The organism is Mesorhizobium sp. M1428 (assembly GCF_040317515.1).
Classification (GTDB): Bacteria; Pseudomonadota; Alphaproteobacteria; order Rhizobiales; family Rhizobiaceae; genus Mesorhizobium.
Genome location: NZ_JAMYKT010000001.1, coordinates 169275 through 225643, shown reverse-complemented (window position 1 = coordinate 225643; position 56369 = coordinate 169275). Strand labels below are relative to the sequence as shown.

Here is a 56369-nt window from a genome sequence, read left to right as displayed (position 1 = left end):
CAATGGAATCCCACTCCGGTGTGCCGTGCAGCCGGTACATCGTGTCCTTGCCGTCGCGGAAGAGATACAGCGCGCGGGCGCCCAGCGGGCTGTGCGGACCGGGCGGCATGCCGTCCTTGTATTTCGCCAGTTCCGGCCGGCGCTGGATCATTTCCGGCGGCGGCGTCCACACCGGCCACTTCTTTCTCGCCTGAACCACGGCACTGCCGGTCCATCCGAAACCGGCCTTGCCGAGGCTGACGCCGTAGCGAATTGCCTTGCCGCCGTCGCGCACCAGGTAGAGGAAGTGCTCGGAAGTATCGACGACGATCGTGCCCGGTTTTTCACCGGTCGGATCGGACACGATTTGGCGGACGAATTTCGGATCGATCTTGGCTACCGGTATTGCCGGCAGTTGATAGCCCTCGTCGACGCGCGCCGCATACATGCTTGCGGCATCGCCGAAAGCCGGCTCGCTTGGCGCCGCTGTCACCGGCGGCGCCGCCACGTCCGTCGTGGTGCACGCCGAAAGAGCCACGGAGGCCGCGCCCAGAGCCGATGCACCGAGAAAGGCGCGCCGGTTCAGGCGCTCAAAAAACAACGGAATATCGGACATGAGCCCCCCGGCTTGCCCATGAGATCCAGGAAATGCGGCCCCACGCGTGCAGGATCAATATACGATTCCGGAAGGTTTGAGAAATGCTTAGATCAAGGCACGCCAGGCGGAATTTGCGACGCCGCATCGACCTCTCCCGTTAAATCGGCAATCATTGCGGACTCAAGACAAGCCTTCGCCGAGTTGCCTGCCATGGACGACAACATGCCCCCGCGCCGGCGGACCGGCGACCTCACCAGTGGGCCTATCCCGCGCACCCTTTTGCTGTTTGCCCTGCCGGTGCTCGGCTCCAATGTGCTGCAGTCGCTCAACGGCTCGATCAATGCCGTGTGGGTCGGTCGTTTCCTCGGTGAAGCGGCGCTGACCGCCACGTCCAATGCAAACCTCGTGCTGTTTCTCATCCTCGGCACCGTCTTCGGCATCGGCATGGCGGCGACCATCCTGGTCGCGCAATCCGTCGGCGCTCGTGACCTGCCCGAAGCCCGGCGCATCGTCGGCACCAGCGCCACCTTCTTCTTCCTCGTCTCGGTGGTGTTCGCGGTCTGCGGCTGGATCTGGGTCGATGCGATCCTCGATGCACTCGGCACGCCGGCCGATGCTTTGCCGCTGGCGCGCTCCTATCTGCGCATCATCTTCCTGGCCGTGCCGATGATGAACCTGCTCTCCTTCGTCATGACAGTGCTGCGCGGCGCCGGCGACTCGCGCACGCCTTTCCTCTTCATGGCGCTGGCCGTCGTGCTCGACGTCATTTTGAACCCGTTGCTCATCCTCGGCATCGGCCCGTTCCCCGAACTCGGCATCGCCGGCTCGGCCGCCTCGACGCTGATCGGCCAGACGGTAAGCGTGGTTGCCATCCTGATCGTGCTTTATGCGCGCAAGCACCCGCTGCGGCTGGCCGGCGCCAATCTTGCTCTGCTGCGGCCGGACCCGGCGCTGCTGCGACTTGTCGTCTTCAAGGGCGTGCCGATGGGCCTGCAGATGATCGTCGTCTCGTCCGCGGCTCTGACGGTGATGGGCATGGTCAATTCGTACGGCTCGCAGGTCGCAGCCGCCTACGGCATAGCCGCACAGCTCTGGACCTATATCCAGATGCCGGCACTCGCCATCGGCGCCGCGGTGTCGTCCATGGCGGCGCAAAATGTCGGCGCCGGGCGCTGGGACCGGATCGGCCGCATCGCCGCCTCCGGCGTCGGCTTCAACCTTGTGCTCACCGGCGTGCTTGTCGCGCTGCTGTTCGTATTCGATCGCGCGGTGCTCAGCCTCTTCCTCGGCAGCGACAGTGCAGCAATCGACATCGCCACTCACATCAACAAGATCGCGTCGTGGTCCTTCATCCTGTTCGGCATCACCATCGTGCTCTTCGCCACCGTGCGTGCCACTGGCGCGGTGATGCCGCCGCTGATCATCCTGGTGATCTCGGTGCTGCTGGTGCGCACCAGCTTCGCCTATTTCTTCCGAAGCGTGATCGGCGAGGAAGCGCTGTGGTGGAGCTTTCCGGCCGGCTCGATAACCTCGCTCGTGCTGGCCGCGGCCTATTATCGCTTCGGCCGCTGGCGCAGCCTGCACATGATCGAGAGCCGGCCGGCTGCCGGCGAACCGCCGGATACCGGCCTCGGCGTACCGCGCCAGCGCGCCCATCTTTCACCCGAGACGCCGAACGGCTGAAAGGCCGGCTCAGCGCGCGTGTTTCGCGCCAAAGCCGAGCGCCACCAGCGAAAAGACGACAATCATGCCGGCAAAGGCCACGCTTGCCACGGTCGCGCTTGTCATGGTCGACAGGACGCCGATGCCGATCACCGGCAGCGCGTTGCCGCAAAAACAGCAGATGAAGAAGGCCGAGACGACTTCCGCGCGCCGGTCCGCCGGCGCGATCTCGTTCACCACTTGCAAGCCGCCGCGATAGCCGAGCGCTGCCGCCACGCCGCACAAGGCGGTCCCGGCAATCATTATGGCCATCGAGGCGAAGACCTGCGCCGCAACAATCAGCGCGACGGTTGGGATCATCAGCGCAAGCGCTGCGAACATCGCGGCTCGGCTCGAAAGTCGTGCTGTCGCTACAATGGTGGCGGCCGTCACGATCGCCAATTCAAAGAACAGAGCGCCGGCTTCGGCATGATTGGTTACCTGCAGTTGTTGCGCCAAAATGCTCGGTGCGAGTGCTGCATAAAAGCCGACCAGCGCCATTGCGCCAAAGCCGGTCACCGCCGGCGCAACGAAACTTGCGCGGATGTCATCGGGCACGGAAAGCCGCGGCCGCATCGAAACGTCAGCCAGTCTCCCCGGCCGCGAAACGGTTTCCCGCGTGCGCCAGACCAGCAGGGTTACAGTCGCGAGCATCGCAAGGTAGGCGACGAATGTCAGCCTGAGCGGCCAAGGCGCGTATTCGGCGAGCAACCCGGCCCCCAGCGCACCGAGGCCGAGGCCGAGGAAATTGGTGCTGGTGGCAATCGTCGCCGCCTGTGACTTGTCGTCGGTCGGGAGCAATTCGGCGAGCCAGGCGGTGCCGGTACCCGCGCCGACCCCGATTCCCAGTCCGCTCAGAATTCGGGCGACATCGAGCCAGGCGACATTTTCGGCGAACAGGAAAACCACCGCGCTGACAACGGCCACCGCCATCCCGGCCAATGCCATTGGACGGCGCCCGATGACATCGGACACACGCCCCAACATCAGCAGCGCCGCCAGATTGCCGATGACATAGACGGCGTAGACCAGCGTCAAAGTGATCTGCGAGAAGCCGAAGACCTGCTTGTAGATGATGTAAAGCGGCGTCAGCGCCGTGCTGCCGGCGAAAAGAGCCGCGATCATGGCGGCCACGGCGGCCGCTGCAGCGCGGCCGCCGAGTTCGTGATCGCGCGTCATGACTCGAACGTGAGCTGTCATTTTTTTCGACCTTTTGCTGTTCGGGATCTGACGTCCTAACGCCTTTTTCGCGTCAGCCGTTCCCCCTCCCCGGCTTGCTCCTGACAAGTTTGGCAGCTTTGCCGATGGCGCTGAGCGAGATCATCTTTTAACTTCAGCGGATTGTCAGGGGAGATTCATGGGCAAGGGACGGGTCGAGGCATTTACCGATGGCGTAGTCGCCATCATCATCACCATCATGGTGCTGGAATTGAAGGTGCCGCATGGCGAGGATTTTTCCGCGCTGGCACCACTCTGGCCGATATTCCTCAGCTATGTGCTGTCCTTCATCAATGTCGGCATCTACTGGAACAATTTGCACAACATGTTCCATACCGTGCAGCGGGTCGACGGCCGCGTGCTGTGGGCGAACCTCAACCTGCTGTTCTGGCTATCGCTGATGCCGGCGACGACAGCCTTCATGGGTGAGAACCATTTCGCGCCGGTGCCGGTCGCCGTCTATGGCGTCGACCTGGCGCTCTGCGCCATCGGCTTCAACATCCTCACCATGGCCCTGCATCGGCTGCACGGCAGCGAAACCCTTTTCGCCAGGGCGTTGGGCAACGACCGCAAGGGAAAGATCTCGCTGGTCCTCTATCTTTCCGCCATCGCGCTGACCTTCGTCAATCACTGGATCGGTGTCGCGATCTATGTCCTGGTGGCGATGGTCTGGTTCGTGCCGGACAGGCGCTTCGAGCGGCTAATCGAGAAATAGACGGATCATGATCCCGAACCGAAGGACCGCGTCAGCGAAAAGTGGATGCCGGTTTCGGGAAAGATCATGGTCAAACGAGACGATGGAGCCCCGTCCCGAATTCTATCGGCATGGAACAGGCTCTAGCCTCGCATTTCCTTCAGCTTTTCCGCTACCGAAGCGGCCAGGTCGGCGTAGCGCTCCTCCAGCCGCTCGGCCGCCTTGATCACTGAAAAATCATGGCCGAATTTTTCCAGCGCCATACGCAGCTTTTCGACGAACTCCGCCTGTTTTTCGAGCGCCGAAAACAGCGTTTTCACTTGCGCTTCGCTGATGTCGGGATTGGCAAGCATTTGCGGCACTTCGCGGCTCATCTGGTCGCCGGTTGCGGTCTGTTCTTTCAGGATCTCGATCCAGTCGGTCAATCGTCACTCTCCTTTTTCGATATCAGCATGCGCAGCGCCCGCCGACGCGGTCAACCCGAAGATGCCGGCATCGGCTTGCGCGAGCCTCGTTCCGCGCTAAGTTCGCCGCGGCCAGAACAGGAGAAAATCATGACCACCGACGCCGAGATCCAGACCGCCCTGCCCGCACTTGCCTCCGGTAATGTCGCCGTCATCACCGGCGCAGCCAGCGGCATCGGCCTCGCCGCGGCCAAACGGCTGGCGGCGATGGGCATGAAGATCGTGCTGGCCGATATCGGCGGCGCACGCCTCGATGAGGCCCGACACGCCGTCGCCGCCATCGCCGGCGAGAGCGCCGCGCTTGCCGTTGCCACTGACGTCTCGAAAGCCGACGAGCTCGACCGTTTGGCCGAAAAGACATCCGGCGCCTTTGGCGACGTCTCGCTGCTGATGAACAACGCCGGCGTCGGCAACAACCCCGGCAAGCCCTGGGAGAACCGTGACGCCTGGAAGCGGCTGCTGGACATCAATTTCTGGGGTGTCGTGCATGGCGTCGAGGCCTTCGCGCCGCGCATGCTGGCGGCGGGAAAGCCCGGCTTGATCGTCAACACCGGCTCCAAGCAAGGCATTACCACGCCGCCCGGCAACCTCGCCTACAACGTTTCCAAAGCTGGCGTGAAGACCTATACCGAGGGCCTTGCACACGCGCTGCGCAACGAGCCCGGCGCCAGTGTCGCGGCGCATCTGCTCATTCCCGGGTTCACTTTTACCGGCCTGACCGAAGGTGCGACCGAAAAGCCGGCCGGCGCGTGGACCGGCGAGCAGGTCATCGACTTCATGCTGGCCTCGCTGCGGCGCGGCGATTTCTACCTCCTGTGTCCCGATAACGAGGCGACCCGGTCCATGGACGAAAAGCGCATGGCCTGGGCGATTGGCGACATCATCGAGAACCGCCCCGCTCTGTCGCGCTGGCACCCGGACTACAAGGAAGCCTTTGCAGCATTCATGAAATGATCCCGCGACCGTTCGCGTAAGCTCTGTTGGGAAGCCGAACAACAAGCTCGCTCACGCCGCGGTATGCTTCTTAGTGTTGCGCTTCTTAGCCACGGCTTTTGCTGCGGCCATGTCGGCGATCTGTTCGTCGTGCCGCTTCGCCGCTCGTTCACATTTGGCGCGGATTTCCTCGACTTCGGATTCGGTCAGGTGTTCGATGCCGATAAAGGTATTCTTGGCTTTGCTGACGCGGATCAACTCGTCGAGCTTGGCCTGAATCGCTGCACTGTCGCGGTTCTGGGTGTTCTGGATGAGAAACACCATCAGGAAGGTGACGATCGTGGTGCCGGTATTGATGACGAGCTGCCACGTGTCGGAAAAGCCGAAGACCGGACCGCTTACCGCCCAGACCACAATGATCAGGAAACAGACGGCAAACGTCGGTGGCAGACCGGCAAGATGGGCGACATAGTTGGCGATCCTGGTGAACAGCTTCTCGATCATGGCAGGGAGAAACAATCGGCAGCTGCCTCAAGTTCCCTGTGAGGTGGAATTCACGGTCAAACCGCGCGCGCCGCGCTTGCAAAGATCAGGTGGCGTCGTTTTCCCAGCGGTCGAGGAAAGCCTCGATGGGCAAGACCTGCATGTCGGGGACTGCCCTGGCCAGTTTCTCGACCGGCCAGTCCCACCAGGCAAGACGTTCGATCCGGGCCGCAGTTTCCGCGCTGAAGCGCTGCCGCAATGGCCGGGCCGGAACGCTGGCGACGATTGCATAGGCCGGCACGTCTCGCGTCACCACCGCATTGGCACCGACGATCGCGCCATTGCCGATCACTACGCCAGGCATGATCACGGCGCCATGGCCGATCCAGACATCATGGCCGATGCTGACGGCTTTCGCCCGCCGCCGGTCGCGGAACGCCTGATCGACACCCAGCCAGCGGAAATATTCGTTGGGCCGATAGCTGATCTTGTGCTGCGTCAGCCGCTCGACCGGATGCTCCAGCGCATTGATGCGGCTGTTGGCGGCGATCGAGCAGAATTTGCCGATCGTCGTATAGATCGCCTCGGCATGGCGCTCGAAGTAGGAGAAGTCGCCGACCGTCACCTCGCGCAGGATGACCCGCTCGCCGATCGACGCATAGCGTCCAAGCTTGCACGCCTTCAACTCCGCCGTCGGATGGATGCGCGGCTCGGGATCTTTCAGGACAAGGTGTTCGGGACGGTCCATGCGGGCGCTTTACGCCCGCGCGCATAGTCTCGCAAGCCGAGTGCAGCGCCGCACATCCGTTTGGGCGCCAAGGACCCTGTAGCACCTTAAGTCTCTATTTCGGCTTGCCGCTGGTCCACACCACGTTCTGGCCGTAGAGCGGCACAGTGGTGACCGACATTTTTGCCGAGCCATCCTGCACCTGGCGCGAATGCGACAGGTAAATCAGCGTCTCGTTGGCCTTGTCGTAGATGCGGTTCACCACCTGCTTTTTCCAGATCAGGCTGATGCCTTGCTTGAACACCTCCTCGCCGGCCTCGCTCATGTCGATGTCGCCAATGGTGATCGGCCCGGTCTGGCGGCAGGAGATCGAGGAATCGGACGGGTCCTCGAACCAGTTGCCTTTCTGCAGGCGGTCGATCACGCCGCGGTCGAAATAGGAGACGTGGCAGGTCACGCCCTCGACCTTCGGATCCTTGATCGCCTCGACGATGATGTCGTTGCCGAGCCAATCGACGCCGACCTTGCCGACTTCCTCGGCGGCGGCGGCGCCAGCGCCAATGACAAGGCATGCGGCCAGCGCGCCGCCAATCAGTTTTCGCAAAGAGGCCTCCTGCGGTTCGAATTTTGCCGACCTCAGGTGGGACGAACGGCAGCGCTTTGCAAGCAGATCGCCTCCCACAGCATTGCCGGTTGCGGCAACGCGACATCTTTGCGTCGGCGCGACCGAACCGCTAAGAGTGTTCGCCAAGCCAGGGCTTCACGGCGCCAACCCGGCGCCGATGGAAATAACGACGGACTTCACTGATGATGCGTTCAATTCTGGTCGGTATTCTCGTCCTGATGGCCGCAGGAATCGGTTGGCTCACCTTCGACTGGTACCGCGGACATTATGGCGGCGAGCCGTTCGGAGCACCTTTCACGCTGGTCGACCAGAAGGGCGCGCCGGTCACCGAAGCCGCCTTTCGCGGCCACCCCAGCGTCGTCTTCTTCGGCTTCACCCATTGTCCGGAAGTCTGTCCGACCACGCTTTTCGAGTTGGCCGGCTGGCTGAAGACGATGGGCGATGACGGCAAGAGCCTGCGCGCCTATTTCGTTACGGTCGACCCGGAGCGCGACACGCCCGAAATCATGAACACTTATGTCAGCAATTTCTCCGATCGCATCCTCGGCATCACCGGCGATCCCGACAAGGTCCACGCCATGGCCAAGTCCTTCGGCATCTACTGGAAGAAAGTCGACACGAACGACGGCGACTACACGATGGACCACACCGCTTCGGTGCTGCTGCTCAATGCCAAGGGCGACTTCGCCGGCACTATAGCCTATGGCGAAAGCCCGGACGCCGCCATCGCCAAGCTCAAACGGCTGGCGGCGGAAGGTTGACATATCCGGTAATGACGCAGACGCGTTTGTATTTCACCGCGGGCAAGATCGAGGCTGATCGCATCTTCGCGGCGCTCGGTGCGGCGTTCGACGATGAGGGCCTGCCGATTGCGGTGCTCGAGGTCGACGAGGACCGCGACATCCACGAAGTATCGCTCTATGCCGACGACGACGTCGATGCGATCGAGGCGCGGCTTAGGAACATCCTTGCCGGACTGTCACTGTCGAAACCGATAGCGCGCGAAGCGCTGCCCGACATCGACTGGGTGGCGCGCTCGCTAGAGGGATTGAAGCCGGTGCGGGCCGGGCGCTTCTTCGTCCATGGCGCGCATGACCGCAGGAAGCGCCACAGCGGCGAGCTCGCCATCGAGATCGAGGCCGGCCTCGCCTTCGGCACCGGCCATCACGGCACTACCGCCGGCTGCCTCGAAATGCTGGAGCAGGTCATACGGCGCGAGCATCCGCGCAACGCGCTCGACCTTGGCACCGGCAGCGCGGTGCTCGCCATCGCGGTGGCCAAGCTCGCGCATATTCCGGTGCTGGCGACCGACATCGACCCCGTCGCCGTCAAGGTGGCCGCCGCCAATGCGCGGCTGAACCAGGTCAAGGGGTTTATTGAAACGGTAGCGGCGCCCGGTTTTCATCATCCGATCTTTGCCGCGCGTGCACCCTTCGACCTGATCGTCGCCAACATATTGGCGCGGCCGCTGATGCGTCTGGCGCCGCAAATGGCCGGACATATCGCGCTCGGTGGCTCGATCGTCTTATCGGGCATCCTCGGGCGCCAGCGCGACGCGGTAGTCGCAGCCTATGTCGGCCAGAAATTCCGGCACGTCCGCACCTTGCACCGCGAGGGCTGGGTGACGATTCACCTCAAGCGCTGAGGCGCAGCGCCTTCAACGCAAGCCGGAATCCGCTCGGACTTAGCGCGAGTTCGCCGCTTTCTTCAGCTGTTCGCGATCGTAGCCATGAGCTTTCAGCGTTTCGTCGTCAAAGCCAAGCAGAACGCCGCTCACATACCGGCTCGCTTCGCGCTGGCGAGCTTCGATCAGCGCGTTCACAGCGTTTCTGAAAAATCCGCGTCCGGGTGAAATCGTGGACATGACGGTCTCCTTTGCAGGGCAATAGGACTCTTTCCTCCACATGAAGAAGGTAAGCCTTGCTGACGCTTTTTGAAATCGCCGATTCTGCATGGCCTCCATGCGCAAAAGACGCTGTAGCGGCCGGCCATCATCGGTCCGAAATCGATTCCGATTTTCGAAGTCATGCGCTACGGTCGCGCCAGCATTCGAGGAGAGCCGACATGTTCCAGACCTTCGATTCCGCCGGCGATCCGGCCGTTGGCAAGCCGCGCGTGGCAATGCTGCGCCAATGGTTGGCGGCGAACGGGCTGGATGGCTTCATCGTGCCCCGTGCCGACGAGCACCAGGGCGAATATGTCGCCGACCGCTCGGCACGGCTGAAATGGCTGACCGGCTTCAGCGGCTCGGCCGGAGTCGCCATTGTGCTTGGCGAGCGCGCCGTCATGTTTGTCGACGGGCGCTACACGCTGCAGGTGCGCCAGGAGGTCGATCTCGACATCTTTTCGATCGAGAGCCTTGTCGACAACCCGCCGGCCAACTGGATCAAGGACAATCTCGGCCAGGGCGTGCGGTTGGGCTTCGATCCGTGGCTGCATACGATCAGCGACGTCAAGGCGCTGAAGGCTTCGGCCGAGAAATCAGGCGCGGTACTGGTGCCGCTCGACGAGAATCCGATCGACGCCATCTGGCAGGACCAGCCCGGGCCGCCACTGGCGCCGGTCGAGATCCACCCGATCGGCTTTGCCGGCGAACTGGCCAAGGACAAGCTGGTGCGGCTGGCGGCGGCCATCGAGAAGGACGGCGCCACCCATGCCGTGCTGACCGACCCCTCCTCCATCGCCTGGGCCTTCGACATTCGTGGCGGCGACGTACCGCACACACCGCTGGCGCTCGGCTTTGCCGTGCTGGCCGCCGACGGGTCGCATCTGCTTTTCATGGACCAGCGCAAGTTTTCGCGCACCGTCGCGGCCTATCTGACGCAACTCGCTGAATTGCACGACCCAGGTGAATTCGAAACGGCAATCGTCACCCGGGCCAAGGGCGGCGCAAAAATCGCGCTGGACCCGGTTCTAGCGGCGGACAAGCTCAGGATGCTGGTCGAGGATAATGGCGGCACCGTCATTGCCGTGCCCGATCCGGCCCGCATTCCACGCGCAACAAAGAACAAAGCTGAGATCGCCGGCGCCCGCGCCGCGCATCGCCGCGACGGCGCCGCGGTCGCCAAGCTGCTGTGCTGGCTCGACCGCCAGAAGCCCGGCACGCTCGACGAAATCGCCGTTGTCACAAGGCTTGAGGAGACGCGCCGGCAAACCGGCGAAGAAACACAGATGCCGCTGCGCGACGTATCGTTCGATACCATCTCCGGCGCTGGTCCTAACGGCGCCATCATGCACTACCGCGTCTCCCGCGCCACCAATCGCAAACCGCGAGATGGCGAGCTGTTCCTGCTCGATTCCGGCGGGCAGTACCAGGACGGCACCACCGACATCACCCGCACCGTGCCGATCGGCACGCCAACCGAGGAGATGCGCGAGCGCTTCACGCTGGTGCTGAAGGGCATGATCGGCATCTCCATGCTGCGCTTCCCCCAGGGCACGCGCGGCTCCGAGATCGATGCCGTAGCCCGCCTGGCGCTGTGGAGACACGGCTGCGATTTCGCCCATGGCACCGGGCACGGTGTCGGTTCCTATCTTGCCGTGCACGAGGGCCCGCAGCGTATCGCCAAGACCGGCACCGAAAAGCTGCTGGCCGGCATGATCGTCTCCAATGAGCCCGGCTATTACAAGGAAGGTTCTTACGGCATCCGCATAGAGAACCTGGTCCTGGTGACGCCGGCTGAGGCAATCGAGGGCGGCGACATCGCCATGCATGGCTTCGAGACACTGACGCTGGTCCCGATCGACAAGCGGCTGGTCCGATCGGACCTCTTAACCCGTGACGAGCTCCATTGGCTCGACGAATACCATGCGCGGGTGCTGGCCGAGATCGGACCTATGCTCGACGGCGAAACGCTGGCCTGGCTGGAAAAAGCAACCGCCCCGCTGCCGCACGACTTCAAGCAATAGCTGCGGTCGCAACGCCGGTTGACAGGCTTTGCTCCGCAAGCAGTTCCTGCAAAGCCGTGACGTTAGGAGAACCGGCTCCCTTGCGCCAGAACAACACCGTGACGGCGTTGTCTTCGTCAGCGGGCAGTTCGTGCAGCTTTAGCCAGCGGCTCTCCGGGAAACCCGAAAGCACACTTTTCGGCATCAGCGCTATGCCCATGCCAGCCACCACGCAACCAAGGATGGCATGGTATGAACCAAGCTCGATGGTTTTCTCGGCCATAAACCCTCTGCGCGCATACCATTGTTCCAGCCGCTTGCGGTGCGGGCAGCCGTGCTCGAAGGCTATCATGGTTTTGGGCATGTCGAGGCGGTCATCGATCGAAACGCGCGATGCCGCCGAGACGATGACCAATTGCTCCTGGAATGCTGACTGCTTTTCGAACGGAGCGTCGGCGATCGGCTCGGCGGCGAAGGCTGCATCGAGGTCGCCGGCAAGCATGGCGGTCGCGAGAACCTGCGGATTGCCGGTGCGCAACTGGATTTCCACTTCGGGATAACGTGCGTGATAATCGGCGAGCAGACTTGGAAGCCGTGCCGCGGCGGTGCTCTCCATGGCACCTAGGCGAAGCGTGCCGCGCGGGCGTGGATCGAGCATCGCCGTTCGCGCCTCCTCCGCAAGCGCCAGCAGCCGATCCGCATAGCCGACCAATTTGTGACCGGCCGGCGATACGTGCAGGCGCTTGCCCTCCCGGATAAACAGCTGCACCCCGAGATCTTCCTCGAGCTGCCGGATGCGTGTGGTCACGTTCGACTGCACGCGAAACAGTTTTTCCGCCGCCCTGGTGATTCCGCCCTCGCGCACCACCGTGCGGAAGATGCGCAGATCGGCCAAATCCATACATCTCTCCTGGAGAACATAACGATCTTAATTATTCATTTTAGCTGATTAGGCCTTTGCCGTAAATCACCGGTGCAGCTGCCGATCAACACGGCAAACCAGGAGAGATGGAAAATGTCGCGTGAGCCCTTCGACATCCAGCCGATCGATCTAAGCGCATTGACGCCGAAGCAGCGCGAGGCGCTCTATAGCCGCGCCGTACGTCGCGCCCACCAGGAGAGAGCGGAGGCGATCCGGCTGAGCCTGTCGCGGGTCGGCGCGGCAATAGTCGCTGCGGTAAAGCGCATGTGTGCTCTCGCCGCCAAGGCAAAAGTCGATCAGCCGACGAGCTGCCGCGCGAGGATCAGCACGGCAGCACCCGCCAGGAACATCGCCATCAGCCCGCCGCGCAGTGAGACAAGGCCGGCAACGATCAAGGCTGCCCATTCCGCCGGTCCGGCGCTGAGCGCCGCCGGCGCCACCAGCGTGGTCAGCACCGCCGCCGGCACGGCGCTGAGCCCGGCTTCGACGCGCGGATGGATATGATCGAAGCGTGAGATCACCAGATGACCGCCGATGCGGGTCAGATAGGTCGCGATCGAAGCGGCGATGATGATCCACAAGGTCGTGCTCATGGCCGTGCCTCCACGCCGCTGTGGCGGGGCGGCACGATGACGGCGAGCAGCACGCCGGCCAGCGCACCGATGGAAACATGCCAGGGCGAGCCGACCGTCTTGTAGGCAATGATGGAGGCGGCAGCGCTGGCGACGACCACCGGCAGCCACAGCGGCCGCTTGCGGAAGCTCATGACCAGGCCGAGAAAATAGATCGGCAGCAGGAAATCGACGCCCAGTGCATGGGTGTCGGGAATAAGCTTGCCGAACATCGCGCCGAGCGCGCATTCGATGATCCAGAACACATAGACCGGCAGCCCAAGCCCCATATACCAGGTGAACCCGACGGTCTCGCCGGCCTCCGCCTTGCGCTCGGCCACCGCGAACTGCGGATCGGTAAGCACGAAGTAGCCTATCGCCTGCTGGATCAGTGGCCAATGCGCGATGCGCCGGCCGATACCGGCCGAATAGAGCACATGGCGAAAATTCACAGCGAAGATCGACAGCACGATCAGCCACGGCGCGACATGCTGGCCGAACAGCTCGATGCCGACCATCTGGCTGGCGCCGCCGAACACCGTTGCGCTCATCAGGAACGCTTCGAGCACGGAAAACCCGTTGTCGACTGCGAGCGCCCCGAACAGCAACGCAAACGGCGCCGACGCCACCACGACGGGCATGCTGAGCCGCACGCCGTCCCAGAAATCGTTTTTCGCGCTGTTTTCGGAGATTGCTTCCGCCGACATCGACCGCTCCTCGGGAAGGGCCTATGTAGGGAGGGCGGTCCGGCTTGTCACACCAATTCGCTTGAGGCAAACGATCAGCGGAAATGACAGCTGAAGCGTCGCGGCAAGCGCGCTCCAGTGCCCAGTGGATAAAATCAGACGCTTGGCACCTGGGAGGGCATATCCGTTGGCGCCCATCGGTCCTTGCCGAAGTGGCGGCCACAGACCAGGGCCAGAGGTGGTTCCCCAGAGGTGGTTGCAATGAGCGAATTTTTCATCGATCCAAAATTCGGTCGCCTGGCCTTCGGCGCCGATCCCGGCAGCTATCACGCGACGCGGCCTGGCTATCCTGATTGGGTATTCGAAATTCTATGTGAACGGTGCGGTCTCGCGCATGGCACGACGACGTTCGAGATTGGCGCAGGTACAGGAACTGCTACGCGCCGCTTACTCGAACTGGGCGCGAGTCCGATGCTCGCCATCGAGCCGGATTCTCGCCTCGCGACTTTCCTTTGCGAGACTATTCAGGACAAGGCGCTCTCGGTGAGCGTCTCTGCGTTTGAGGATGCCGTCCTTGAGAAGGCCGGTTTTGATCTCGGCGTCAGCGCCACTGCCTTTCATTGGCTGGACGAGGACATGGCGCTGGTCAAGGTCGCCGAGCTGCTTCGGCCGGGCGGCTGGTGGGCAATGGTCTGGAATGTATTCGGCGACAACAGTCGCCCTGATCCCTTTCATGATGCGACGAAGGCACTGCTTGAAGGACCTTCGAGCCCTTCGGCGGGCTCAAATGGTATTCCGTTCGCGCTTGATGCCGAGGCCCGCGTGGCGGCGCTGGAGCGAACCGGCGCGTTCGATGCCATCGAACAGCGGACAAGCGTCTGGTCGCTCGTCCTCGATCCTGACCAGACGGTCGCCCTCTATGCCACTTTTTCCAATATCAACATCCGCAGCGACCGCGAAGCAATCCTCGCGGAGCTGGGGCGCATCGTCCGCGACGAGTTCCAAGGCTCCATAACCCGCAACATGACCACCAGCCTCTACACTGCGCGGCGCATTTGACCGTCTGATTTATCCGCTAGACTAGCGCGGCGAAGCCTTGCCTTCGATCGCCCTGCCCCAGTCGAGCAGCGGTTTTGCCCGCATGACGAAGTCGACGAGTTCGTCGACCAATCCAGCTCCGTAGATATCCGCGAGCTCGATTGCGTGCCGGACGGCAAAATGCCGGTTGCGGATCGCGGCAGCGAGATCGGGCTCGGCGATATGCTCGAAGCCGCGCGGCGTGCGCTTCATGCAGCCGTCCGGATCAAGCTCGAGGCCGTTCTTCTTCAGCGCCGCGACGAGGCTGCGGAATTCAGCGGGCCGCTTCGCGATCGCGTTGCGCAGCGCCAGCAATAGCTCCGGTCCGGGCTGCCACCAGGCAATGGCGGCAAAGCAGCGCTCGAGCCCGATATGGACGTAAAACACGCCCTGTTCCATCTTGGTGCCGTCAGGCGAAAGGATCGCCGACAAATGCCGGTTATAAGGCCGTTTGTCCTTGGCGAAACGCACATCGCGATTAATCCGGAACAGCGACTTCTTGCGGTCGCCGCGCAGGCCGAGCCCCAATGCCGTGAAGCGCTCGGAGAGCGTCTCGACCAGATCGCCGAAGGGATCGCGCAGGTCGCGTTCGAAAAGGTCGCGGTTTTCCAAAAACCACTCCCGGCTCTGATGAAAATCGAGCGCCTTGAGGAAGGGAATGGCCTTTTGCCCAAAACCGTTGAACGCAGCCGCCATCACCCGCCCTTGCCGATCCGCTGCAGCCAGGTGTCCTCGTCGATCACCTCGATACCGAATTTGGTCGCGTCCTTCAGCTTGGAACCGGCGCCCGGCCCTGCCACCAGGAGATCGGTCTTCGCAGAAACCGAGCCGGCGACCTTCGCGCCGAGACGTTCGGCCATCGCCTTGGCCTCGGGGCGCGTCATCCTTTCCAGCGTGCCTGTAAACACGATGGTCTTGCCGGCGACCGCGCTATCGGCTGAGACGTTCACGATGTACGGCTTCGGGTGGACCTGTGTGAGCAGCGCTTCAAGCACGGCGTCGTTGCGTTCATTGCCGAAGAAATCACGAAGAGCGCCTATCACGGTATCGCCGATGCCGTTGATGGAAGGAAAAACGGTGTGTGGATCGGCTGCCGCTGCTGTCTCCTTGCCAATGCGGATCAACTCCTCGATGGTCGAGAAGGTTCGGGCCAGCACAGCGGCCGTCGTTTCGCCGATATGGCGGATGCCCAGCGCAAAGATGAAGCGATCGAGTTCCGGTTCGCGACGAGCGTCGATGGCAGCGAAGAGCTTGTCGAGGCCGTCGTAGTTGCGTTCCTCGACACTGCGTACATTCTTGCGCGTCTTGCCCGATGCGGCCTCACGCTGCCTGGCCTGCTCCTCCCGCCGCTCCGCCAGCGCCTTGGTGACGGCGGGACGGCGGTCCCGGAGAGTGAAGATATCGGCGGCTGTCTTGACCAACCCGGCATTGAAGAACAGGTCTATGTTTTCGGCGCCCAGGCCTTCGATATCCATGGCGCCGCGCGACACAAAGTGGCGCAATCCTTCCACGGCCTGCGCAGGGCAGATCAGTTCGCCGGTGCAACGTCGGCGGGAATCTTCCTTGCCGGTCTTTTCCTTGATTTCGCGCGTCGCGGGTGAACCGCAGATCGGACATTTGTGCGGGAATTCGTAGGGCATGGCATCTGGCGGACGCTTGTCGGCTACGACGCTCACGATCTGCGGAATGACGTCCCCTGCCCGCTGGATGACCACTGTGTCGCCGATACGCACGTCATAGCCGTCGCGGATCGGCTGGCCGTTGCTGTCCAGACCCTTGATGTAATCTTCGTTATGAAGCGTGACATTTTCGACCACGACGCCGCCGACCGTGACGGGCGCAAGCCGGGCAACGGGCGCCAGCGTACCGGTACGGCCGACCTGAATGTCGATCCTCAGCACGGTCGTCATCGCCTGTTCGGCCGGAAATTTGTGGGCGATGGCCCAGCGTGGTTCGCCGGTGACGAAGCCCCATCTGCGCTGCAATTCCAACTGGTCCACCTTGTAGACGACGCCGTCGATGTCGTAGCCCAGCGATGAACGCTGGGTCTCGATTAGGTGATAATGCGCGACCAGTTCCTCGACCGACTTTGCCCGGACCATCAGCGGACTGACCTTGAATCCCCACTCCGCGAATTTCTGCACGGAATCGTATTGGGTCGGAGCCGGATCCTTTGTGGTATAGCCCCAGGCGTAGGCAAAGAATTTGAGGTTGCGGCTGGCGGTAACGGACGGGTCCTTCTGACGGAGCGACCCGGCCGCCGTATTGCGCGGATTGACGTAATCCTGGCCGCCGATCGCCGCCGAACGTTGCTTCAGCGCCTCGAATTCCGCGTAGGTCATATAGACCTCACCGCGTATTTCGATGACCTCGGGCCAGTCCGATCCCTTCAAGGTTTTGGGAATATCGGCGATGGTCTTGAGATTGGCAGTGATGTCCTCGCCGACGGCGCCGTCGCCGCGCGTTGCCCCCTGTACGAACACACCGCCTTCATACCGTAGGGAGGCCGATAGCCCATCGATCTTCGGCTCAGCCGTGAAGGCAATGTTCAGACCCTTGTCGCGGTCAAAGAATCGCCGGCCCCGTTCTATGAAGTCCGCGACGTCCTGGTCGGTATAGGCCTTGGCGAGGCTGAGCATCGGCACCGCGTGGCGCACCTTGGCAAAACCTTCCGCCGGCGGCGCGCCGACCCTGCGTGAGGGCGAATCCTCGCGCACAAGATGCGGAAACCGCTGCTCGATGGCGAGATTGCGCCGGGTCAGCGCGTCATATTCCGCATCCGTGATTATCGGCGCGTCCTCGCCATGGTAGCGCCGGTCGTGCTCGGCGATCTCCTGCGCCAACCGCTTCAACTCGCTTGCCGCCTCGCTTTCGCTGAGCGAATCCACTGGTTTTTCGTCCATGCACTGCTCCCTCCACGGTGGCGCGACACAATAGAACAGGATTCTTTCACGAGGGAGAGACCAAACACGGAAAATCATTCCTGAACAGCAGGATGGCGCCAGACCCTGACTCAGGTCGCGAGCGCCGGAAACGAACTCGTCTAGAGCAATTCCAGGAAACCTGTGAAACGGTTTTCCGTCCGGAATTGCGCAGAAACGAAGAAAAGATGAACCGCTCTAGGCTGCCGCGGTGTTCTCCCGCAGCAGTCGCTCGGCCGCCGCGCGCGCCTCGTCGGTGATGGTGGCGCCGGCGAGCATGCGTGCGATCTCTTCCTGCCGCGCCGCCCGGTCCATCTCGGCGATGCCGGTCGAGACCCGGTCGGCCCCGCCCGACTTGGAGATCAGGAAATGCGTCGCCGCGCGCGCTGCCACTTGCGGCGCATGCGTGACCGAAAGCACCTGCACGCGTTTTGCCAGCCGTGCCAGCCGCTGGCCGATGGCATCGGCAACGGCACCGCCGACGCCGGTGTCGATTTCGTCGAAGACCAAAGTCGGCGCCGACCCGCGATCGGCCAGCGCGACCTTGAGCGCCAGCAGGAAGCGCGAAAGCTCGCCGCCGGAAGCGACCTTCATCATCGGGCCCGGCCTGGTGCCAGGATTGGTGCGCACCCAGAACTCGACCTGGTCGATGCCTTCTTCCATGCGGCTCTCGGCATCGCTTGCGATCTCGACGATGAACTCGGCCCGTTCGAGCTTCAGCGCCGGCAGTTCGGCCATTACCGCCTTGGTCAGCCCGACGGCCGCCGCATGGCGGAGCGACGACAGCTGGGCCGCCGTAATGTCATAGGCCTGACGCGCCGCTGCAGCCTGTTTCTCCAGCGCATGCAGGCGCTCCTCGCCGGCGTCGAGATCGGCAAGGTCGGCAGCCATGGTGTCACGCAATTGCGCCAGGTCATCGACGGCGACGCTGTGCTTGCGCGAGGCGGCACGCAGCGAAAACAGCCGCTCCTCGGTCTTCTCCAACCGCTGCGGATCATATTCTGTGGCGCGAAGTGCTGCTTCCACGCCCGACTGCGCTGCGTCGAGCGACAGCATCGCCTCGTCGAGCGATTTGACGACATCCTCGAGCAGCCCGGGCGCTTCGGTCACCTTGCGCTGCAGCCGCCTGAGCAGGCTGGCCAATTGCGGCAAGGGCGAGGACGGACCCGAGAGCACATCCTGCGCATCGTGGATTTCCGAGGCGATCTTTTCGGCTCGCATCATCGCGACGCGCAGTTCGGCCAGCTCCGTCTCTTCGCCCGGTTGCGGATCGAGCCTGGTCAATTCGGCGACCGCTGCACGCAGATAATCGGCCTCGCGGGCAGCTGCCTCGACTTTGGCCCGGTGTCGTGAAAATTCCTGCTCGCAGGTACGCCAACGCCGCCACGCCTCGCCGGTTGCCCGAGCAGGGCCGAGATGGCCGCCGAAACTGTCGAGCAACTCGCGATGGGCGCCGGGATCGACCAAAGCGCGCTCGTCATGCTGGCCGTGGATCTCGACCAGCGCACGGCCGATGTCGCGCATCAGCGTCACGCTGGACGGCTGGTCGTTGACGAACACACGCGTGCGGCCGTCCGCCGTCTGGACGCGGCGCAGGATGATGTCGCCGTCGTCCTCGATGGCATTATCGGCAAGCAGCATGCGAGCCGCGTGGTTGCGCGGCACGTCGAAGACGGCGATGATCTGGCCTTGTGCCGCGCCATGCCGCACCAGCGAAGCGTCGCCGCGGGCGCCAAGCGCCAGCGACAAAGCGTCGAGCAGGATGGATTTTCCGGCGCCGGTTTCGCCGGTAAGGACCGAAAGGCCGGACGAGAAGTCGATGTCCAGCTTCTCGATCAGAACGATATCGCGGATCGACAGCCTGGAGAGCATGGTGACGCGCCGCTCAGGCGCCGGTGATCAGCTTCCCGGCCTTGGAGATCCACGATCCGGCATTCTCGCGCGGCTCGAGCCCACCACTCTGCAGGAGCTTGTAGGAGTCCTTGTACCACTGGCTGTCGGGATAGTTGGTGCCGAGCACGGCCGCAGCGGTCTGCGCTTCCGACGTCAGCCCCATCGCATAGTAGCTCTCGGTAAGACGCGCCAGCGCCTCCTCGACATGGCGTGTGTTGGAATAGTTCTCCACGACGTTGCGGAACCGTTTGACGGCCGCGATGTATTCGCGGCGCTCGAGATAGTAGCGGCCGATCTGCATCTCCTTGCCGGCGAGCTGATCGTTGGCGAAGCGGATCTTCTCCTTGGCATCGTCGACATATTCGGAAGTCGGCCAGCGCGTCACCAGATCCTGCATCGTCTGCGCGGTAAGACGCGCTTCCTTCTGGTCCTGGGTGACGTCCTTGATCTGACGGTAGTAGCTCAGCCCGATAATATACTGGGCATAGGCTGCATCGTCGGTCGACGGGTAGAGGGTCAGGTAGCGCTTGGCCGAACCGATCGCCTCGTCGTAATTGCCCTGACGGTAGTCGGCAAAGGCACCCATCACCATCGATTTGCGGGCGAATTCGGAATATGGATGCTGGCGGTCGACGGCATCGAACTTGCGGCTTGCCTCCTGCAGGCGCCCGGCATTCAGATTGGCGAGACCCTGATTGTAGAGCACGTCGGCCGGCTCGGTCTGATCGACATAGGTCGACAGATCGACGTCCTTCTCGGACGACATGCAGGCCGACAGAAACAGCGATGGAACGACCACCGAAAGCGCCAGGAAAACAGCCCGCCGCAGCGCCTTCGATTGACCAACTCGCTTGAAAAACATGTTTGGATTCCGCCCTTTCGGCGTCATTTCAGTCGACGGCAGCAGCCATAAACCATAATTGCCTTGCCCGGCAACGCTATCCCCGGCCAATCGCACATTTTTGTGGCGGTTTGGCGCTACCTGGAAAGCTATGTAATTTGGCCGGCCGGTGATGCATCCATGCAACACAGCTTGACCGCAACGGGAGCCGTAAGACCTTAAGAATCAGATCATCCAGGGCGCATAGAGGGGTGCGTTGACGGCGCTCATCTCGGCGGTCCGGCCGCGCTCGCGGCGCGTCGTCTCGACGATTTCGAAAGCCGAACGGTCCGACAAGAGACGGCGCAGCGCAGCGGCGTTCAGCCTGTGGCCACCACGATAGGAGCGGAAGCAGCCGATGAACCGGGCACCGGCGAGCGCCAGGTCGCCCATCGCGTCCATCGTCTTGTGGCGCGCGAACTCGTTGGGATAGCGCACGCCTCCCATGTTGATCACGCGGTTGTCGTCGCCGATCACCAGGGAGTTTTCCAACGACGAGCCGAGCGCATAGCCGGCCGCCCACAGCCGCTCGACGTCCTTCATGAAACCGAAAGTGCGGGCACGCGCGACGTCGCGGCGGAAAATGTCGGCATTCATGTCGGATGCAAAAAGCTGGCGCCCGATCGCTGGGCTTTCGAAATCGATCTCGATCTCGAAGCGCGTGCCGTCATAGGGCCTGAACTCCGCCCAGCAAGCGCCGTTCTCGATGCGAACCGGCTTTACCACCCTGATGTAGCGACGCTTGACCGGCAGCGTTTCGATGCCTGCCTGGTCAATGGCCTCGACGAACATCACCGCGCTGCCGTCGAGAATAGGCACCTCATGGCCGTCGATTTCGATGACGAGATTGTCGATCCCAAGCCCGAAAAGCGTCGCCATCAGATGCTCCACCGTAGCAATGTGCTCACCTTGCGGATCGCCGAGCATGGTGGAGAGATCGGTGGCGCCGACCTCGGAAACGAGCGCGCGAAATTCGTGGCTTCCGCTCGCATTCGAAAGCTGGAAGACAACACCCGTATCGGCATCTGCCGGCAGGAAATGGACGGTGACCGGATTGCCACTGTGGACGCCGATGCCGGTCAGCGTCGCACGCGATTTAAGTGTCGTCTGATAGTCGTGCAAAACAATCCCCATAGCCCGTACTGCCTAGGTCCGCTTCATCTGCCCTGAGGGCGCGGCTCTTGATTGATCGGCAGGCAGGGCCACTTCCCCGAGACTCCCAGCAAACCGACTTTGGCCGGTGGCGAAGATAATGGTCCCGCAGGGAGACTCCAAATCACGGTTTCTTACTCGTTGTAACCGCGGCCCAGCGGAGGATTGCCCCATAAGTCCTTGTTTTAAAAGTGCTTTTAATATTAACAGGCGAACAGTTTCCTGCTCGCCTGTTAACAACTGTTACGAACCGTTAACAGATCAATTGGCCTGTCGGCGCAGGAAGGCGGGAATCTCCAACTGATCGTCTTCCTGGACAGCCCGGCTCTGCGGCGTCAGGCGGCCCTGCTCGTCCAGCTGGCCGCGGCGCGGCGCGTAAAGCTGCGGATCCTGGCTGGCAAGGCGGCGCACCTCCGCCGGCGCCTGGCGCAGTTTCGGTTCGCGCGGCTGCGCCGGCTGCAACCGTGCAGGCTCCTCTTCGCGGCGGGTCAACCCGTTGGTCAGGCGCTTGAGCAAGCCCATCGGGCCGCTGTTCTCGTGGTCAGCCGGCCGGGCCTTGGCTTCCACCTCAGCCTTCACCTGCGGTGGGAAATCCTCGACCCGCGGCATGCGCTGGGGTGCCGCGGCAACCGGCTGCGGCATTTCACGATGCGGAGCGGGCTGCATCGCTTGCTGAGCCACCGGCTGCATCATCGGCTGCGGCTGAGCGGGAGGCGCCTGGAAGATCTTGCTCTGCGGACGGAAGTCTTCCGCATGCGCGACCGGTGCCGGGCGGGCCTGTGCCATCGCTGCCGCATTCGCCTCGGCGAGTTGAATGGCCTCGGCGACCGGATCGGCAGCACGTGGTTCATAGATCGGTTGCTGGACAGGCGCCGGGCGCATTTCCGTGACCTGGGCCGCCGGGCGGCTGACCGGCTTCGGCGGAGCCGCGCGGATGGCGATCGGCGCGGCAGCGATTTCGGCCGCCGATTTGTCGATGCCGGTGGCGACCACCGATACGCGGATAACGCCTTCGAGTTCCTCGTCGAAGGTGGCGCCCAGAATGATGTTGGCGTCCTGGTCGACCTCTTCGCGAATGCGGGTTGCGGCCTCATCGACTTCGAACAGGGTCAGGTCGCGGCCGCCGGTGATCGAGATCAGCAGGCCCTTGGCGCCCTTCATCGAGGTCTCGTCGAGCAGCGGGTTGGCGATGGCGGCTTCAGCCGCGGCCATTGCGCGGCCCTCGCCCGAAGCCTCGCCGGTTCCCATCATCGCCTTGCCCATTTCGCGCATGACCGAGCGGACGTCGGCGAAGTCGAGATTGATCAGGCCTTCCTTGACCATCAGGTCGGTGATGCAGGCAACGCCCGAATAGAGCACCTGGTCGGCCATAGCGAAGGCATCGGCGAAGGTGGTCTTGTCATTGGCCAGCCGGAACAGGTTCTGGTTGGGAATGACGATCAGGGTATCGACGCATTTCTGCAGTTCCTCGATACCCATGTCGGCCGTCTTCATGCGGCGCTGGCCTTCGAAGTGGAACGGCTTGGTGACGACGCCGACGGTGAGGATGCCCTTTTCGCGGGCAGCGCGGGCAACGACGGGGGCCGCCCCGGTACCGGTGCCGCCGCCCATGCCGGCAGTGACGAAGCACATATGCGTGTTGGAGAGATGATCGATGATCTCGTCGATGCACTCTTCCGCCGCCGCGCGCCCGACTTCAGGCTGCGATCCGGCGCCGAGACCCTCGGTGACATGCGCGCCGAGCTGGATCAGCCGCTCGGCCTTCGACATCGTCAATGCCTGCGCGTCGGTGTTGGCCACCACGAACTCGACGCCGCGCAAGCCGGCGGTGATCATGTTGTTGACGGCATTGCCGCCGCCGCCGCCGACACCGAACACGGTGATGCGCGGCTTGAGCTCGGTAATGTCCGGCTTCTGCAGATTGATGGTCATTGTCTTGGTCCTTTGCCTTTCCCGCCGCTTCGCCGCCGCGGCCGCCTATGGGGCTGTCCCCGTCAAATTAAAAACTGTCTCTCAACCACTGACTCATTCGATGCAGTTTTCCGCCCGTTCCGGTCATCCGAAGACCGGAAATTCCCTTCGCCGGGCGGCTCTCGAAGCTCGCCATCTGCGGGTAGATCAGAAGCCCTACGGGCGTCGAAAAAGCCGGCCCCTTGGCCGCCTCGGGCAGGCCTGCCACGCCAAGCGGGCGTCCGATGCGCACATTGCGGCCGAGGATGCGGCGTGCTGCTTCGGGCAGGCCGGCAAGCTGGCTGGCGCCGCCGGTCAGCACCACACGCTTGCCAACCGCGTTGCCGTAGCCGGATTTGTTCAGCCGGTCGCGCAGCAATTCCAGCGTCTCGTCGATGCGGGCGCGGATGATGCGCGTCATCACCGAGCGCGGGATCTGCAACGGCACCTCGCCGTCCTCGCCGATCGGATGGATGGAAACCAGGTCGCGGTCGTCGGCACTGCCAGGCAGCGCCGAGCCATGCATCACCTTCAGCCTTTCGGCGGCATCGAGCGAGGTCGACAGGCCCTTGGCCATGTCCAGCGTGACGTGGTTGCCGCCGATCGCGATGGCGTCGCCATGGACGAACTTGCCTTCCGAAAACACCGAAATCGTCGTCGTGCCGCCGCCCATGTCGATGCAGGCCGCACCCATTTCGAGCTCGTCATCGACCAGCGCGGCTAGCCCGCTGGCATAGGGCGTCGCCACCATGCGCTCGACCGACAGGTGCGAGCGGTTGATGCAGAGCTCCAGATTGCGCAAGGGCGCTGCGTCGCCTGTCAGCACGTGCATGTCGACGCCAAGCTGGTCGCCAACCATGCCACGCGGATCCCGCACACCGCGCTCAGCATCCAGCGAAAAGGCAACGGGAAGCGAATGGATCACCTCGCGCTCGGCCCGCAGCGCCTGCTTGGCACCGGCGGCAAGCACGCGCTTGATGTCGGCCTCGTCGGCCTCATGGCCGCCGAGATTGATGGTGGCCGAAAAAGCCTCGCTCTTCAGCCGACCGGCAGTCATGTTGACGATCAGCGAATCGACCGTCAGTCCCGCCATGCGTTCGGCGGCGTCGACGGCCAGACGGATGGCGTGCTCGGCGCGGTCGAGATCGATGACGACGCCCGATTTCACGCCTTGCGATTTCTGGTGGCCGATGCCGATCACCTGGACGCGATGCGAGCGTCCGCGCAGCAGCTTGCCATCGTCGCGCGGCTTGAGTTTGGCCACCACGCAGCAGACCTTGCTGGAGCCGACATCCAGCACCGTCAGGATGCCGGACCGGCGCGACGAGGTATCGCTATTGCCGCCAAGCCAGCTCATATCTTCGTCTCCGGCTTGCGCTTCAGCATCTTGGGCTTTTCGTCGAGCGCGGCTTGGCGCTGCGTCGCCGCTTCCGGCGTCAACTGGACGACCAGACGATCGGACAGGCGCATGTCGACGGCGGCGATGTCGCGCGTCAAAAGCCCGTTCTCGTGGTCCATCCTGACCAGGTCGGCAATCGCCTGATCCTCACCGTCTTCGGGAAGCTTGATCGTGATGCCGTTTTCAAGCTTGAGATCCCAGCGCCGTTCGCCGATGCGGATATAGCCCTTGATCCGCGCGGCGAGCTCCGGATAATTCTTGATCTTGGCCAGGAAATCCGGCGCTTTGGCAGGTGCGCCGGTGCCGATGATCAGCGGCAGCAACATCTGCTTGCCGCCGGAGAACGGCGCAATGACGGTGCCGGATTTCTCGATGACCGAAAGCGCGCTGCCTTGCTGCCACAGAGCGAACGGCTCGCGCTCCTCGACGCGCACTTCCAGCGTATGCGGGTAGACCTTGCGCACCGCCGCGGCTTCGACCCAGGGCAGCGTGGTGATGCGTTCGCGCGCGGCTTCGGCATCGAAGCCGATCAGCGAGGTCCAGCCGTCGAGTTCCAGCCTGTCGAGAATATCGATCTCGGACGTTTCGCGGTTGCCGACGACCTTGACCTGGTCGACGGCAAAGCCGGTGCGGGCGGTGACACTCTGGACGATGGCGTCGGAATATCCGCCGAGATAGGCGCCATAGGCACTGCTCGAAACAAGCAGTGCCGCCGACAGCATGGCAGCGCAATAGGGCGGCGCTTCGAAGTCGCCTTCGCCGAGGCGCGCCAGCACGCGCACCGGCCGGCGGAGCAGGCGCGGCAGCACGAAATGGTCGAACGACAACGGCATGCCGAACAGCGCCGGCCCGGCCGCGCCCTTCCCCTTGCCCTGTCCCCACTTCAACGCAGACACGAAGCGTCCTCCACCATCCAACTCAACAAATCGCCGAACGAGTGTCCCGCTTGCGCGGCGATTTCCGGCACCAAAGACGTCGGCGTCATGCCCGGCTGGGTGTTGACCTCGAGCCAGACAATTTCGCCGTTTTCGGAGTGACGATCGTCATAACGGAAGTCCGACCGGGAAACGCCCCGACAGCCGATAGCTTGGTGAGCCTTGAGCGTCAGTGTCTGTATTTTTTGGTAAATATTCGGTGAAAGTTTTGCCGGGCATTCGTGTTTTGATCCTCCCGCGACGTATTTTGAATCGTAGTCGTAGAAGGAATGGCCGGTCGGGATGATCTCGCAGACACCGAGCGCCACATCGCCCATCACCGCGCAGGTCAATTCCCGTCCGTGCACATAACGCTCGACCATCACCGTATCGCCATATCTCCACTCGGACGAGCCGATGATCTGCGGTGGATGCGACTGGCCTTCATGGACGATGACGACACCGAAGCTCGACCCTTCGTTGACCGGCTTGACGACATAGGGCGGCTTCATCGGGTGCTTGTTCTGGATGGCGAAGCGATTGGCCACCTTCGATTCGGCCACCGGAATGCCGGCCGCCTTGGCGACCTTCTTGGCCTGCTCCTTGTTCATCGCGAGCGCCGAGGCAAGCACGCCGGAATGGGTGTACGGAATGGCGAGGTACTCAAGGATGCCCTGGATGGTGCCGTCCTCGCCGAAGGGGCCGTGCAGCGCATTGAAGACGACGTCAGGCTTGAGCGCGCCCAGCACCGAGCCGATGTCGCGCGAGACGTCGACGCGGGTGACCTGGTAGCCCTCTCCCTCGAGCGCATCGGCGCAGGCTTTACCCGACGACAGGGACACGGGCCGCTCGGACGAGAATCCCCCCAGAAGGACGGCCACATGCTTGCTTGTCATTCCCCGTCATTTCCTCTCACAGCAGGCCTGCACCATCGTGCATGCCCCGAAAAGCATCGCGCGCACTCAAATGCGCCCGAGCAACTTCGCTCCCTTGTTTCCGCAACATTGAGTCCGAGTCTCCCGGCAGGTTGCCCCCCAGACGGAAACGCAAGTAACGCGTCGAAACGACTCAAATCAGGAAACGCTTCAGGGCAGAGAATCAGAGAGTTGATTCGCTGGCAAGTGCTTACGATTCCGATGGATTCACTTTCCGCAAAAACGGCAGCAAAATGTGAATTCATGAGCCCGAAAGGCAACGGCGGTCGGCTTGCCTAAAGCAACTGCCCGAGAAATTCCTGGACAGCATGGCCCGGCCGAAAATTGCCGATGCGCTTGATCTCCCACTGCAGCCGGATGCCCGATTTTTCGAGCACACGCGCGCGCACCGTCTCACCGAGATATTCAAGCTCGTAGCCTGTGGCCGTTCCGGTGTTGATCATGAAGTTGCAATGCATCGGCGACATCTGCGCCCCACCGACCATCAGGCCGCGGCAGCCGGCCTTGTCGATTTCCTTCCAGGCCGAGGTGCCCTCGGGATTCTTGAAGGTCGAGCCACCGGTCTTTTCGCGGATCGGCTGCACCGTCTCGCGATGGTTCTGGACAGCATCCATCGCGGCCTTGATCGCCGCCTTGTCCTCGGGAACGCCTTCGAGCAGCGCCGACGTGAAGATCAGCCCGGACGGCGCCGATGAATGGCGATAGGCATAGCCCATATCGGCATTGCTCAGCGTATGAACATTGCCCTTGCGGTCGAGTGCCCGCACCTCGACCACACGCTCGCGCGTCTCGACGCCATTGGCGCCGGCGTTCATCCTCAGCGCTCCGCCAACGGCGCCGGGAATGCCGTGGTAGAAATGAAAGCCACCGATGCCGGCCTCATAGGCGACGGCCGCAAGGCGCTTGTCGGGTGTCGCAGCGCCCGCCTTGATCGTGGTCGGCGCAATAACTTCGGTCTCACCAAAGCCTTTGGCCGAAAGCCGGATGACAAAGCCCGCAATGCCGCCGTCACGGACAAGCAGGTTCGAGCCGACGCCGACGACGGTCAGCGGAATTTCCTCCGGCACCGCCTTCAGGAACGTGGCAAGATCGTCCTCGTCGGCCGGCTGGAACAATGCGTCCGCGAGCCCGCCGGCTCGAAACCAGGTGATCTTGTCCATCTCGGCATTGGGCGTGATGCGGCCGCGCAGTCCGGCAAGCCGGTCGCCAAGCTTCTCGATCAACGCCTGGCCGCGCGTCATGTGATGGTCCCGCCGAGTTCCTTGGGCAGCGCATAGGCCCATTGGGTGATGTTGCCGGCGCCGAGGAAGACCACAAAATCGCCCGGCTTCGCCACCTCGCGCACGATCGGCGCAATCGCCGCCGGACCTTCGATGTAGCGTGCGTCGCGATGGCCGCCGGAGCGGATGCGCGACACCAGTGCGTCGGACGTAACGCCGTCGATCGGTTCCTCGCCGGCCGCATAGACAGGTGCCACCATTACCGTATCGGCGTCGTTGAAGCAGACGGAAAACTCGTCGAACAGATCGCGCAGCCGGGTGAAGCGATGCGGTTGGGTAACGGCGATGATGCGGCCCTTGGTAGCGCTGCGCGCAGCCTTCAGTACTGCCGTGATCTCGACCGGATGATGACCGTAATCATCGAACACATCGACACCGTTCCACGAACCGGTATGGGTGAAGCGCCGCTTGACGCCGGCGAAGGACGACAGACCCTTCTTGATTGCCTCAGCCGAAAGGCCGAGCTCGTGCGCGACGGCAATCGCCGCCGTCGCATTGGAGACATTGTGGCGCCCGGGCATCGGTAGCCGCAGACCTGATATCGTTATCTGGCCGTGCGTCTTGCGGTCGCGGATCACCACGTCGAATTCCGAAGTCGGGCCATCCATGCGATGATTGGTGAAGCGCACGTCGGCCTGCGCATTTTCGCCATAGGTGATGACGCGCCGGTCCTCGATGCGGCCGACCAGCGCCTGCACCTCAGGATGGTCGGTGCACATCACGCCAAAGCCGTAGAACGGCACATTCTCGACGAACTGGCGAAACGCCTCGCGCACTTTGTCGAAGGAGCCGTAATGGTCGAGATGCTCGGGGTCGATATTGGTGACGACGGCAATCTCGGCCGGCAGCTTGAGGAAGGTGCCGTCGCTCTCGTCGGCCTCGACCACCATCCATTCGCCGTCGCCCATGCGGGCATTGGTGCCATAGGCATTGATGATGCCGCCATTGATCACCGTCGGGTCGAGCCCGCCGGCATCGAGTAGCGTCGCCACCATCGAAGTCGTCGTCGTCTTGCCATGCGTGCCGCCGATCGCGACCGCCTGCCGGAAGCGCATCAGCTCGGCCAGCATTTCGGCGCGCCGCACGATCGGCAGCAACTTCTCTCTCGCCGCCTTCAGCTCCGGGTTTGATTTCTTGATTGCGGTGGAGACGACGACCACTTCGGCCTCGCCGAGGTTCTCGGCCTGGTGGCCGACGAAGCATTCGATGCCCTTGTCGCGCAGCCGCTGCACATTGGCGCTGTCGGCCTGATCGGATCCCTGCACCTTGTAGCCGAGATTGTGCAGCACCTCGGCGATGCCGCTCATGCCGATGCCGCCAATGCCGATGAAATGCACGAGGCCGATCGTCTGTGGCATCTTCATGCGTGCGTCTCCTTCCTGAATTCCGAAACGGATTTCCTGGACGCAATAGCCTCTGTCAGATCGGCGAGCAACCGCGCGGCATCCGGTTTACCGGACGATTTCGCCGCCGCAGCCATTGTCGCCGCCCTGCCTGGATCATCCATCAGCCCGCCGACAAGCGCAGCGATCCGCTCCACCGAAAGCGTGGATTGCGGATGCACCTCGGCGCCACCCGCTGCGGCAAGGGCCGCCGCATTCGCCGCCTGGTCGTGGTCGAGCGCGTGGGGATAAGGCACCAGCAGCGCCGGCCTGCCGATCACCGCGATTTCCGATACGGTCGACGCGCCGGAGCGCGACATCACCAGATGCGCCGCCGCGAGCCGCGCCGCCATGTCGGTGAAGAAGGGCGACACCTCGGCCTCGATGCCAAGCGCGGCATAGGCGGCTCTCACCCGCCCCACATCGTCGGCGCGGGCCTGCTGCGTGATCGCCAGTCGCCTACGCTGTGCATCGGAAAACCGGGCGATCGCCGCCGGCACCGCGTCGGAAAAGAACTGCGCGCCCTGGCTGCCTCCAAATACCAGAAACCGGAACGGCTCTTCGCCGGCCGAAGCAGCATAGGGTGTATTCGCGGCCTCCAATACTTGCGGCCTGACCGGATTGCCGGTGGTCACCGTCTTTGCGCCAGTGGCACTGATGTCTTCCGGCAGGAATCCGCCGGCAACGGCGTCGACGCGGCCGGCGAGCGCCCGGTTGGCGCGGCCCATGACCGCATTCTGCTCGTGGATCAGCGTCGGTACCTTGCGCCGGGTCGCCGCGTAAAGCGGCGGCAGTGTCGGATAGCCGCCGAAGCCGACCACGATGGCGGGCTTGATGCTGGCGATGACGGCGGATGCCTGCCTAACCCCACGCCAGATTTTCCAAAACGCGGCGAGCATAGCAAAGGGATTCTTCGAGCCCATCGTCGCCGACTGGATCGGATGGATGGCGGCCGCCGGGAACTGCCCGGCAAAGCGCTCGGCGCGGTCGTCCGTCGCCAGATGCACCGTCCAGCCGCGACTGGTCAGTTCATGTGCCAGCGCCTCGGCCGGGAACAGATGTCCGCCCGTTCCGCCTGCCGCCAGAAGGATAACCCCCTTCGCCATCTCACTCCGCCGGCATCGCACGCGGCGACGGCATGAAGCCCAGCTGCTTGCGCTTTTCCGGGCGCTTGCGCGTCAGCGCCAGCACCATGCCCATCGAGATGGCGATCGCGATCTGCGAAGAGCCGCCGTAGGAGATGAACGGCAGCGTCATGCCCTTGGCCGGCATCAGCTGCAGATTGACGGCCATGTTGATGACCGACTGCAGGCCGAAGACCGTAACCAGGCCGCCCACCGCGTAGCGGGTGAAATCGTCCTGCTCCCTGAGTGCCGTGTTGAGACCGCGCAGCACGATGAAGCCGAAGATGGACATGATGAAGAAACACATGATCAGCCCGAATTCCTCGCCGGCGACGGAGAAGACAAAATCGGCGTGGCTGTCGGGGATGACCCGCTTGACGGTACCCTCGCCCGGCCCGACGCCGAACCAGCCGCCATTGATCAGCGCCTCGCGGCCCATGTCGACCTGGAACGTGTCGCCCTCGCCGGTCATGAAGCGGTCGATGCGGCCGGCAACGTGCGGGAACACCGCATAGGCGGCGAACACGCCGCCGACCCCTGCAGCACCCAGCGCGACGATCCACAGCCACGGCAACCCGGCCATGAAGAACATCACCCCCCAGGTGCCGAGCACCAGCATGGTCTGCCCAAGGTCAGGCTGCGCCACCAGCAGCGAGATGACCAGCGCAAGCAGCAACATGGCGAACAGATTGCCCGGAATGTCGGGCTGGCGCTTGTGCTCGGCGAACAGCCAGGCGCAGATGATGACGAAGGCCGGTTTCAGGAACTCGGACGGCTGGATCGACAGGCCGGCAAGCGACACCCAGCGCCGCGCGCCCTTCACCTCGACGCCGATATAGAGCACCGCCACCATCAGAAACAGCATGATGCACAACATGACCAGCGCCATGCGCCGGATCTGCCTGGATTCAAGGAACGAGACGGCCAGCATTACCCCAAGCGCCGGAATGGTGAAGATGATCTGGCGTGTCGCGAAGTGGAAACTGTCTAGCCCGATGCGCTCGGCCACCGCCGGGCTTGCGGCGAAAGACAAAACGATGCCGAGCCCCATCAGCGACAGGAACGCCGCCAGGAACCAGCGATCGATCGTCCACCACCAGGTCGCCACAGGGCTTTTGTCGAGACGGCTTTGCATTATCGTGTCCCTCCGATGGGCTTCATGCCATCAATGGCGGTTGCGGCTTGCCTGAACGCCTCGCCGCGGACTTCGAAATTCTTGAACTGGTCGAAACTGGCGCAGGCCGGCGACAGCAGCACCACTGCCTCGCCGCTATTATCCCTGGCCGCATCGAGGGCGGCGTGTTCGACTGCCGCCGCCAACGTGCCTGATATCTCGTAGGGCACCGCTTCGCCCAGCGTCGCCGAAAAGGCCGGTGCGGCTTCGCCGATCAGATAGGCCTTGGCGATGCGCGGGAAGAAGCCGCGTAACGGCTCGATGCCGCCCTCTTTCGGCAGGCCGCCGGCAATCCAGTAGATACGCGCAAAGCTCGACAGCGCCGGTGCAGCGGCATCGGCATTGGTCGCCTTGGAATCGTTGACGAACAGCACATGCCCTTTGCGGCCGACCTGCTCCATGCGGTGCGCCAGCCCCGGGAAACTCTCCAGTCCGGATTGGATCTCGCCGAGTTCGAGCCCGACCTTGAGACAGGCGGCGGCGGCAGCCAGTGCATTCTGCGCATTGTGCTGGCCGCGCAACGAGCCGATGCCTTCGAGGAAGGCGACCCTGCTGTAGCGGCCGTGCACGGCTTCCATTAAATTCGTGCCGTCGGCGAAATAACCGTCGGTCAGCGGCAGGCGCTTGGAAATCCGAATGACCTGCCGGCCCGCACGCTCCAGCCGGTCGGCGATCTGGGCGCACCAGGAATCGTCGACACCGATGATTGCCGTCTCGCTGCCGGCCACCAGCCGCTCCTTGATCGAGGCGTAGTGCTGCATCGTGCCGTGGCGGTCGAGATGGTCCGGCGTCAGATTGAGCAGGACGCCGGCCGTCGGATTGATCGAAGGGGCAAGATCGATCTGGTAGGACGAGCACTCAACCACATAGTGCCGCTCGGGCTGCGGCGGATCCAGCGTCATCACTGCGCGGCCGATATTGCCGCCCATCTGCGTGTCGCGCCCAGCCGATTTGAGGATGTGCGCCGTCAGTGCCGTGGTCGTCGACTTGCCGTTGGTGCCGGTGATGGCAATGAAGGGTGCTGCCGGCGCCCGCGCCGTCCGCTCGCGGCAGAAAAGCTCGATGTCGCCGATGATCTCGACGCCCGAGCCCCGCGCGAGCTCGACGGTCCAGTGCGGCTTGGGATGCGTCAGCGGCACGCCGGGCGACAGCACGAAGGCGGAAAACCTTGCCCAGTCCGCGCCGCGCAGGTCCGCTGTCATGATGCCGACCGCACCGGCCTTGGCGACGCTGTCGGGATTGTCGTCCCAGGCCAGCACATCCGCGCCGCCCTCGATCAGTGCGCGCGCCGTGGCGATCCCCGAGCCACCGAGCCCGAAGAGCGAAACGCGCTTGCCTGAAAAGGATGCGGCGGGGATCAAGCGGCCTCCTATCTGAGCTTCAGGGTCGACAGGCCGACCAGCGCCAGGATGACGGCGATGATCCAGAAGCGGATCACCACCTGGCTTTCGGTCCAGCCGAGCTTTTCGAAATGATGGTGGATCGGCGCCATCAGGAAGACGCGCTTGCCGGTCATCTTGAAGTAGCCGACCTGGATGATGACCGAGAATATCTCGACGACGAACAGGCCGCCGACGATGACCAGCACGATCTCGTGCTTGGTCGCCACCGCGACCGTGCCGATCAGCCCGCCCAGCGCCAGCGAGCCGGTATCGCCCATGAAGATGGCCGCCGGCGGCGCATTGAACCAGAGGAAGCCAAGCCCGGCGCCGATCACCGCTCCAAGGACCACTGCAAGTTCACCGGTGCCGGGCACGAAATGGATCTGCAGATATTCGGCGAACACCGCATTGCCGGAGAGATAGGCGATGACGCCGAAGGACGCCGCCGCGATCATGATCGGCACGATCGCCAGTCCGTCGAGGCCGTCGGTCAGGTTCACCGCATTGCCGGCGCCGACGATGACGAAGCACGAGAACGGGATGAAGAACCAGCCGAGATTGACGAGAAACTCCTTGGCGAAAGGGAATGTCAACGATGACGAGAACGGCGCCTGGCCGTTGTGCATGATCACCCAGGCGGCGATGCCGGCGATGACGAATTCGAGCCCCAGCCGCGCCTTGCCGGAAAAGCCGAGATGCGACTGCTTGGTCACTTTGAGATAATCGTCGTAGAAGCCGATCGAGCCGAATCCCAGCGTCACCAGCAGCACCACCCAGACGTAGATGCTCGACAGGTTCGCCCACAGCAGCGACGAACCGACGATGCCGGACAGGATCATCAATCCGCCCATTGTCGGCGTTCCCGCCTTCTTGAAATGCGTCTGCGGCCCGTCGGCGCGGATCGGCTGGCCCTTGCCTTGCCGCAGCCTCAGCGAATTGATGATGGTCGGTCCGAAGATGAACACGATCAGCGCCGCTGTGATCAGCGCTCCGCCGGTGCGGAAAGTTATGTAGCGGAAGACGTTGAAGACCGAGATCTTGTCCGCAAATTCGACGAGCAGTGTTAGCATGCGCTTGCGTCCCCCGGACCGATCCTAGGTCTGTCTGCTGTTTGTGGCTTCCGCCGGAAACTTGCCGAGCAACGCCTCGACCAGCTTTGAAAAGCCTATGCCCTTCGACGATTTGATCATGACCACGTCGCCGGGCTTCAATTCCGATAGAAGAACCGGTTTCAGATCTTCCGCGCCGGCGCGGTACTCCGTCCTGATCTCGTCGGGCAAAACGTCGGCCAGCGCCCGCATTTCCGGGCCGCCGAGAAAAACCGTGCGCGTGTCGGTGCCGACGATCAGACCGGCAAGCGCGGCATGCAATTTCGCCGAATGGCTGCCGAGCTCGAGCATATCGCCGAGCACGGCAATGCGCCTGCCTTCGCCCGACACCGGCGTCGTGTTGAGCAGTGCCATTGCAGCGCTCATCGACGCCGGATTGGCGTTGTAGCTCTCGTCGATCAGCGTGATCGGCCCCCTGGGATGACGCAACACATAGCGCTTGCCGCGTCCGCGTTCGGGCGAAAGATCGGCCAGCGCCTGCGCAACCCTGGTGACGTCGGCGCCGACCAGATGCGCGGCGCCCAGTACGGCCAGCACATTCTGCACCATATGGCGGCCCGGCGCGCCGATCCTGGCGACAATCTCATGCCCGCCGATCTTGGCAGTGATAACCGAGTGATCGGCATTGAGCTCGCATTTGATCAGTTTGAAGGTCGCCCGGGCATTCTCGCCGAACCCGTAGACATGCTCGACACCGGCCTCTTTCGCCATCTTCTCCAGCAGCTTCCAGCGCGCATCGTCGCGGTTGAGAAGGGCGGCGCCACCGGGCTCCAGCCCTTCGAAAACCTCTGCCTTGGCCTTGGCGATCTCGTCCAGGTTGCGGAAGAAGCCAAGGTGAGCGGCTGCGATCAGTGTAACGATGGCGACATGCGGCCGGACCATCTTGACCAAAGGCCGGATCTCGTCCGGATGGTTCATGCCGATCTCGAAGACGGCATAGTCGCAATCCTGCGGCATGCGCGCCAGCGTCAGCGGCACACCCCAGTGATTGTTGAACGACTGCGCCGATGCATGCACCGTACCGACTGCGGACAGAGCATGGCGTAGCGCTTCCTTGGTGGTGGTCTTGCCCGCCGACCCGGTCACGGCAATCACCCTCGCCTTTGAGCGTGCGCGCGCGGCAACGCCGAGCTTTTCCAGAGCGACAAGCACGTCCTCCACGACGATCATCGGTGCTGTCAGCCGCCCCAGCGACGGCAGCTTGCCCTCGGCGACGACCAGCACGCCGGCGCCCGCCTTGATGGCGGCGGTGACGAAATCATGGCCGTCCATGGCCTCGCCCTTGATGGCGAAGAAAGCATCTCCCGGCTGCAGGCTGCGGCTGTCGATGGAAATGCCGGCGATGCCTTCAGGCATCGGACCGAGCGGCCGGCCATCCATGGCGGCAACCAGCGCCTCGGAGGTCCACAGATAGCTCACGCTGCTTGCTCCCTGAGCGCCGAGCGAACTTCCTCATGATCGGAAAAATGCAGCGTCTCGGTGCCGATGGTCTGGCCTTCCTCATGGCCCTTGCCGGCCACGATCAGCGTGTCGCCAGCGTGAAGCATCCCGACCGCCTCGTGGATGGCCTTGCGCCGGTCGCCGATCTCGATCGCACCCGGTGCGGCCGCGAGAATCGCGGCGCGGATCGTCTCGGGTACTTCCGAGCGGGGATTGTCGTCGGTGACGATGACGACGTCGGCCAGCCTTGTGGCGATCTCGCCCATGATCGGCCGCTTGCCCCGGTCCCGGTCGCCGCCGCAACCGAATACGACGATGACGCGGCCGGTGGTAAAGGGGCGAACCGAAGCCAGCACGTTTTCCAGCGCATCCGGCTTGTGCGCGTAGTCGACATAGACGGGGGCGCCGTTGGCGGCCGTCCCAACCAGGTCGAGCCGTCCCGGCGCGCCCTTCAATTTCTCCAGCGCCATCAACGCTTTGGCAACAAATGTTCCAGTCGAAATGGCGAGGCCGGCCGACACCAGCGCGTTGGCAATCTGGAAGTCGCCGGCCAGCGGCAAGTCGACTTCATGGAGAACGCCGTCCGCTTCGACCTCGGCGCGCTGGCGGTGGCGCTCGTGCTCGACCCGCTTCAGCCGCAGGAAATCGCCATGGCGTCCGACCGTCAGCACGTTCAGTCCCGCTGCATGCGCCGCCTTGATCGTCGGCTCCGACCACGGGTCGTCGGCAAAGATGATGGCCGGCGCGCCCTTCGGCAGCAGCGCGTCGAACAGACGCAATTTGGCGCGATGATAGTCCTCGACCGTCGGATGATAGTCCATATGGTCGCGGCCGAGATTGGTGAAGCCGCCGGCCGCAAGCTTGACGCCGTCGAGCCGGCGCTGGTCGAGGCCATGGCTAGACGCTTCCATCGAGGCGTGGGTGACGCCGGCCTCCGCCAACTCCTTGAGCAGCCTGTGCAGTGCCACCGGATCCGGCGTGGTCAGCGAGCCATATTCATTGCGGCCCGGCGCCACCACACCGGTCGTGCCGATCGAAGCGGCGACCAAACCCGCCTGCTCCCATATCTGTCGGGTGAATGCGGCGACGGAGGTCTTGCCGCTGGTTCCGGTCACCGCGACCATGGTTTGCGGTTGCTTGCCGAAATAACGGGCCGCACTCAGCGCAAGCGCAAGGCGCGGATCGTCTACGACAAGAACCGGAACTGGCAGCCCGGCGACCGCACTGCCCTTGCCGACCACGATCGCTGCAGCGCCGCGGCTCGCGGCCTCGGCTGCGTAGGCTGCGCCATCCGCCTTGGAGCCGGTGAGCGCGAAAAAGACGACGCCCCGTGTTACCTGGCGGGAATCCGACGAAATCCCTGTAACCTCCATGTCGAAGGAAGCTGTCCCCTCGACAGGCAGGATACCGGCTAGATTTTTCAGCTTCATCGAACCCCGTTCATTGCAACAAAATAGCGCGCAGTTGCCGGCGCGCCCCAAGAATCACTGATAGGAAACCAGCGTTGCACCATTTTCATGGCTGAAATCTGGCTTCACGCCAAGCATGGAAGCCGCACGTCGGATGATGTTTGCAGCCATGATGCCCGCGTTCGAGGCGGCCGTAGCACCCATGCCGGGCTTTTCCGGCTTCGGTTCGTCGGCGATCGTCAGCACTATGTATTGCGGATCGTCCATCGGGAAAGCCGCAACGAAGGCGTTGAAATTCTTTTCCTTCGAGTAGCGGCCGTTGACGACCTTCTCCGCCGTTCCCGTCTTGCCGCCCACCCGGTATCCTGGCACCCGTGCATTGCGGCCGGATCCCTTTTCGGCATTGAGCGCATAGAGATAGCGCATGCCCTCGACCGTCTTGTCGCTGACCACTTTCTTGGCCACCGCCATCGCCTGCTCCTGCGTGCGCGGCAGGAAGGTCGGGTCCATCAGATAGCCGCCATTCATCAGCGCGGCGCAGCCGACCGCTGTCTGCAGCGGCGTCGTCGACACGCCGTGGCCGAAGGCGATGGTGATCGAATTGACCTGCTTCCAGACCTTGGGCTCGGTCGGCCGGGCGACTTCCGGCAGTTCGGTCTGCATCTTCTCGAGGATTCCCAGGCGATGCAGGAATTCGCGGTGTCCGTCGATGCCAACCGCTTCGGCTTCCTTAGCCGAGCCGATGTTGGACGAGTAGATGAACACTTCCGGCACCGACAGCACCCGGCCCTTGCCATGGAAATCATGGATGGTCTGATGGCCGATCCTGATCGGGCGCGACGCGTCGAAACGGCTTTGCAGCGTTATCTTGCCGGAATCGAGCGCCATGGCGGTGGTGAAGCTCTTGAAGGTCGACCCCATTTCGTAGAGGCCAGCGGACATACGGTTGAGCCGGTCCTTGTCCTGCGCGTTATAGGGGTTGTTCGGATCGAAATCCGGAACCGAGGCCATCGCCAGCACCTCACCGGTCTTGACGTTGAGCACGACGGCGCCCGCGGCGATGGCGTGGTACTTTTCCATGCCGGTGGCGACCTCGTCGCGCACGATATGCTGGACGCGCAGGTCGATCGAGAGCTGCACCGGCTTCAAATCCTGGGCCACCGCCAGGCCCGACGCCTGAAGGTCGCTCAAACCCTGTTCGTCGATGTATTTCTCCATGCCGGAGATGCCCTGATTGTCGATGTTGGTGAGGCCGACAATGTAGGACGAGGTTTCGCCGGCCGGATAGAACCGGCGCTTCTCGGTGCGAAAGCCGAATCCGGGGATGCCGAGTTGCATGATGTCGGCCTGCTGCTTCGGCGTCAGTTGCCGCTGCAGCCAGACGAAGCCGGCGCCGCTCTTCAGCTTGTTATATGTCTGCTCGTAGTCGATCTCGGGAAGCACCGTCGACAGCTTTTCGATCGCCTCGTCGGCATCGACGATGCGGCGCGGCTCAGCAAACAGCGACGCCGTCTTGATGTCGGTCGCCAGCACTTCGCCGTTACGGTCGACGATGTCTGGTCGCGATGCGGTCACCCGGCTCTGTGGCCCGCCCGACAGGTCGGGATTCTGGAAACCCAGATAGACCAGCCGCCCGGCAATGGTCGAATAAATGCCGAAGAACACCGCCATCGTCATGACGATGCGGGTCCTGCCCTTGCCACCCGTCGCCTTGCGGGCGCCTTCGACCACGATCGATCCGCCTGCATTCGGCTTCGAACCGCGCTTCAGCAGCCTGACAATCTTTGGAAGTCTGGCGGCGATTGGAAATCCGGTGATCATTGGACGATACCTCCGGTCACCACGGGATCCTTGCCGCCCACATCGGCCATGCCGCCCAGCCGCTGCGATGAAAGGTCCTCGATGTTGACGGGTTTCGCCGGCAAATCGTCCAGCCCGACGATCTGGCGCGCATTGACCGGCTCCAGTCCGAGTTGCGATTTGTAGATTTCGGTGAGCTTCTGCAGGCGCGACGGCTGGGTAAGCAGGCTCCAGTCCGCCTTGAGCAGGTCGATCGTGTCCTCTTCATAACGGATCTGCGCCTGGATCTTGTGCACTGCCGCCAGTTGCTCCTCGGCCTCGCGCTTGGTCTTGTAGGTCAGGGCAGCCGCCGAAACCATGACGGCGATCAGGACTATGTCGCTGGTACGAAACACGTGCTCACCTCTCTCCCGGTCGATCGGCGCCGGGAAGCTTTGGGCCAGGCAGTTTTGGCAGGCCGAAAATCGAAAAATCGCCGGCACGCGCCGGCGCCTCTGTACGGATCGCAGCGCGCAGCCTTGCCGAGCGCGCCCGCGGATTTGCCGATATCTCGGCATCGCTAGGCGTCACGCCGCCGCCCTTCTTGGTGAAGGTGGCGGTGCGCACCTGCGCCTCGGGCAGATGCCGCGATCCGGTGGCTGAATCGGCTCGGTCGGCGATGAAGCGCTTGACGATGCGGTCCTCGAGGGAATGGAAGGTCACCACGGCAAGCCGGCCGCCCGGTTTCAGCACGCGCTCGGCGGCAAACAGTGCCTTGGCCAGTTCGCCGAGCTCGTCATTGACGAAGATGCGCAGCGCCTGGAAAACGCGGGTAGCCGGATGGATTTTGTCTTTCGGCGCGCGACCGATATGCGTCTCGATGGCATCGGCAAGGTCGAGCGTGCGCTCGAAGGGGCGTTTTTCGCGACGGCTCTCGATCATGCGCGCGATGCGCCCGGCATGGCGTTCCTCGCCGAGAAAACCGAAGATGCGGGCAAGATCGCCCACCTTGAAGGTGTTGACGACGTCGGCGGCGCTCAGGCCCGCCTGCGCCATGCGCATGTCGAGCGGTCCATCGGCCCGGAACGAAAAGCCGCGCTCCGGCTGGTCGATCTGCATGGAGGAGATGCCGATGTCGAGCACGACGCCATCGGCACTTTCAACCTGCTCGTCGAGCGTCGAGAACGGTGCCTGGACAAGCCTGAGCTTGCCGCCGGACTGCTGTTCAAGGGCCCGCCCCGCCGCGATCGCATCCGGATCGCGGTCGATGGCGACGACCGAGGCTCCGCTTGCCAGAATGGCCTTGGTGTAGCCGCCGGCACCGAACGTGCCGTCGACGATCACCTCGCCTTTTGTCGGCGCCAGCGCCTCCAGAACTTCGGCAAGGAGGACCGGAATGTGACGGGCTGGTCCGCCAACGGCATGAACTTCATCGCCGTCGCCCGCCATCATTCTGGCCGCTCCCCGGGCTTCGTCCCCTGCCGGAGCTGCAAAAGCCGGGCACGTGCTTCCGTCCCATAGGCGCTGAGCCGTCCCGGCTCCCAGATCTGAAAGAAATTGCCGCGGCCAACGAAGGCCACTTCCGCTGAAATGCCGGTATGCTCGCGAATGAAATCGCTCATCGTGATACGGCCGTCCTGGTCGAGCTTCAGAAACGTTCCATCGCCATGGCAGAAGAACGACATGTCGTCCGCCGTCTGCAGGAACGGGTCTTCCTGGGCGATACGCTGCTCGTACCGATCGAGCAGGTCGAGCCCACCGACATCCATCGCCGGGCGATCCAGGCAGCGTAGCGCATAAAGTTCCGAATAGCCGCGTTTCTGCACAACGGCACGGAAATGCGCCGGCACGGACACCCGTCCCTTCGCATCGATCCTGTTCACCGCGTTCGACAGAAACCGGTCCATTACGCGTTACGGCCGCTTGCGCCGCCGCACCCCTCTGCATCTTCCTGTCCGCGCCGCCCCGGCCCGGTCGACGTCCAAAACCCGCTTCATCATGACGGGCGAACGCAGGCAAACGCGCAGCCGCCGCGGCTGCCCGATTGGCGTACGCTTCACCCTGACACGGAACGAAGGCTTGAGTATCGGAATGGGATATCATGGGGTGTTATGGGCGTCAACGGGAACAGTCTTCAAAACGCGCCTGCCACGACTGGGGAGAGCAGCTTTGACGGCACTCCGGTCTTTATCCTCCATTAAGCCTAACGAAGCGTTTAGGGCCGTGTGGTCCAACCGGAGGCGGCTTGCTGCGGATCGCTGCCGCGCATAGCCTCGGGCATCTTCTTTTCCGGTCAGTAACGAGGTTTGAAACCATGTCCGAAACAGCCAAGTCGCGCGCCGCGGCACTTCCCCATCTGCGTCGCGGCAGGCTTGCCAAGGGCGAGCCGATCCCCTTGCCCCTGACGATGGCCGCCATCTTTCATGCGCCCGGCGACGCCACCGGCTTCGATCAATATGGCCGCTTCAGCAATCCGACCTGGGATGCGGTCGAGCACATGCTGGCGCATTTGGAAGACGCCCCATGCGTCGCCTTTCCCTCGGGGATGGCTGCCATCTCGGCGGTGTTTTTCGGCCTGCTCAAAGCCGGCGACCGTATCCTGCTGCCGTCCGACGGCTATCACACCACGAGAGCGCTGGCAGACCGTTTCCTGAAATCCTTCGGCGTCGCTTATGATGTCCGGCCAACATCGAGCTTCCTCGACGGCGGCTTTGACGGATATCGGCTTGCCTTCGTCGAAACGCCCGCCAACCCAGGGCTGGATATATGCGACATCGCAGCCGTCGCCGAAGCTGCGCACAAAGCCGGTGCGGTGCTTGTGGTAGACAACACGACGATGACGCCTTTCGGCCAGCGCCCGCTCGATCTCGGCGCCGATATCGTCATTGCCGCCGACACCAAGGCGCCAAATGGCCATTCCGATGTGCTGTTCGGCCATGTCGCCAGCCGCGACGCGGACATTATCTCGAGGGTGACCGACTGGCGCGAGACGTCAGGCGCCATCCCCGGGCCGTTCGAGGCATGGCTGGTGCATCGCGGCCTCGAAACGCTGGACGTGCGCTTCGACCGCATGTGCACCTCCGCCGAAATGATAGCGCGACGGCTGAAAAACCATCGCGCGATCAGCGGCTTGCGCTTTCCGGGACTGGAGAGTGACCCATCGCACAATCTTGCCCGCGCCCAGATGGAGCGCTTCGGCTTTCTGATCTCGTTCGTGCTCGCCTCGGAGGACAAGGCCGAGGATTTCATCAACAACTGCGCCTTGATGCAGGCAGCGACATCGTTCGGTGGCGTACACACCTCGGCCGAACGGCGATCAAAAAGGGGAGACGCCGTTGCGCCCGGCTTCGTTCGCCTGTCGGTCGGCTGCGAGCCGGTGGAAGAGCTTTGGCAGGCGATCGAGGCGTCGCTAGACGCAATCGGTGGCTGAATCGGCAATCACGAATTCAGATCGCCAGCGTCGATCTTGCGCCGGCCGTGCAGCACGCGAACGATTTCGATCGCCTCTTCCCTGACACGGTACAAAGTGAGGTATTCGCCGACGATCAGGTGACGGATGCCGGGCGCGATGTCTTCGCGCGGTGCACCTGAGAAGGGATAAGTGGCCAATTGCTGCCAGCGGGCTTCGACCCGATCGAGCAACCGATCCGCTGCAGCCTCGCTGTCTTGCGCAATGTAAAGCCAGATCGCGATCAAATCCTCTTCTGCATGTGCAGTTCGGATGATGGGCAGCAAATTCATGCCGCGCTGTCGGGTTTCAATCGTCTCCGCGCTTCGGCCTTTATTTCGTCGATCGACGCAAACCGCCCCGGCCCGCTGTCGATCCCCTCCTGCACCAGTCTGCGCAATTCCTCGACGGTGTAGCCGAGCAGGTCGCGCCGATCCTTCCATTGCCGCAGCGCGTCGCGGATCACCTCGCTTGCCGAGGCATATTCGCCGGCGGCGACCACGTCGTCGACCGCCGCCGCCAATTCCGGCGACAGCGTGATGCTGCGTTTGTCGACCTGTCCCATGACGCGCTCCTCAGTACTCCCGTCCAAATGGTACGATTAAATCGCACCATTTTCAAGGAATGCCGCGCTTGATTGCGGGTCGAAAAGTGAATCAACGGCTGCGCCCGAAGACGCAACCTGCTGATATCAGGAGATTTCCTTTTATCGGGGAAACTGCCAGCTGGCCTGTAAGCCGGGTTCTGTATGGCCCTCGCCCCTTACGGAACGAGAACGTGGCGGCCATTCATCTTGGGCGCATGTTGCCATACGCCTCACGCAACCTACCCGGACGGTGAGCCGGAAACAGCCCTCGAGGGTTTCCCCTCGCACCGCCCCTATTCGGTCTTGCTCCCGGTGGGGTTTACCGTGCCGCTCCTGTTGCCAGTCGCGCGGTGGGCTCTTACCCCACCCTTTCACCCTTGCCACGATTAAATCGTGGCGGTTTGCTTTCTGTGGCACTTTCCCTGGGGTCGCCCCCGCCGGCCATTAACCGGCACCGTGTCTCCATGGAGCCCGGACTTTCCTCACCCGCAGCCTTTCGGCTTCGCGGGTGCGGCCGCCCGGCCAGCTGGCAAGGCGTATAAAGGGGTTCGGAGCCGAAAACGCAAACGAAAAAGCAAGTTATCCCTTGTCAGGCGGGCGCTCCAAGTGCTGCCAGCTGCACCTTGACCTTGCCGCAATAGGCTGCGGATACCGGGTTCATCCGTGTGGCGGCGTGGCCGGCATTGTATTTCAGGATCGTGCCGCAGGTCGTGCCGCCGCCGAGATCCCGCGCCATGGCAAGGTACTTCATGCCGTATTTGATGTTGGTATCGGGATCATAGAGGCCCTGAACCGAACCGCTATAGCCCATCATCCTTGCCGTCGCCGGCTTGATCTGCATCAGGCCGATCTCGCCGGCGCTGCCGACCTGGTTCGGCTGGTAGTTGCTCTCGATCTTGATGACGGCATTGGCGAGCGACACCGGCACGCCATAGCTGGCGGCATAACGCGCAATGATCGCCGAATACTGTCCGCTGCCGCCGACAACCGCCACCTGGGGCGCTGGCCTGCTCTGCGGAGCGACCGACGCCGTTGCCATGCGGTCGATGCGTTTGCGGTTACGCTTCACATGCTGTTTGGCGATTGTCTTTCTCGCAGCGGTTGGCCTTTTGGCGGAGACTGGCTTTTTCGTCCTTACCGCGGCCGCTTTTTCCACTTTTGCGGTGGCGGTCTTCTCTACTTTTGCACCACCCTTCGGCATGGCGGTTTTGCCGGCTGCGGCACTGAAGCCCTGATCGGCCCGCTGGCTCAGCGGTGCGCTGTTCGCCGCACTGAAGGCAAAAGTCATTACGCCGGCAGCAATGGCTGCCGTTAAAACGGTCAATTTCTGCATATGATCCTGTTCTGTTTGATCTGCACAAAGAACTTCGCGCAGATACCCTCAATCAACATCGGAACATCTGGGGGGATAGACGTCCGACAATCTGTACGGATCGCCTTTGACGACGGAATTGGCGCCAAAGAAGGCGACGCAAGTCACTTTGAGTAACAGATTGTAACTTTTAAGCTGGCAAAAGGTTATTTGAGAGAGGCTATCCTTACGGAAGCGAGCAGCCTTTCCAGCGTGCGGATCGTCGATCCATCAGCCATGCCGTCAACCAGGCGCTGCCGGAAATGCCGCTGAAATGCCTCGACCACGATTTCGGTCTGCCGGTCGAAAGCGCCGGTGATCTCGACGCGATAACCATAGAGCGCCAGCATCGACTGCAGCGCCTCGACCTCGGCGCCGGTATCGCCTGGCTTCAGCACCGCGCCGCGCCGGATCGGTGCTGCCGGCACAACATGGCCGATACCAGCGGCAAACAAGGCCTTCCATGGAAATTTCTCGCCCGGATCGACCTTGCGCCCCGGTGCCACGTCGGAATGGGCGAGCACCCGCTGCGCTGGAATGGAATGGCGCTCGACGATGCCGGCGCACAGGCCGATCACCGCGTCGATCTGCGGTTTTGGAAAGTTGCGATAGCCGAGCGTATGCCCCGGATTGACGATCTCGATGCCGATCGAACAGGAGTTGATGTCGCTCTGTCCGAGCCACGAGCTCTTGCCGGCATGCCAGGCGCGGTCGCTTTCCCTTACCATCTGAACAATGCGGCCGTCCTCATGGACCAGGTAGTGCGACGAGACCTCGCTTGCCGGATCGCACAACCATGCCTCGGCACCGGCGCCGGTCGCCATTCCGGTGTAGTGCAGCACGATCATGTCGGGTTCGAGAGTCCGGCGCCGTGGCCCGAAATTCGGCGATACCCTGACCTCGGCGCTCGGCTCGTCGGGCGGAAAGCCGCTCATGCGTGCCGCAGGCCTCGCTCGATCATTTCATAGGCCGCGTTGATCGCCGCCAGCCTGGTCGTCGCAATCTTGATGAATTCCTGCGGCAGGCCGCGTGCGATCAGCCGGTCAGGATGATTGTCGGAGACCAGCTTGCGGTAGCGCCTGCGGACCTCCTCGAACGGTTTCCCACGCTCGATGCCGAGCACAACATAAGGATCGGCGGCACCCAGATCGACATGCCGGGCCAGGATGCTCTGGTAATGCGCCTCATCGATGCGGAAGATCTCGGCGATGCGATGCAGGAATTGGCCCTCGCGCTCATGCACCAGCCCGTCGGCCTTGGCGATGTGGAACAGCCCGTCGAGTATGTCCTCGAGCATCAGGCAGTTCGAATGGCCCGAACCGCAAAGCTGCGCCATCCGCTCGGCATAGGTCTCGAAACCTGCAATGTCGCGTTTGGCCAAATCGTAGAGCCGCGCCACATTGCGCCTCTGTTCCTTCGGCACCTCGAATATTTCCTGGAAGGCGCGCACCTCGTCTTGCGTGACGATGCCGTCTGCCTTGGCCATCTTGGCCGACAGGGCGATCATCGCCACCGAGAAGGCGACGCGCCGGCGCAGATCGGCATCGCCGGAGAAAACCGTGCGCACGGCCTCGACCACTTCGGCGACGCCTGACGACGCTGAAGATGAAACGCGTGTGACGAAGTCGCCGAGGCGGTCCCAAATCGACATGGGGGCTTCATAGGGCCAACCACCCATCGCTATCAAGCCAAGACAGTGCCGCAGGGGCTGGCCCAATCGATTTGGCGGAATGCCTGAGGCGACTGCCGTCAGTGCTTACCCATGGAAATCGGCAGATGGAAGCCGCTGCGCGCAAACCCGCGTCGTCGCACGCGGTCACAATGCGCGGGTATCGCAAGCAGCAGAAAGGCCGGCGTATGAGGCCGGCCTTCCTTGGCTGTCACATTGACTACTGCGACTACTGCGACTACTGCGCCGGGGCAGCCGGCGCAGGCGCCGGAGCCGGAGCCGGCTCGGCAGGCTTGTTTGCGTCAGGGGCAGCCGGCTTCATCGTCTGGTCGGATGCCGGCGGATTGGTGCTCTGCGTCGTGGTGTTGTCGGTGCCGCTGTTGCTGCAGGCGGCAAGGCCAAGCAGCGCAAGCGCCGACACCGACGCAAGAATGAGTTTCTTCATGACATCTCTCCTCTAATCACGCCTCCGTTACCGGCGGCGGTCGAGAACACAATGCGTAAGCTGCGCATGAGTTTCGTAACGTTGCATTTCTGCCTGTAACATATTCCAATCACTTGACGATTGCCGGTCAGGGCCTCGCGGGCTAACAGATCGAACAGGGAAAATCCCGGGAGCCGCTGCCATGACCGCAAAATGGGATTTCTGGATCGACCGCGGCGGTACCTTCACCGACGTCATCGGCCGTGACCCGGAAGGCGGGCTGCATCCCAGGAAACTCCTTTCGGAAAATCCCGGAGCCTATGCCGATGCTGCCATCCAGGGCATTCGCGAACTGCTCGGTGTCCAACCCGGCGCTCCAATCCCCTCCGCTCTGATCGGCGATGTAAAAATGGGCACCACGGTTGCCACCAATGCGCTTCTCGAGCGCAAGGGCGACCGTGTGCTGCTGCTCATCACCAAAGGGTTCCGCGATGCGCTGAGGATTGCCTATCAGGCCAGGCCCGATATCTTTGCCAAGCAGATCATCCTTCCCGAACAGCTCTATGAGCGTGTCGTCGAAATCGACGAAAGGGTTCGCGCCGACGGCAGTGTCGAGCGCCTGCTCGACATTGCTTCGGTACGCCCGGCTATTGAGCAGGCCAAGGCGGACGGCATCGATGCGGTCGCGATCGTCTTCATGCATGCCTGGAAACATCCCGAGCACGAAAAGGCGGTCGCCAAAGTCTGTCGAAAGCTCGGATTCTCGCAGGTCTCGGTCAGTCACGAGGTCTCGCCGCTGATCAAGCTGGTCGGCCGCGGCGACACCACGGTGGTCGACGCCTATCTGTCGCCGATCCTGGCAAGGTATGTGCAGAAGGTGGCGGACGAACTGGGTGCCGCGCCAATCTCCCCCCTTGTAGGGGAGATGTCGGCGAAGCCAACAGAGGGGGGCACTGTCCCGCCAACATCTCAGTCTGTCACGCCCCCCTCTGCCCTGCCGGGCATCTCCCCCACAAGGGGGGAGATTGGCCAATCCCCTCGCCTCATGTTCATGATGTCGTCGGGCGGCCTCACCGCCGCCGACATGTTCCAGGGGAAGGATGCGCTGTTGTCCGGCCCCGCTGGCGGAGTCGTCGGCATGGTCGAGACGGCAAAACTCGCCGGTTTCGGCAAGGTCATCGGCTTCGACATGGGCGGCACCTCCACCGATGTCGCCCATTACGATGGCGAATACGAGCGCGCCTTCGACACCGAGGTCGCCGGCGTGCGCATCCGCGCGCCGATGATGCGCATCCACACCGTCGCCGCTGGCGGCGGCTCGATCCTGCATTATGAAGCCGGCCGCTTCCGCGCCGGGCCGGATTCGGCCGGCGCCAACCCCGGCCCGGCCGCCTACCGGCGCGGCGGTCCACTGGCCGTCACCGACGCCAATGTCATGCTGGGCAAACTGCAGCCCGAGTTCTTCCCGGCCATTTTTGGACCGGGCCAGGACGAACCGCTCGACGTGCAGACGGTTCGCGAAAAATTCACCGCGCTTGCCGCCGAGATCGGCGACGGCCGCTCGCCGGAAACCGTCGCCGAAGGGTTCGTCACCATCGCGGTCGAAAACATGGCCAACGCCATCAAGAAGATTTCGGTGCAGCGCGGCTACGATGTCACCGAATACCTCCTGAACTGTTTCGGCGGCGCCGGCGGCCAGCACGCTTGCCTGGTCGCCGATGCGCTCGGCATGGAGGCGGTGCTGATCCATCCGTTCTCCGGCCTGCTGTCGGCATACGGCATCGGCCTGTCCTCGGTGTTTGCGTCACGCCAGCAGGCGCTGCTGAAGCCGCTGGTGGAGGACTCCGGGGCGGCGATCGATGAACTCATCGCAACGCTGCGCAAAGCCGTCATCGACGAACTCGCCGCGCAAGGCATCAGCGAAGACGCGGTCGCCTCGAAACCGGTGCTGCAGATCCGCTACGACGGCACCGATACCGCGCTGCCCGTGAACTTCGGGCACGGCTCGATCGCGCAGGCCAAGGCGGACTTCGAACTGGCGCACAAGGCGCAGTTCGGCTTCGTCTACGACGACAAGCCGATGATCGTCGAATCGGTCGGCGTCGAAGGTACCGATACCGGCGGCACCGGCCGCGACGAAAGCGATTCAGTTGTTGAAGACGTGGCCGCAAGTTCTTCCGGGACCCGGAAAATCTTCGTCGACGGCGTCTGGCGCGACGCCGGCATCTTCCCTCGCGAAACACTGAAGCCCGGTAACAAAATCGCCGGCCCCGCTTTGATCATCGAGCCGAACCAGACCATTGTCGTCGAGCCGGGCTGGCAGGCCGAGATCACCGCCAAGGACCACGTATTGATGCGGCGCGTCGAGAAGAAGCGCCGGCACGCCGCACTCGGCACCGAAGCCGATCCGGTGATGCTGGAGGTCTTCAATAACCTGTTCATGTCGATCGCCGAACAGATGGGCGTAACGCTGCAAAACACCGCCTATTCCGTCAACATCAAGGAGCGGCTCGATTTCTCCTGCGCCGTTTTCGACCGGAATGGCGCGCTGGTCGCCAACGCGCCGCATATGCCGGTGCATCTCGGCTCCATGGACCGCTCGGTGGAGACCATCATCCGGCTCAATTCCGGCGACATTCACCCCGGAGACGTCTTTGCCCTCAACGCCCCTTACAATGGCGGCACGCATCTGCCTGATATTACGGTAGTGACGCCGGTGTTTGAGGAAGAGCGCCCAATCTCCCCCCTTGTGGGGGAGATGTCGGCGAAGCCGACAGAGGGGGGCGCTGTCCCGCCGACCTCTCATTCTGTCGCGCCCCCCTCTGCCCTGCCGGGCATCTCCCCCACAAGGGGGGAGATCGGCCTATCACCGAAGATCCTCTTCTACGTAGCCTCGCGTGGCCACCATGCCGACATCGGCGGCACCGCGCCCGGCTCGATGACGCCGCTTGCCACCACCGTCGACGAAGAAGGCGTGCTGTTCGATAATTTCCGCATCGTCGATCGCGGCCGGTTCCGCGAGAAGGACCTCGCGACGCTGCTCACCGACCATCCCTATCCGGCGCGCAATCCGCACCAGAACATCGCCGACCTCAAGGCGCAGATCGCCGCGAACGAAAAGGGTGTCGCCGAGCTGCGCAAGATGGTCGCGCATTTCGGCCTTGGCGTCGTCGAAGCCTATATGGGCCATGTCCAGGACAATGCCGCCGAAAGTGTGCGCCGTGTGCTAGAGCGGCTGCCCGACAGTTCCGAATACGAATATCCGACCGACACCGGCCAAATGATCAAGGTGAAGATATCGGTCGACCGGCGGAAGCGCCAAGCGACCGTCGACTTCACCGGCACGTCGCCGGTAATGAAGAACAATTTCAACGCACCCGAGCCGGTCGCCCGTGCCGCGGTGCTCTATGCCTTCCGCGTCATGGTCGAAGACAACATCCCGATGAATGCCGGCTGCCTGCGGCCGATCAACATCATCATTCCCGACGGCTCGATGCTGAAGCCCGCCTATCCCGCGGCAGTCGTCGCCGGCAATGTCGAGACCTCGCAGCACGTCACCAACGCGCTATTCGGCGCCATGAGGGCGATGGCCAATGCGCAAGGCACGATGAACAATCTCACCTTCGGCAACAAGCAGTACCAGTATTACGAGACGATCTGCTCCGGCTCGCCGGCCGGCCGGATGAATGACGGCCGCGGTTTTGCCGGCACCTCCGGCGTCCACACCCATATGACCAATTCGCGCCTGACAGATCCCGAAGTGCTGGAACTGCGTTTCCCGGTACTGCTCGAGGATTTCCATATCCGCGAGGGCTCCGGCGGCAAAGGCAAATGGAATGCCGGCGACGGCACCAAGCGCACCGTCCGCTTCCTCGAAAAGATGGAATGCGCGATCCTGTCCTCGCATCGCAACCGCCCGCCGCAAGGCCTCGACGGCGGCGGCCACGGCGAGGCCGGTTCGACCAAGGTCCGCCGCAAGGATGGCCGCGTCGAAATCCTGAAGGCCTGCGACCAGACGGTACTCGACGCCGGCGAGGCGGTCATCGTGACAACGCCGACCCCAGGTGGATTTGGCCGCCCTTAGCGGAGGCATCCAGAATTCGCTCCGGCGAGTCAGGTGGTGTGGTTCTCGAGAACCGAAGCGGAGCGGACATTTGGGTCCGTGAGCATCGGAAGCGCAGAAAACCGCATCAGATGACCGCCGGAGTAGAATTCTCGATGCCTCCGGCTGTCACCGGCCTGTCATGACCCTGCGCTACCCGCTTGCGGCAAAGCAAACGGGGAATCGCCTTGCCATGACGGACATTTCTGGAGAACTGGTTTTTCGCCGCGGCAAGGAGGTCGGCAAGGCCGTCTACCAGAACCGCCCGTTGTCGAAGGCTGGTATCTCCGAACGCTTGTTCGCCTTCCTGTTCTCCGGCCTCGTCTATCCGCAGATCTGGGAAGACCCCGAAATCGACATGGACGCGATGCAGCTCGGCGAGGGCCACCGCATCGTCACCATTGCCTCCGGCGGCTGCAACATCCTCGCCTATCTCACCCGGTCGCCGGAAAGGATCGATGCCGTCGACCTCAACGCTGCCCACATCGCGCTGAACCGGATGAAGCTCGAAGCCGTGCGTCACCTGCCGTCGCAGGGCGACCTTTTCCGTTTCTTCGGCGCGGCTGAGACCGGGCACAATTCGCAGGCCTACGACCGCTTCATCGCGCCGCATCTCGATCCGGTCAGCCGCCATTATTGGGAGCGGCGCAACTGGCGCGGCTGTCGCCGCATCGCTGTCTTCGACCGCAATTTCTACCAGACCGGCCTGCTTGGCCTGTTCATCGCCATGGGCCACCGCACCGCAAAGTTCTTCGGCGTCGACCCGGCCGGCATCATGGACGCCAAGAGCATCGCCGATCAACGCCGTTTCTTCGACGAGGAGCTGGCGCCGGTCTTCGAAAAGCGGCTGCTGAAATGGGCGACATCGCGAAAGGCTTCGCTGTTCGGCCTCGGAATTCCGCCGGCCCAGTACGATTCGCTGATCACCTCGGGCGACGGCACCATGGCCAGCGTGCTGAAGGCCCGGTTGGAAAAACTCGCCTGCGATTTCCCCCTGAAGATCAATTATTTTGCCTGGCAGGCCTTTGCCCGCCGCTATCCCAACCCGGGCGAGGCCGCCCTGCCCGCCTATCTCGAAAAACGCAACTACAAGACCATCCGCGACAATGTCGATCGCGTCGCCATCCATCACGCCAATCTGATCGAGTTCCTTGCCGGCAAGGATGCCGGTTCGGTCGACCGCTTCGTCCTGCTCGATGCACAGGACTGGATGACCGACGACCAGCTCAACGGGTTGTGGGCCGAGATCACCCGAACCGCCTCCACCGGCGCCCGCGTCATCTTCCGCACCGCAGCGGAACCCAGCCTGCTGCCCGGCCGCGTCTCGAATTCGCTGCTTGACCAATGGCGCTACGAGAACGACGCCTCGCGCGAGTTTTCGGCGCGCGACCGCTCGGCCATCTATGGCGGCTTCCACCTCTATGTGAAGCGGGCCGCATGAGCACGACCGACTTGCCGGCCAGCCATGCCGAGCTGATGGACGGCGTCTATCGCTGGCAGCGTCATGTCTACGACCTGACCCGCAAATACTATCTGCTCGGCCGCGACCGGCTTATCGACGGACTGGATGTGCCGGCCGGCGGGACCGTGCTCGAGCTCGGCTGCGGCACCGGCCGCAACATCATCCTCGCCGCCCGCCGCTATCTCGGCGCGCGCTTCTTCGGCCTCGATATTTCGGCCGAGATGCTGGAGACGGCCACCGCCGCCCTTGCCCGCGAAGGCCTCTCCGGCCGCGTCACGCTGGCGCGCGGCGATGCCACGGATTTCGACGCAAAGGCGCTGTTCGGCGTCGAAAGTTTCGACCGCGTCTTTGTCTCTTATTCGCTGTCGATGATCCCTGGCTGGGAAAAGACGATATCCGCGGCTCTTGCTGCCCTGTCACCGGGCGGCTCGCTGCATGTCGTCGATTTTGGCCAGCAGGAAGCCCTGCCCGGCTGGTTCCGCACGCTGTTGCGCGGCTGGCTGAAAAAATTCCACGTCGAGCCGCGTCAATCGCTGCGCGCGGTTCTGGATTCGGAATCTGCAAGAACCGACGCAAGCTTCCGTTTCCAAACGCTCTATCGCGGCTATGCCTGGCTCGCCGTGATCGGCCCAGGTCGATAGCCAGGATGTGTTGAGATTCAGGTCAGGCCGAGTCGAAAACGGTGGGGTCCGAGAACCGGAGCGGAGCGTACTTTTGGGTACGCGAGCACCGGCCTACGCCGGCCGTAGCCTTAACTGCCACGACCGCTCATGAGTGCTTTGGCCGGCGAAGGCCGGAAGCGCAGGAAACCGCCGTTTGCAGGCCGGCATCACCTGAATATCGCTACAGCCTAGTGCAGCGCCTTGACCAGCGCCGCTACCATCGCCTGCGGCCGGTAGCCGAGCCTGGCCGGCGTCAGGCCGAGCCGCACCACAACCAGCTGCTCCGAGGGGACGATCGCGGCCGTTTGTCCGTCATGCCCCTCCATCCAGTAGGCGTCCTTGGGCAGGCCGGCGGCAATGCCGGCGCCGGGGTTTTCCTCGTCGCCCGGCCCTTCGATCCATAATTGCCCCTTGCCATAGACCTTCGAGGCAGTTGCCGGTTCCCGCATCCAGTCGACGAAGCCGGCGGGCAGGATCTCCTTGCCGTTCCAGACGCCGCCCTGCAGCAGGAACTGGCCGAAGCGCGCCCAGTCGCGTGCCGTGGCATAGAGGTAGGACGAGCCGACGAAGGTGCCGTGCTCGTCGGCCTCAAGCACTGCACTGTGCATGCCGAGCGGATCGAACAGCGCGGTCCTCGGCCAGGCCAGCGCCTTGTCCTTGTCGCCGATGGCGTCCTGCCACAATCGGGACAGCATCACCGCCGTGCCACTCGAATAGGAAAACACCTTGCCAACCTCGCCGGTCAGCGGCTTGGACCCGGCAAAGCCCGCCATGTCCGGTTCGAGATAGAGCATGCGCGTTACGTCGGCGACGTCGCCATAATCCTCGTTGAATTCCAGCCCGCTCGACATCGCCATCATGTCGGCGAGGCTGATCACGGCGCGGCCATCTCCCTTCCAGGGACCGAACAGGCCCTGGTTGGTCATCGCCAGCTTGCCCTCCTTCACCAGCGTGCCGACGATCGCCGCATTCACCGTCTTGGTCATCGACCAGCCCAATAGCGGCGTCTTTTCGGAAAAGCCTTCGCCATAGCGCTCTGCAACGATGCGGCCGTTCTTGACCACCACCACCGCCCGCATGCCGGCACCGGTCATTGCTGGATCGTCGAGGATCTTCGCGACCTCTGGATCCTGCGAGGCACCGACATCGTCGCCTTCCGGCCAGATCGCATCGGGCAGCGGCGCCGGCGTCGGTGCAGCTCCGGCGACAGCCTCGGCGGCGGCAATACCGCCGTCGGGAACCGAGGCGCAGCCGAGCCCGTCGCGCGCAACCGCGACACTCTTGCCGAGCACACCGAACAGGCCCGCCGAAACCGTTCCCTTCTCCTTGTCGACCGACACCCTCATCAGCTTCAGCAGCGGATGACCCGGCGCCTGCACATCGACGGCAAGCACATCGTCGGCGTCCCGCCCGGCGATGAAGACGTTCGAGCAGACGATCTTGGCCGCGTAACCGGAACCGACGCGGATCAGTTCCGGCGGGGCGAAATACAGCCAGGCGGCGAGTATCGCGGCGGCCAGCACAGCCAGGCCGAGCAGCCATTTGACGAACTTCAAAAGGATCTGCATTTTGAGTTCCCTCGGCGCGCTCGATCTATGTCATCGATTTGCCGCCATTGTTTCGGCAAAATCGCGGCTCTTGTCGAGCGCCGTCAACCGAATATCAACCATGATCGGCGATCACAGGTGTATGTCACCCAAAAGCATGCCCTTGGGCCTGACCCGAGGGTGCGCAGCGGTTCTGGGACAACGACATGCACAGACAAAAGAACTAAGCGCGTCGAAACGATGCGCTTAGGACAGACCGGGCGATCCTGTGGGGTGACCGTCCGGCGGGGCTTGAATGCATGCGTCCCAAAACTGCGCAACGGTTTGGGAATGCATGAAACGAAGATCAAGGCGCATCGCGTAAGTCGGTTTCAGACACGCCGCGCCCGGTCGAGGGGCCACCCGCGGAAAGACCCATCAGCGGCCGGCTGAAACCGGCTCAGGAAGTAGCGATGCGCCGTTTCGCGGTCCTCATCACGCTGATGTTGCTTGGTGCCTGCTCGACGGTCGAGGATCTGACGCCATCGCTGTCGTCGTCCAGCGCCGCGATGGTTGCGGTACGCGCGCCGCGTTTTGCCGATTCCGACCCGCATGAATGGGACAGCGGCGCACCGTGGAGCTATGCCGTCCACGGCACCGACGTCTCCAAATACCAGACCTCGATCGACTGGCCGGCGGCCAGGGCCAGCGGCATCTCCTTCGCTTTCATCAAGGCAACCGAAGGCGGAGACCGGTTCGATGAAGCTTTCAACGAGCATTGGAGCCGCACCAAGGCGTCGGGCATTCCCCGCGCCGCCTATCATTTCTTCTACTTTTGCACGCCGGCCGCTACCCAGGCGCGCTGGTTCATCCAGAACGTGCCCAAAGACAGCTCGGCCATGCCGCCGGTTCTCGACATGGAATGGAACCCGAAATCGCCGACCTGCAAGCTGCGGCCCGATGCCGCCACGGTACGCAGCGAGATGAGCACATTCCTCGAAATCGTCGAAAAACACTACGGCAAGAAGCCGATCATCTACACGTCGGTGGACTTCTTCGAAGATAATGGTTTATCGGGCTTCCGCAATTACCCCTACTGGCTGCGCTCCGTGGCCGGGCACCCGCGCCAGAAATACGGCAGTCATCCCTTCACCTTCTGGCAGTATACCGGAACGGGTGTCGTGCCGGGCATGGCCGGAAACGCCGACATCAGCGTCTTCAACGGCTCCGAAGCCGCCTGGAAGAAGTGGTTGCGGCAGAACACCCGTTGACACCGGGCCTGTCGCCTGCTTTTCGACACAGCCAATGACGAATGCCTGCAACCGCCGGTAATCTTCTTGGAAGGATAGCGATGCGATTGCGCTTTGGACTTCTCGCGGCGCTGCTCCTGAGCGCCGTGCCGGCCGCGGCAGAGCAATGCGGCGGCGATTTCGAGGCATGGAAGCAGGGTGTGGCGGCGGAGGCCAGGGCGGCTGGCGTCGGCGCTGCCGGCCTTGATGCGCTGGAAAACGCCACCCTCGATGAGAAGGCATTGGCACGCGACCGCGCCCAAGGCGTCTTCACCCAGACCTTCATCGAATTCTCGAACCGCATGATCTCGTCGCATCGGCTGAAGCAAGGTGCGGCCAACCTGCAAAAATATGCCGAGGTCTTTGCCCGCGCCGATCGCCAATTCGGCGTGCAGGCGCCGGTCATCGCCGCTTTCTGGGCCCTGGAAACCGATTTTGGCGCCGTGCAAGGCGATTTTCATACGCTGAACGCGCTGGTGAGCCTCTCGCATGACTGCCGCCGCCCGCAGCTGTTCCGGCCGCAGATCGTGCCGCTGCTGATGTTGATCGATCGCGGCGTGGTGCCGGCCGACGTGACCGGTGCCTGGGCCGGCGAGATCGGCCAGACGCAGATGCTGCCTTCCGACTATCTCGGCCACGGCGTCGACGGCGACGGCGATGGCCTGGTCGACCTGCGCGGCAGCGCGCCGGATGTGATCATGAGCACGGCCAGCAAGATCCAGTCGCGCGGCTGGAAGCGCGATCAGCCCTGGATCGAGGAAGTCCGCGTGCCCGACGATTTGCCGTGGGAGCAGACGGGACGCACCAACAAGCTGCCGTTGACGCAGTGGGCGCAGTGGGGCGTTACCAGGCCCGACGGTACGCCGCTTCTCGACAACCGCATGAAGGCCGGCCTGGCATTGCCTATGGGTCGCAAGGGGCCAGCCTTCCTGACCTACGACAATTTCGACGTCTATCTCGAGTGGAACCAGTCCTTCACCTATGCCCTGACCGCGGCAAATCTTGCCGCCCGGCTGGGGGGCGCGCCGCGCTTCGATCCGCGCAACCCCGAACCCGGCCTCAACGGCGACCAGATGAAGGCGCTGCAGACCAAGCTCGAGGCGAAAGGCTATGATGTCGGT

Annotated in this window: 51 protein-coding genes and 1 other RNA gene (2 of these 52 cut by a window edge); 13 read left to right on the top strand and 39 right to left on the bottom strand. The window is 63.2% G+C overall.

Going from position 1 to position 56369, the window contains the following annotated elements:
* Window positions 1-595 carry the 5' portion of a L,D-transpeptidase gene (locus NKG60_RS01085; protein ID WP_352863719.1) on the bottom strand. The gene continues 194 nt to the left of window position 1, outside the view, so 595 of the gene's 789 nt are visible here — the first part of the coding sequence; the start codon lies at window positions 593-595; its stop codon lies off the left edge, out of view.
* 192 nt (window positions 596-787) lie between these two features.
* Here NKG60_RS01085 and NKG60_RS01080 point away from each other — a divergent pair, with 192 nt between their 5' ends.
* Window positions 788-2260, top strand: a complete 1473-nt coding sequence (locus NKG60_RS01080) for an MATE family efflux transporter (RefSeq protein ID WP_352863717.1) — start codon at window positions 788-790, stop codon at window positions 2258-2260.
* A 9-nt stretch (window positions 2261-2269) separates the two neighbouring features.
* Here the strand turns inward: NKG60_RS01080 and NKG60_RS01075 are convergent, their stop codons facing one another.
* Complete coding sequence (locus NKG60_RS01075) at window positions 2270-3457, bottom strand: MFS transporter (RefSeq protein ID WP_352863715.1); 1188 nt, start codon at window positions 3455-3457, stop codon at window positions 2270-2272.
* A gap of 178 nt (window positions 3458-3635) precedes the next feature.
* Here NKG60_RS01075 and NKG60_RS01070 point away from each other — a divergent pair, with 178 nt between their 5' ends.
* Window positions 3636-4211, top strand: a complete 576-nt coding sequence (locus NKG60_RS01070) for a TMEM175 family protein (protein WP_352863713.1) — start codon at window positions 3636-3638, stop codon at window positions 4209-4211.
* Between the two features lie 122 nt (window positions 4212-4333).
* On the opposite strand, the gene NKG60_RS01065 is transcribed toward NKG60_RS01070, so the two are convergent.
* Window positions 4334-4615 (bottom strand): hypothetical protein, encoded by a 282-nt coding sequence (locus NKG60_RS01065; protein WP_023721174.1) that lies wholly within the window; start codon window positions 4613-4615, stop codon window positions 4334-4336.
* A 129-nt stretch (window positions 4616-4744) separates the two neighbouring features.
* On the opposite strand from NKG60_RS01065, the gene NKG60_RS01060 reads away from it, so the two are divergent.
* Window positions 4745-5608 carry an SDR family NAD(P)-dependent oxidoreductase gene (locus NKG60_RS01060; RefSeq protein ID WP_352863711.1) on the top strand — a complete coding sequence of 288 codons (864 nt, stop codon included), beginning with the start codon at window positions 4745-4747 and terminating at the stop codon, window positions 5606-5608.
* Window positions 5609-5659: 51 nt separating this feature from the next.
* Here NKG60_RS01060 and NKG60_RS01055 read toward each other — a convergent pair whose 3' ends face one another.
* The 3 genes from NKG60_RS01055 to NKG60_RS01045 all read right to left on the bottom strand — a co-directional run bounded on the left by NKG60_RS01055 (window position 5660) and on the right by NKG60_RS01045 (window position 7401).
* Complete coding sequence (locus tag NKG60_RS01055; protein WP_352490368.1) at window positions 5660-6091, bottom strand: low affinity iron permease family protein; 432 nt, start codon at window positions 6089-6091, stop codon at window positions 5660-5662.
* 85 nt (window positions 6092-6176) lie between these two features.
* Window positions 6177-6818: a DapH/DapD/GlmU-related protein gene (locus tag NKG60_RS01050; protein WP_352863709.1), complete on the bottom strand. Its 642-nt coding sequence runs from the start codon at window positions 6816-6818 to the stop codon at window positions 6177-6179.
* A 94-nt stretch (window positions 6819-6912) separates the two neighbouring features.
* Window positions 6913-7401 carry a CreA family protein gene (locus NKG60_RS01045; RefSeq protein ID WP_023676745.1) on the bottom strand — a complete coding sequence of 163 codons (489 nt, stop codon included), beginning with the start codon at window positions 7399-7401 and terminating at the stop codon, window positions 6913-6915.
* Window positions 7402-7604: 203 nt separating this feature from the next.
* On the opposite strand from NKG60_RS01045, the gene NKG60_RS01040 reads away from it, so the two are divergent.
* A complete protein-coding gene (locus NKG60_RS01040) occupies window positions 7605-8183 on the top strand; it encodes an SCO family protein (RefSeq protein WP_352667111.1) in 579 nt (192 codons plus the stop codon).
* Window positions 8184-8194: 11 nt separating this feature from the next.
* Window positions 8195-9067, top strand: coding sequence for a 50S ribosomal protein L11 methyltransferase (locus NKG60_RS01035; protein WP_352667114.1), 873 nt, complete (start codon window positions 8195-8197; stop codon window positions 9065-9067).
* Window positions 9068-9106: 39 nt separating this feature from the next.
* Here NKG60_RS01035 and NKG60_RS01030 read toward each other — a convergent pair whose 3' ends face one another.
* Window positions 9107-9376: a hypothetical protein gene (locus tag NKG60_RS01030; protein WP_352973857.1), complete on the bottom strand. Its 270-nt coding sequence runs from the start codon at window positions 9374-9376 to the stop codon at window positions 9107-9109.
* Between the two features lie 110 nt (window positions 9377-9486).
* Here NKG60_RS01030 and NKG60_RS01025 point away from each other — a divergent pair, with 110 nt between their 5' ends.
* The gene (locus NKG60_RS01025) at window positions 9487-11331 is read left to right on the top strand and encodes an aminopeptidase P family protein (protein ID WP_352667120.1); all 1845 of its coding nucleotides are present in this window, start codon (window positions 9487-9489) and stop codon (window positions 11329-11331) included.
* On the opposite strand, the gene NKG60_RS01020 is transcribed toward NKG60_RS01025, so the two are convergent.
* The 3 genes from NKG60_RS01020 to NKG60_RS01010 all read right to left on the bottom strand — a co-directional run bounded on the left by NKG60_RS01020 (window position 11321) and on the right by NKG60_RS01010 (window position 13550).
* Window positions 11321-12211, bottom strand: coding sequence for a LysR family transcriptional regulator (locus tag NKG60_RS01020; RefSeq protein ID WP_352667122.1), 891 nt, complete (start codon window positions 12209-12211; stop codon window positions 11321-11323). The genes NKG60_RS01025 and NKG60_RS01020 overlap by 11 nt on opposite strands.
* 317 nt (window positions 12212-12528) lie before the next feature.
* Entirely contained in the window at window positions 12529-12825 is a 297-nt protein-coding gene (locus tag NKG60_RS01015; protein WP_352667125.1) for an AzlD family protein, read from the bottom strand.
* Window positions 12822-13550: an AzlC family ABC transporter permease gene (locus NKG60_RS01010; RefSeq protein WP_352973853.1), complete on the bottom strand. Its 729-nt coding sequence runs from the start codon at window positions 13548-13550 to the stop codon at window positions 12822-12824. The genes NKG60_RS01015 and NKG60_RS01010 overlap by 4 nt, the downstream gene beginning before the upstream one ends.
* Before the next feature lie 240 nt (window positions 13551-13790).
* On the opposite strand from NKG60_RS01010, the gene NKG60_RS01005 reads away from it, so the two are divergent.
* Window positions 13791-14588, top strand: a complete 798-nt coding sequence (locus NKG60_RS01005; protein WP_352667131.1) for a class I SAM-dependent methyltransferase — start codon at window positions 13791-13793, stop codon at window positions 14586-14588.
* A 21-nt stretch (window positions 14589-14609) separates the two neighbouring features.
* Here the strand turns inward: NKG60_RS01005 and NKG60_RS01000 are convergent, their stop codons facing one another.
* The 21 genes from NKG60_RS01000 to mraZ form a co-directional block, all read right to left on the bottom strand.
* Window positions 14610-15302, bottom strand: coding sequence for a DUF2461 domain-containing protein (locus tag NKG60_RS01000; RefSeq protein WP_352665939.1), 693 nt, complete (start codon window positions 15300-15302; stop codon window positions 14610-14612).
* Window positions 15302-17509, bottom strand: a complete 2208-nt coding sequence (ligA, locus tag NKG60_RS00995; protein ID WP_352973849.1) for an NAD-dependent DNA ligase LigA — start codon at window positions 17507-17509, stop codon at window positions 15302-15304. The genes NKG60_RS01000 and ligA overlap by 1 nt, the downstream gene beginning before the upstream one ends.
* 216 nt (window positions 17510-17725) lie before the next feature.
* Window positions 17726-19399, bottom strand: a complete 1674-nt coding sequence (gene recN, locus NKG60_RS00990; RefSeq protein ID WP_352665941.1) for a DNA repair protein RecN — start codon at window positions 19397-19399, stop codon at window positions 17726-17728.
* 13 nt (window positions 19400-19412) lie between these two features.
* A complete protein-coding gene (locus NKG60_RS00985; RefSeq protein ID WP_254818981.1) occupies window positions 19413-20282 on the bottom strand; it encodes an outer membrane protein assembly factor BamD in 870 nt (289 codons plus the stop codon).
* Window positions 20283-20486: 204 nt separating this feature from the next.
* Window positions 20487-21434, bottom strand: coding sequence for a UDP-3-O-acyl-N-acetylglucosamine deacetylase (lpxC, locus tag NKG60_RS00980; RefSeq protein WP_352492693.1), 948 nt, complete (start codon window positions 21432-21434; stop codon window positions 20487-20489).
* A 279-nt stretch (window positions 21435-21713) separates the two neighbouring features.
* Entirely contained in the window at window positions 21714-23384 is a 1671-nt protein-coding gene (ftsZ, locus tag NKG60_RS00975) for a cell division protein FtsZ (protein WP_352564490.1), read from the bottom strand.
* A gap of 67 nt (window positions 23385-23451) precedes the next feature.
* Window positions 23452-24759, bottom strand: a complete 1308-nt coding sequence (ftsA, locus tag NKG60_RS00970) for a cell division protein FtsA (protein ID WP_352564489.1) — start codon at window positions 24757-24759, stop codon at window positions 23452-23454.
* Window positions 24756-25697: a cell division protein FtsQ/DivIB gene (locus NKG60_RS00965; protein ID WP_352564488.1), complete on the bottom strand. Its 942-nt coding sequence runs from the start codon at window positions 25695-25697 to the stop codon at window positions 24756-24758. Before NKG60_RS00965 ends, ftsA begins: the two co-directional genes overlap by 4 nt.
* Window positions 25685-26611: a D-alanine--D-alanine ligase gene (locus NKG60_RS00960; RefSeq protein ID WP_352564487.1), complete on the bottom strand. Its 927-nt coding sequence runs from the start codon at window positions 26609-26611 to the stop codon at window positions 25685-25687. The genes NKG60_RS00965 and NKG60_RS00960 overlap by 13 nt, the downstream gene beginning before the upstream one ends.
* 314 nt (window positions 26612-26925) lie before the next feature.
* Window positions 26926-27891 (bottom strand): UDP-N-acetylmuramate dehydrogenase, encoded by a 966-nt coding sequence (murB, locus tag NKG60_RS00955; protein WP_352564486.1) that lies wholly within the window; start codon window positions 27889-27891, stop codon window positions 26926-26928.
* A complete protein-coding gene (gene murC, locus NKG60_RS00950) occupies window positions 27888-29294 on the bottom strand; it encodes a UDP-N-acetylmuramate--L-alanine ligase (RefSeq protein ID WP_352564485.1) in 1407 nt (468 codons plus the stop codon). Before murC ends, murB begins: the two co-directional genes overlap by 4 nt.
* Complete coding sequence (gene murG, locus NKG60_RS00945; protein ID WP_352665943.1) at window positions 29291-30418, bottom strand: undecaprenyldiphospho-muramoylpentapeptide beta-N-acetylglucosaminyltransferase; 1128 nt, start codon at window positions 30416-30418, stop codon at window positions 29291-29293. Before murG ends, murC begins: the two co-directional genes overlap by 4 nt.
* 1 nt (window position 30419) lies before the next feature.
* Window positions 30420-31571, bottom strand: coding sequence for a putative lipid II flippase FtsW (ftsW, locus tag NKG60_RS00940; RefSeq protein WP_352456168.1), 1152 nt, complete (start codon window positions 31569-31571; stop codon window positions 30420-30422).
* Window positions 31571-32971 carry a UDP-N-acetylmuramoyl-L-alanine--D-glutamate ligase gene (murD, locus tag NKG60_RS00935; protein ID WP_352564481.1) on the bottom strand — a complete coding sequence of 467 codons (1401 nt, stop codon included), beginning with the start codon at window positions 32969-32971 and terminating at the stop codon, window positions 31571-31573. The genes ftsW and murD overlap by 1 nt, the downstream gene beginning before the upstream one ends.
* A gap of 8 nt (window positions 32972-32979) precedes the next feature.
* A complete protein-coding gene (mraY, locus tag NKG60_RS00930; RefSeq protein ID WP_023676767.1) occupies window positions 32980-34062 on the bottom strand; it encodes a phospho-N-acetylmuramoyl-pentapeptide-transferase in 1083 nt (360 codons plus the stop codon).
* A 24-nt stretch (window positions 34063-34086) separates the two neighbouring features.
* Window positions 34087-35520, bottom strand: a complete 1434-nt coding sequence (locus NKG60_RS00925; RefSeq protein ID WP_352564480.1) for a UDP-N-acetylmuramoylalanyl-D-glutamyl-2,6-diaminopimelate--D-alanyl-D-alanine ligase — start codon at window positions 35518-35520, stop codon at window positions 34087-34089.
* The gene (locus NKG60_RS00920) at window positions 35517-36971 is read right to left on the bottom strand and encodes a UDP-N-acetylmuramoyl-L-alanyl-D-glutamate--2,6-diaminopimelate ligase (RefSeq protein ID WP_352665944.1); all 1455 of its coding nucleotides are present in this window, start codon (window positions 36969-36971) and stop codon (window positions 35517-35519) included. The genes NKG60_RS00925 and NKG60_RS00920 overlap by 4 nt, the downstream gene beginning before the upstream one ends.
* Before the next feature lie 54 nt (window positions 36972-37025).
* Entirely contained in the window at window positions 37026-38771 is a 1746-nt protein-coding gene (locus NKG60_RS00915) for a peptidoglycan D,D-transpeptidase FtsI family protein (protein ID WP_352973842.1), read from the bottom strand.
* Window positions 38768-39145, bottom strand: coding sequence for a cell division protein FtsL (gene ftsL, locus NKG60_RS00910; RefSeq protein ID WP_292662860.1), 378 nt, complete (start codon window positions 39143-39145; stop codon window positions 38768-38770). The genes NKG60_RS00915 and ftsL overlap by 4 nt, the downstream gene beginning before the upstream one ends.
* 4 nt (window positions 39146-39149) lie before the next feature.
* The gene (gene rsmH, locus NKG60_RS00905) at window positions 39150-40181 is read right to left on the bottom strand and encodes a 16S rRNA (cytosine(1402)-N(4))-methyltransferase RsmH (protein WP_352564474.1); all 1032 of its coding nucleotides are present in this window, start codon (window positions 40179-40181) and stop codon (window positions 39150-39152) included.
* On the bottom strand, window positions 40178-40636 hold the full coding sequence (gene mraZ / locus NKG60_RS00900) for a division/cell wall cluster transcriptional repressor MraZ (protein WP_254818997.1): 459 nt from the start codon (window positions 40634-40636) through the stop codon (window positions 40178-40180). The genes rsmH and mraZ overlap by 4 nt, the downstream gene beginning before the upstream one ends.
* A 407-nt stretch (window positions 40637-41043) precedes the next feature.
* On the opposite strand from mraZ, the gene NKG60_RS00895 reads away from it, so the two are divergent.
* A complete protein-coding gene (locus NKG60_RS00895; protein WP_352863671.1) occupies window positions 41044-42159 on the top strand; it encodes a cystathionine gamma-lyase in 1116 nt (371 codons plus the stop codon).
* 8 nt (window positions 42160-42167) lie between these two features.
* On the opposite strand, the gene NKG60_RS00890 is transcribed toward NKG60_RS00895, so the two are convergent.
* From NKG60_RS00890 to NKG60_RS00860, 7 genes are all read right to left on the bottom strand, one after another.
* The gene (locus NKG60_RS00890) at window positions 42168-42470 is read right to left on the bottom strand and encodes a type II toxin-antitoxin system RelE/ParE family toxin (protein ID WP_352665946.1); all 303 of its coding nucleotides are present in this window, start codon (window positions 42468-42470) and stop codon (window positions 42168-42170) included.
* Window positions 42467-42742 (bottom strand): type II toxin-antitoxin system ParD family antitoxin, encoded by a 276-nt coding sequence (locus NKG60_RS00885; protein ID WP_352492709.1) that lies wholly within the window; start codon window positions 42740-42742, stop codon window positions 42467-42469. The genes NKG60_RS00890 and NKG60_RS00885 overlap by 4 nt, the downstream gene beginning before the upstream one ends.
* A 152-nt stretch (window positions 42743-42894) precedes the next feature.
* Window positions 42895-43293, bottom strand: an RNA gene (gene rnpB, locus NKG60_RS00880) — RNase P RNA component class A.
* A gap of 59 nt (window positions 43294-43352) precedes the next feature.
* On the bottom strand, window positions 43353-44096 hold the full coding sequence (locus NKG60_RS00875) for a lytic transglycosylase domain-containing protein (protein WP_352665947.1): 744 nt from the start codon (window positions 44094-44096) through the stop codon (window positions 43353-43355).
* A 185-nt stretch (window positions 44097-44281) separates the two neighbouring features.
* Window positions 44282-45049, bottom strand: a complete 768-nt coding sequence (locus NKG60_RS00870; RefSeq protein ID WP_352665948.1) for an N-acetylmuramoyl-L-alanine amidase — start codon at window positions 45047-45049, stop codon at window positions 44282-44284.
* Window positions 45046-45765: a TerB family tellurite resistance protein gene (locus NKG60_RS00865; protein WP_352453144.1), complete on the bottom strand. Its 720-nt coding sequence runs from the start codon at window positions 45763-45765 to the stop codon at window positions 45046-45048. Before NKG60_RS00865 ends, NKG60_RS00870 begins: the two co-directional genes overlap by 4 nt.
* Before the next feature lie 256 nt (window positions 45766-46021).
* Entirely contained in the window at window positions 46022-46228 is a 207-nt protein-coding gene (locus tag NKG60_RS00860) for a hypothetical protein (RefSeq protein ID WP_023676780.1), read from the bottom strand.
* A gap of 181 nt (window positions 46229-46409) precedes the next feature.
* On the opposite strand from NKG60_RS00860, the gene NKG60_RS00855 reads away from it, so the two are divergent.
* The 3 genes from NKG60_RS00855 (at window position 46410) to NKG60_RS00845 (ending at window position 52412) form a co-directional block, all read left to right on the top strand.
* On the top strand, window positions 46410-50291 hold the full coding sequence (locus NKG60_RS00855; RefSeq protein WP_352564470.1) for a hydantoinase B/oxoprolinase family protein: 3882 nt from the start codon (window positions 46410-46412) through the stop codon (window positions 50289-50291).
* 160 nt (window positions 50292-50451) lie between these two features.
* On the top strand, window positions 50452-51750 hold the full coding sequence (locus NKG60_RS00850; protein ID WP_352564469.1) for a BtaA family protein: 1299 nt from the start codon (window positions 50452-50454) through the stop codon (window positions 51748-51750).
* Window positions 51747-52412, top strand: coding sequence for a class I SAM-dependent methyltransferase (locus NKG60_RS00845; protein WP_352564467.1), 666 nt, complete (start codon window positions 51747-51749; stop codon window positions 52410-52412). The genes NKG60_RS00850 and NKG60_RS00845 overlap by 4 nt, the downstream gene beginning before the upstream one ends.
* A gap of 209 nt (window positions 52413-52621) precedes the next feature.
* On the opposite strand, the gene NKG60_RS00840 is transcribed toward NKG60_RS00845, so the two are convergent.
* The gene (locus NKG60_RS00840; RefSeq protein ID WP_352564465.1) at window positions 52622-54001 is read right to left on the bottom strand and encodes a serine hydrolase domain-containing protein; all 1380 of its coding nucleotides are present in this window, start codon (window positions 53999-54001) and stop codon (window positions 52622-52624) included.
* Between the two features lie 431 nt (window positions 54002-54432).
* On the opposite strand from NKG60_RS00840, the gene NKG60_RS00835 reads away from it, so the two are divergent.
* Both NKG60_RS00835 and NKG60_RS00830 read left to right on the top strand, forming a co-directional pair.
* The gene (locus NKG60_RS00835) at window positions 54433-55230 is read left to right on the top strand and encodes a glycoside hydrolase family 25 protein (RefSeq protein WP_352564463.1); all 798 of its coding nucleotides are present in this window, start codon (window positions 54433-54435) and stop codon (window positions 55228-55230) included.
* 80 nt (window positions 55231-55310) lie between these two features.
* Window positions 55311-56369, top strand: partial view of a lytic murein transglycosylase gene (locus tag NKG60_RS00830; RefSeq protein ID WP_352564461.1) — the 5' portion only. 114 nt of this gene lie beyond the right edge of the window; the window shows 1059 of its 1173 coding nt (coding positions 1-1059); its start codon is at window positions 55311-55313; its stop codon lies beyond the right edge, outside the window.

Excerpts from the sequence above, each read along its gene's own strand:
- NKG60_RS01080 (WP_352863717.1), top strand. The coding sequence starts at position 788 with ATGGACGACAACATGCCCCCGCGCCGGCGGACCGGCGACCTCACCAGT.
- NKG60_RS01075 (WP_352863715.1), bottom strand. The coding sequence starts at position 3,457 with ATGACGCGCGATCACGAACTCGGCGGCCGCGCTGCAGCGGCCGCCGTG.
- NKG60_RS01070 (WP_352863713.1), top strand. The coding sequence starts at position 3,636 with ATGGGCAAGGGACGGGTCGAGGCATTTACCGATGGCGTAGTCGCCATC.
- NKG60_RS01060 (WP_352863711.1), top strand. The coding sequence starts at position 4,745 with ATGACCACCGACGCCGAGATCCAGACCGCCCTGCCCGCACTTGCCTCC.
- NKG60_RS01055 (WP_352490368.1), bottom strand. The coding sequence starts at position 6,091 with ATGATCGAGAAGCTGTTCACCAGGATCGCCAACTATGTCGCCCATCTT.
- NKG60_RS01050 (WP_352863709.1), bottom strand. The coding sequence starts at position 6,818 with ATGGACCGTCCCGAACACCTTGTCCTGAAAGATCCCGAGCCGCGCATC.
- NKG60_RS01040 (WP_352667111.1), top strand. The coding sequence starts at position 7,605 with ATGATGCGTTCAATTCTGGTCGGTATTCTCGTCCTGATGGCCGCAGGA.
- NKG60_RS01035 (WP_352667114.1), top strand. The coding sequence starts at position 8,195 with ATGACGCAGACGCGTTTGTATTTCACCGCGGGCAAGATCGAGGCTGAT.
- NKG60_RS01030 (WP_352973857.1), bottom strand. The coding sequence starts at position 9,376 with ATGCAGAATCGGCGATTTCAAAAAGCGTCAGCAAGGCTTACCTTCTTC.
- NKG60_RS01025 (WP_352667120.1), top strand. The coding sequence starts at position 9,487 with ATGTTCCAGACCTTCGATTCCGCCGGCGATCCGGCCGTTGGCAAGCCG.
- NKG60_RS01020 (WP_352667122.1), bottom strand. The coding sequence starts at position 12,211 with ATGGATTTGGCCGATCTGCGCATCTTCCGCACGGTGGTGCGCGAGGGC.
- NKG60_RS01015 (WP_352667125.1), bottom strand. The coding sequence starts at position 12,825 with ATGAGCACGACCTTGTGGATCATCATCGCCGCTTCGATCGCGACCTAT.
- NKG60_RS01010 (WP_352973853.1), bottom strand. The coding sequence starts at position 13,550 with ATGTCGGCGGAAGCAATCTCCGAAAACAGCGCGAAAAACGATTTCTGG.
- NKG60_RS01005 (WP_352667131.1), top strand. The coding sequence starts at position 13,791 with ATGAGCGAATTTTTCATCGATCCAAAATTCGGTCGCCTGGCCTTCGGC.
- NKG60_RS01000 (WP_352665939.1), bottom strand. The coding sequence starts at position 15,302 with ATGGCGGCTGCGTTCAACGGTTTTGGGCAAAAGGCCATTCCCTTCCTC.
- ligA (WP_352973849.1), bottom strand. The coding sequence starts at position 17,509 with ATGGACGAAAAACCAGTGGATTCGCTCAGCGAAAGCGAGGCGGCAAGC.
- recN (WP_352665941.1), bottom strand. The coding sequence starts at position 19,399 with ATGCTCTCCAGGCTGTCGATCCGCGATATCGTTCTGATCGAGAAGCTG.
- NKG60_RS00985 (WP_254818981.1), bottom strand. The coding sequence starts at position 20,282 with ATGTTTTTCAAGCGAGTTGGTCAATCGAAGGCGCTGCGGCGGGCTGTT.
- lpxC (WP_352492693.1), bottom strand. The coding sequence starts at position 21,434 with ATGGGGATTGTTTTGCACGACTATCAGACGACACTTAAATCGCGTGCG.
- ftsZ (WP_352564490.1), bottom strand. The coding sequence starts at position 23,384 with ATGACCATCAATCTGCAGAAGCCGGACATTACCGAGCTCAAGCCGCGC.
- ftsA (WP_352564489.1), bottom strand. The coding sequence starts at position 24,759 with ATGAGCTGGCTTGGCGGCAATAGCGATACCTCGTCGCGCCGGTCCGGC.
- NKG60_RS00960 (WP_352564487.1), bottom strand. The coding sequence starts at position 26,611 with ATGACAAGCAAGCATGTGGCCGTCCTTCTGGGGGGATTCTCGTCCGAG.
- murB (WP_352564486.1), bottom strand. The coding sequence starts at position 27,891 with ATGACGCGCGGCCAGGCGTTGATCGAGAAGCTTGGCGACCGGCTTGCC.
- murC (WP_352564485.1), bottom strand. The coding sequence starts at position 29,294 with ATGAAGATGCCACAGACGATCGGCCTCGTGCATTTCATCGGCATTGGC.
- murG (WP_352665943.1), bottom strand. The coding sequence starts at position 30,418 with ATGGCGAAGGGGGTTATCCTTCTGGCGGCAGGCGGAACGGGCGGACAT.
- ftsW (WP_352456168.1), bottom strand. The coding sequence starts at position 31,571 with ATGCAAAGCCGTCTCGACAAAAGCCCTGTGGCGACCTGGTGGTGGACG.
- mraY (WP_023676767.1), bottom strand. The coding sequence starts at position 34,062 with ATGCTAACACTGCTCGTCGAATTTGCGGACAAGATCTCGGTCTTCAAC.
- NKG60_RS00920 (WP_352665944.1), bottom strand. The coding sequence starts at position 36,971 with ATGAAGCTGAAAAATCTAGCCGGTATCCTGCCTGTCGAGGGGACAGCT.
- NKG60_RS00915 (WP_352973842.1), bottom strand. The coding sequence starts at position 38,771 with ATGATCACCGGATTTCCAATCGCCGCCAGACTTCCAAAGATTGTCAGG.
- rsmH (WP_352564474.1), bottom strand. The coding sequence starts at position 40,181 with ATGATGGCGGGCGACGGCGATGAAGTTCATGCCGTTGGCGGACCAGCC.
- mraZ (WP_254818997.1), bottom strand. The coding sequence starts at position 40,636 with ATGGACCGGTTTCTGTCGAACGCGGTGAACAGGATCGATGCGAAGGGA.
- NKG60_RS00895 (WP_352863671.1), top strand. The coding sequence starts at position 41,044 with ATGTCCGAAACAGCCAAGTCGCGCGCCGCGGCACTTCCCCATCTGCGT.
- NKG60_RS00890 (WP_352665946.1), bottom strand. The coding sequence starts at position 42,470 with ATGAATTTGCTGCCCATCATCCGAACTGCACATGCAGAAGAGGATTTG.
- NKG60_RS00885 (WP_352492709.1), bottom strand. The coding sequence starts at position 42,742 with ATGGGACAGGTCGACAAACGCAGCATCACGCTGTCGCCGGAATTGGCG.
- NKG60_RS00875 (WP_352665947.1), bottom strand. The coding sequence starts at position 44,096 with ATGCAGAAATTGACCGTTTTAACGGCAGCCATTGCTGCCGGCGTAATG.
- NKG60_RS00870 (WP_352665948.1), bottom strand. The coding sequence starts at position 45,049 with ATGAGCGGCTTTCCGCCCGACGAGCCGAGCGCCGAGGTCAGGGTATCG.
- NKG60_RS00865 (WP_352453144.1), bottom strand. The coding sequence starts at position 45,765 with ATGTCGATTTGGGACCGCCTCGGCGACTTCGTCACACGCGTTTCATCT.
- NKG60_RS00860 (WP_023676780.1), bottom strand. The coding sequence starts at position 46,228 with ATGAAGAAACTCATTCTTGCGTCGGTGTCGGCGCTTGCGCTGCTTGGC.
- NKG60_RS00855 (WP_352564470.1), top strand. The coding sequence starts at position 46,410 with ATGACCGCAAAATGGGATTTCTGGATCGACCGCGGCGGTACCTTCACC.
- NKG60_RS00850 (WP_352564469.1), top strand. The coding sequence starts at position 50,452 with ATGACCCTGCGCTACCCGCTTGCGGCAAAGCAAACGGGGAATCGCCTT.
- NKG60_RS00845 (WP_352564467.1), top strand. The coding sequence starts at position 51,747 with ATGAGCACGACCGACTTGCCGGCCAGCCATGCCGAGCTGATGGACGGC.
- NKG60_RS00840 (WP_352564465.1), bottom strand. The coding sequence starts at position 54,001 with ATGCAGATCCTTTTGAAGTTCGTCAAATGGCTGCTCGGCCTGGCTGTG.
- NKG60_RS00835 (WP_352564463.1), top strand. The coding sequence starts at position 54,433 with ATGCGCCGTTTCGCGGTCCTCATCACGCTGATGTTGCTTGGTGCCTGC.